The organism is Paenibacillus sp. cl130 (assembly GCF_900116035.1).
GTDB classification, from domain to species: Bacteria; Bacillota; Bacilli; order Paenibacillales; family Paenibacillaceae; genus Paenibacillus; species Paenibacillus polymyxa_B.
The window spans coordinates 115,344-173,014 of the sequence record NZ_FOYG01000001.1; the positions used below are offsets into that span (position 1 = coordinate 115,344).

53 protein-coding genes (2 of these 53 cut by a window edge) are annotated in these 57,671 nt (G+C 45.6%); 10 read left to right on the forward strand and 43 right to left on the reverse strand.

Going from position 1 to position 57,671, the window contains the following annotated elements:
* The 3 genes from BM358_RS00515 to BM358_RS00525 form a co-directional block, all read right to left on the reverse strand.
* On the reverse strand, positions 1-244 hold the 5' portion of the coding sequence (locus BM358_RS00515; RefSeq protein WP_028542381.1) for an ABC transporter permease. 572 nt of this gene lie to the left of the window's left edge; only the first 244 of its 816 coding nucleotides appear in the window; its start codon is at positions 242-244; its stop codon lies beyond the left edge, outside the window.
* Positions 241-1,260, reverse strand: a complete 1,020-nt coding sequence (locus BM358_RS00520) for a daunorubicin resistance protein DrrA family ABC transporter ATP-binding protein (RefSeq protein WP_028542382.1) — start codon at positions 1,258-1,260, stop codon at positions 241-243. The genes BM358_RS00515 and BM358_RS00520 overlap by 4 nt, the downstream gene beginning before the upstream one ends.
* Before the next feature lie 177 nt (positions 1,261-1,437).
* Entirely contained in the window at positions 1,438-1,767 is a 330-nt protein-coding gene (locus tag BM358_RS00525) for an antibiotic biosynthesis monooxygenase family protein (RefSeq protein ID WP_025722950.1), read from the reverse strand.
* 131 nt (positions 1,768-1,898) lie between these two features.
* Between BM358_RS00525 and BM358_RS00530 the strand changes: the two genes are divergently transcribed.
* Positions 1,899-2,759, forward strand: a complete 861-nt coding sequence (locus tag BM358_RS00530; protein WP_028542383.1) for a LysR family transcriptional regulator — start codon at positions 1,899-1,901, stop codon at positions 2,757-2,759.
* A gap of 2 nt (positions 2,760-2,761) precedes the next feature.
* Here the strand turns inward: BM358_RS00530 and BM358_RS00535 are convergent, their stop codons facing one another.
* The gene (locus BM358_RS00535) at positions 2,762-3,952 is read right to left on the reverse strand and encodes a GTP-binding protein (RefSeq protein ID WP_028542384.1); all 1,191 of its coding nucleotides are present in this window, start codon (positions 3,950-3,952) and stop codon (positions 2,762-2,764) included.
* Positions 3,953-4,144: 192 nt separating this feature from the next.
* Here BM358_RS00535 and BM358_RS00540 point away from each other — a divergent pair, with 192 nt between their 5' ends.
* Positions 4,145-5,125, forward strand: a complete 981-nt coding sequence (locus tag BM358_RS00540; RefSeq protein ID WP_023988342.1) for a DMT family transporter — start codon at positions 4,145-4,147, stop codon at positions 5,123-5,125.
* A gap of 146 nt (positions 5,126-5,271) precedes the next feature.
* On the opposite strand, the gene BM358_RS00545 is transcribed toward BM358_RS00540, so the two are convergent.
* The 7 genes from BM358_RS00545 to BM358_RS00575 form a co-directional block, all read right to left on the reverse strand.
* Entirely contained in the window at positions 5,272-6,246 is a 975-nt protein-coding gene (locus BM358_RS00545) for an aldo/keto reductase (protein ID WP_028542385.1), read from the reverse strand.
* 401 nt (positions 6,247-6,647) lie between these two features.
* Positions 6,648-9,323, reverse strand: a complete 2,676-nt coding sequence (locus tag BM358_RS00550) for a YhgE/Pip domain-containing protein (protein WP_028542386.1) — start codon at positions 9,321-9,323, stop codon at positions 6,648-6,650.
* 157 nt (positions 9,324-9,480) lie between these two features.
* On the reverse strand, positions 9,481-10,497 hold the full coding sequence (locus BM358_RS00555) for a hypothetical protein (RefSeq protein WP_023988339.1): 1,017 nt from the start codon (positions 10,495-10,497) through the stop codon (positions 9,481-9,483).
* Between the two features lie 153 nt (positions 10,498-10,650).
* Positions 10,651-11,202 carry a DUF2062 domain-containing protein gene (locus BM358_RS00560; protein ID WP_028542387.1) on the reverse strand — a complete coding sequence of 184 codons (552 nt, stop codon included), beginning with the start codon at positions 11,200-11,202 and terminating at the stop codon, positions 10,651-10,653.
* A gap of 190 nt (positions 11,203-11,392) precedes the next feature.
* Positions 11,393-13,846, reverse strand: coding sequence for a glycogen/starch/alpha-glucan phosphorylase (locus BM358_RS00565; RefSeq protein ID WP_023988337.1), 2,454 nt, complete (start codon positions 13,844-13,846; stop codon positions 11,393-11,395).
* Between the two features lie 45 nt (positions 13,847-13,891).
* Entirely contained in the window at positions 13,892-14,995 is a 1,104-nt protein-coding gene (glgD, locus tag BM358_RS00570) for a glucose-1-phosphate adenylyltransferase subunit GlgD (protein ID WP_023988336.1), read from the reverse strand.
* Between the two features lie 23 nt (positions 14,996-15,018).
* A complete protein-coding gene (locus tag BM358_RS00575; protein ID WP_023988335.1) occupies positions 15,019-16,164 on the reverse strand; it encodes a glucose-1-phosphate adenylyltransferase in 1,146 nt (381 codons plus the stop codon).
* Between the two features lie 257 nt (positions 16,165-16,421).
* On the opposite strand from BM358_RS00575, the gene BM358_RS26340 reads away from it, so the two are divergent.
* Complete coding sequence (locus tag BM358_RS26340) at positions 16,422-16,559, forward strand: hypothetical protein (RefSeq protein ID WP_023988334.1); 138 nt, start codon at positions 16,422-16,424, stop codon at positions 16,557-16,559.
* 115 nt (positions 16,560-16,674) lie between these two features.
* Here the strand turns inward: BM358_RS26340 and BM358_RS00580 are convergent, their stop codons facing one another.
* From BM358_RS00580 to BM358_RS00605, 6 genes are all read right to left on the reverse strand, one after another.
* Positions 16,675-17,487 (reverse strand): DUF3891 family protein, encoded by an 813-nt coding sequence (locus BM358_RS00580; RefSeq protein WP_028542388.1) that lies wholly within the window; start codon positions 17,485-17,487, stop codon positions 16,675-16,677.
* A 131-nt stretch (positions 17,488-17,618) separates the two neighbouring features.
* On the reverse strand, positions 17,619-18,407 hold the full coding sequence (locus BM358_RS00585) for a response regulator transcription factor (RefSeq protein ID WP_028542389.1): 789 nt from the start codon (positions 18,405-18,407) through the stop codon (positions 17,619-17,621).
* A complete protein-coding gene (locus tag BM358_RS00590; RefSeq protein ID WP_028542390.1) occupies positions 18,379-20,343 on the reverse strand; it encodes a sensor histidine kinase in 1,965 nt (654 codons plus the stop codon). Before BM358_RS00590 ends, BM358_RS00585 begins: the two co-directional genes overlap by 29 nt.
* 46 nt (positions 20,344-20,389) lie before the next feature.
* The gene (locus tag BM358_RS00595; protein ID WP_028542391.1) at positions 20,390-22,036 is read right to left on the reverse strand and encodes a type 2 periplasmic-binding domain-containing protein; all 1,647 of its coding nucleotides are present in this window, start codon (positions 22,034-22,036) and stop codon (positions 20,390-20,392) included.
* Between the two features lie 26 nt (positions 22,037-22,062).
* On the reverse strand, positions 22,063-22,950 hold the full coding sequence (locus BM358_RS00600) for a carbohydrate ABC transporter permease (RefSeq protein ID WP_028542392.1): 888 nt from the start codon (positions 22,948-22,950) through the stop codon (positions 22,063-22,065).
* A 14-nt stretch (positions 22,951-22,964) separates the two neighbouring features.
* A complete protein-coding gene (locus BM358_RS00605) occupies positions 22,965-23,927 on the reverse strand; it encodes an ABC transporter permease (protein ID WP_028542393.1) in 963 nt (320 codons plus the stop codon).
* Between the two features lie 253 nt (positions 23,928-24,180).
* Here BM358_RS00605 and BM358_RS00610 point away from each other — a divergent pair, with 253 nt between their 5' ends.
* Positions 24,181-25,071: a hypothetical protein gene (locus BM358_RS00610; protein WP_028542394.1), complete on the forward strand. Its 891-nt coding sequence runs from the start codon at positions 24,181-24,183 to the stop codon at positions 25,069-25,071.
* 195 nt (positions 25,072-25,266) lie between these two features.
* On the opposite strand, the gene BM358_RS00615 is transcribed toward BM358_RS00610, so the two are convergent.
* The 3 genes from BM358_RS00615 to BM358_RS00625 all read right to left on the reverse strand — a co-directional run bounded on the left by BM358_RS00615 (position 25,267) and on the right by BM358_RS00625 (position 29,369).
* Positions 25,267-26,124 (reverse strand): hypothetical protein, encoded by an 858-nt coding sequence (locus BM358_RS00615; RefSeq protein WP_028542395.1) that lies wholly within the window; start codon positions 26,122-26,124, stop codon positions 25,267-25,269.
* Between the two features lie 234 nt (positions 26,125-26,358).
* Entirely contained in the window at positions 26,359-27,858 is a 1,500-nt protein-coding gene (locus BM358_RS00620) for a UxaA family hydrolase (protein ID WP_013310046.1), read from the reverse strand.
* A gap of 17 nt (positions 27,859-27,875) precedes the next feature.
* The gene (locus BM358_RS00625; protein WP_023988325.1) at positions 27,876-29,369 is read right to left on the reverse strand and encodes a tagaturonate reductase; all 1,494 of its coding nucleotides are present in this window, start codon (positions 29,367-29,369) and stop codon (positions 27,876-27,878) included.
* 314 nt (positions 29,370-29,683) lie between these two features.
* On the opposite strand from BM358_RS00625, the gene poxB reads away from it, so the two are divergent.
* A complete protein-coding gene (poxB, locus tag BM358_RS00630; RefSeq protein WP_028542396.1) occupies positions 29,684-31,408 on the forward strand; it encodes a ubiquinone-dependent pyruvate dehydrogenase in 1,725 nt (574 codons plus the stop codon).
* 98 nt (positions 31,409-31,506) lie between these two features.
* Here poxB and BM358_RS00635 read toward each other — a convergent pair whose 3' ends face one another.
* The 3 genes from BM358_RS00635 to uxaC form a co-directional block, all read right to left on the reverse strand.
* Positions 31,507-32,511 (reverse strand): LacI family DNA-binding transcriptional regulator, encoded by a 1,005-nt coding sequence (locus BM358_RS00635; protein ID WP_028542397.1) that lies wholly within the window; start codon positions 32,509-32,511, stop codon positions 31,507-31,509.
* 87 nt (positions 32,512-32,598) lie between these two features.
* Positions 32,599-33,999: an MFS transporter gene (locus tag BM358_RS00640; RefSeq protein WP_023988322.1), complete on the reverse strand. Its 1,401-nt coding sequence runs from the start codon at positions 33,997-33,999 to the stop codon at positions 32,599-32,601.
* Between the two features lie 272 nt (positions 34,000-34,271).
* Positions 34,272-35,696 carry a glucuronate isomerase gene (gene uxaC, locus BM358_RS00645; RefSeq protein ID WP_028542398.1) on the reverse strand — a complete coding sequence of 475 codons (1,425 nt, stop codon included), beginning with the start codon at positions 35,694-35,696 and terminating at the stop codon, positions 34,272-34,274.
* A 518-nt stretch (positions 35,697-36,214) separates the two neighbouring features.
* On the opposite strand from uxaC, the gene alsS reads away from it, so the two are divergent.
* Positions 36,215-37,918: an acetolactate synthase AlsS gene (gene alsS, locus BM358_RS00650; RefSeq protein ID WP_177235811.1), complete on the forward strand. Its 1,704-nt coding sequence runs from the start codon at positions 36,215-36,217 to the stop codon at positions 37,916-37,918.
* A 162-nt stretch (positions 37,919-38,080) separates the two neighbouring features.
* Complete coding sequence (gene budA / locus BM358_RS00655; RefSeq protein ID WP_028542400.1) at positions 38,081-38,827, forward strand: acetolactate decarboxylase; 747 nt, start codon at positions 38,081-38,083, stop codon at positions 38,825-38,827.
* 156 nt (positions 38,828-38,983) lie between these two features.
* On the opposite strand, the gene BM358_RS00660 is transcribed toward budA, so the two are convergent.
* From BM358_RS00660 to murI, 6 genes are all read right to left on the reverse strand, one after another.
* Positions 38,984-39,469, reverse strand: coding sequence for a tetratricopeptide repeat protein (locus BM358_RS00660; protein WP_028542401.1), 486 nt, complete (start codon positions 39,467-39,469; stop codon positions 38,984-38,986).
* Between the two features lie 153 nt (positions 39,470-39,622).
* Positions 39,623-40,603, reverse strand: coding sequence for a S8 family peptidase (locus BM358_RS00665; RefSeq protein WP_028542402.1), 981 nt, complete (start codon positions 40,601-40,603; stop codon positions 39,623-39,625).
* 194 nt (positions 40,604-40,797) lie between these two features.
* Positions 40,798-42,192, reverse strand: coding sequence for an MATE family efflux transporter (locus BM358_RS00670; RefSeq protein ID WP_028542403.1), 1,395 nt, complete (start codon positions 42,190-42,192; stop codon positions 40,798-40,800).
* A 71-nt stretch (positions 42,193-42,263) separates the two neighbouring features.
* Complete coding sequence (gene fosB, locus BM358_RS00675) at positions 42,264-42,686, reverse strand: metallothiol transferase FosB (RefSeq protein WP_028542404.1); 423 nt, start codon at positions 42,684-42,686, stop codon at positions 42,264-42,266.
* A gap of 14 nt (positions 42,687-42,700) precedes the next feature.
* Complete coding sequence (locus tag BM358_RS00680; protein ID WP_028542405.1) at positions 42,701-43,549, reverse strand: aminoglycoside phosphotransferase family protein; 849 nt, start codon at positions 43,547-43,549, stop codon at positions 42,701-42,703.
* A gap of 92 nt (positions 43,550-43,641) precedes the next feature.
* Positions 43,642-44,496: a glutamate racemase gene (gene murI, locus BM358_RS00685; protein ID WP_049828478.1), complete on the reverse strand. Its 855-nt coding sequence runs from the start codon at positions 44,494-44,496 to the stop codon at positions 43,642-43,644.
* Positions 44,497-44,736: 240 nt separating this feature from the next.
* Here murI and BM358_RS00690 point away from each other — a divergent pair, with 240 nt between their 5' ends.
* Positions 44,737-45,363: an FMN-dependent NADH-azoreductase gene (locus BM358_RS00690; protein ID WP_025723667.1), complete on the forward strand. Its 627-nt coding sequence runs from the start codon at positions 44,737-44,739 to the stop codon at positions 45,361-45,363.
* A gap of 144 nt (positions 45,364-45,507) precedes the next feature.
* Here BM358_RS00690 and BM358_RS00695 read toward each other — a convergent pair whose 3' ends face one another.
* From BM358_RS00695 to zwf, 9 genes are all read right to left on the reverse strand, one after another.
* A complete protein-coding gene (locus BM358_RS00695; protein WP_028542407.1) occupies positions 45,508-46,017 on the reverse strand; it encodes a hypothetical protein in 510 nt (169 codons plus the stop codon).
* A gap of 173 nt (positions 46,018-46,190) precedes the next feature.
* Positions 46,191-46,346 carry a hypothetical protein gene (locus BM358_RS26345; protein WP_023988309.1) on the reverse strand — a complete coding sequence of 52 codons (156 nt, stop codon included), beginning with the start codon at positions 46,344-46,346 and terminating at the stop codon, positions 46,191-46,193.
* Between the two features lie 786 nt (positions 46,347-47,132).
* A complete protein-coding gene (locus tag BM358_RS00700; protein ID WP_025723669.1) occupies positions 47,133-48,218 on the reverse strand; it encodes a lactonase family protein in 1,086 nt (361 codons plus the stop codon).
* 69 nt (positions 48,219-48,287) lie between these two features.
* Positions 48,288-48,734, reverse strand: a complete 447-nt coding sequence (locus BM358_RS00705; protein WP_028542408.1) for an OsmC family protein — start codon at positions 48,732-48,734, stop codon at positions 48,288-48,290.
* Positions 48,735-48,789: 55 nt separating this feature from the next.
* Entirely contained in the window at positions 48,790-49,998 is a 1,209-nt protein-coding gene (locus BM358_RS00710; RefSeq protein WP_023988307.1) for an MFS transporter, read from the reverse strand.
* A 234-nt stretch (positions 49,999-50,232) separates the two neighbouring features.
* Positions 50,233-50,358: a hypothetical protein gene (locus tag BM358_RS26680; RefSeq protein WP_023988306.1), complete on the reverse strand. Its 126-nt coding sequence runs from the start codon at positions 50,356-50,358 to the stop codon at positions 50,233-50,235.
* Positions 50,359-50,378: 20 nt separating this feature from the next.
* The gene (locus BM358_RS00715; RefSeq protein ID WP_028542409.1) at positions 50,379-51,053 is read right to left on the reverse strand and encodes an SOS response-associated peptidase; all 675 of its coding nucleotides are present in this window, start codon (positions 51,051-51,053) and stop codon (positions 50,379-50,381) included.
* Positions 51,054-51,209: 156 nt separating this feature from the next.
* On the reverse strand, positions 51,210-52,103 hold the full coding sequence (gnd, locus tag BM358_RS00720) for a phosphogluconate dehydrogenase (NAD(+)-dependent, decarboxylating) (RefSeq protein ID WP_028542410.1): 894 nt from the start codon (positions 52,101-52,103) through the stop codon (positions 51,210-51,212).
* Between the two features lie 54 nt (positions 52,104-52,157).
* Entirely contained in the window at positions 52,158-53,660 is a 1,503-nt protein-coding gene (zwf, locus tag BM358_RS00725; RefSeq protein ID WP_023988303.1) for a glucose-6-phosphate dehydrogenase, read from the reverse strand.
* Between the two features lie 290 nt (positions 53,661-53,950).
* On the opposite strand from zwf, the gene BM358_RS00730 reads away from it, so the two are divergent.
* Entirely contained in the window at positions 53,951-54,271 is a 321-nt protein-coding gene (locus BM358_RS00730) for a winged helix-turn-helix transcriptional regulator (RefSeq protein ID WP_007430161.1), read from the forward strand.
* Positions 54,272-54,413: 142 nt separating this feature from the next.
* Positions 54,414-54,743 (forward strand): hypothetical protein, encoded by a 330-nt coding sequence (locus tag BM358_RS00735; protein ID WP_023988302.1) that lies wholly within the window; start codon positions 54,414-54,416, stop codon positions 54,741-54,743.
* Positions 54,744-54,753: 10 nt separating this feature from the next.
* On the opposite strand, the gene BM358_RS00740 is transcribed toward BM358_RS00735, so the two are convergent.
* The 5 genes from BM358_RS00740 to BM358_RS00760 all read right to left on the reverse strand — a co-directional run.
* Positions 54,754-55,677: an NAD(P)/FAD-dependent oxidoreductase gene (locus BM358_RS00740; RefSeq protein ID WP_028542411.1), complete on the reverse strand. Its 924-nt coding sequence runs from the start codon at positions 55,675-55,677 to the stop codon at positions 54,754-54,756.
* Between the two features lie 240 nt (positions 55,678-55,917).
* On the reverse strand, positions 55,918-56,520 hold the full coding sequence (locus tag BM358_RS00745; RefSeq protein WP_025722870.1) for a nitroreductase family protein: 603 nt from the start codon (positions 56,518-56,520) through the stop codon (positions 55,918-55,920).
* Positions 56,521-56,626: 106 nt separating this feature from the next.
* Complete coding sequence (locus tag BM358_RS00750) at positions 56,627-56,905, reverse strand: hypothetical protein (protein ID WP_013310018.1); 279 nt, start codon at positions 56,903-56,905, stop codon at positions 56,627-56,629.
* Positions 56,906-57,035: 130 nt separating this feature from the next.
* A complete protein-coding gene (locus BM358_RS00755) occupies positions 57,036-57,362 on the reverse strand; it encodes a (2Fe-2S) ferredoxin domain-containing protein (RefSeq protein ID WP_028542412.1) in 327 nt (108 codons plus the stop codon).
* A gap of 35 nt (positions 57,363-57,397) precedes the next feature.
* A protein-coding gene (locus BM358_RS00760; RefSeq protein WP_028542413.1) for a metallophosphoesterase family protein crosses the window boundary here: on the reverse strand, positions 57,398-57,671 show its 3' portion. It continues 227 nt past the right edge of the window; only the last 274 of its 501 coding nucleotides appear in the window; the start codon falls outside the window, past its right edge; the stop codon is at positions 57,398-57,400.

Here is a 57,671-nt window from a genome sequence, read left to right on the forward strand (position 1 = left end):
TGCCTGGAATAATAACCGGCAAATAATGCTGCACGTCTCCTGAGATGGCGCCACCAAAGATATAGGTAAACATAAGGGTGAAAATGATTGGCTGGAGCGTGACATCAAACAATTGCTCGGGAGTATGCCGGATCTTCAGAATGCCCCGGTAGGCCATCGTCATGGAATTGAAAAACGCCTGCCTGAAACTCACAGACTTCTTCAATGTGCGATCAGAACCTGTCATAACAGTAGTACTCTTCATGCTCTCGCCCCCTCCACAGCATGCGCTCCTTGGGACGTCTGCTGTCTGTTTACTTGTGCCCCATGACCAGTGATGGACAAAAACACCTCGTCGAGCGTCGGCTTCTGCACACTCATCTCTGCTAGACGAATCTCTCCGGTACGGAGGGCGATCAGCAGGTCCGTTACCCGATCTGCGTTGGCCATCGGAGAGATAATCTTTCCAGCTTCCACTGACACGCTGGACTTAACTGAAAGCACCTGTTCAACGATCTGAACAGCTCTCTCGATGTCCTGTTGATTTTGCACTTTGAGTTGCAGAGTCGACGCCCCCACTGCCGCTTTCAGTTCATCCACCGTACCCTCAGCGACTACCCGGCCATGATCGATCACCGCGATTCGATCAGCAAGTTGATCCGCCTCGTCGAGGTACTGGGTTGTAAGCAGTACGGTGGAACCGGTCTTGACCAAACTCCGGATCGTGTCCCACATCTGGACACGCGTGCGCGGGTCTAGTCCAGTAGTCGGCTCATCCAGGAAAATCAGCGGCGGCTTGGCAATGAGACTTGCGGCCAAATCCAGCCGACGGCGCATACCTCCGGAGAAATGCTTTAGCGGTCGTTTGGCCGCTTCGGCCAAGCCAAATTCCTCCAGCAGCTCCGCTGCCTTATTACGCGCCTCGGCACGTCCCAGTCCAAGCAGTCTGGAGAAGATGATCAGGTTCTCGGTAGCGCTAAGCGACTCATCGACCGATGCGTACTGGCCTGTCACCCCGATCAACTGACGCACAACCTGCGGCTCCTTTACTGCATCGTGCCCGAAGATACGGGCTGATCCCCCATCGGGCCGCAATAACGTTGACAGCATTCGGATGGTAGTCGTTTTGCCTGCTCCATTAGGACCAAGCACACCGTAGATCGTGCCAGCACGCACGTTCAAGTCGACACCGTCAACAGCCTGCTTGTCACCAAAAGCTTTTACGAGTCCCCTTGCTTCAATGGCCAAGGTCTCTTTTCTGTCTGTATAATCCACATTCATATCCTCCCTGTACGGTTTCTATAGAGAGGATAACCCACGTTTATGAACTGAATATGAATAGAACCGTTTACGTTTCACAAAATGGTCGACGATTCCTTTCTGACAGAGAAGCCAAAGAAGTCCCATATGGGACCTCTTTGGCTTCATGCTAAGCACTAACTTTGATATTGAACCTATTTACACTGTAAAAAAATAATCTCGTTCTACCTTGCTCACTCTTAAACCAAATGTTTTATACCACTCGGATTTCCCTTTTTCCTGCGCTACCTTGTGCAGCTCGTTATGTTTCCAATTTTTTATAGCGTCCAGAGACTCCCAATAGGAAACTGTAATGCCTACTCCATTGTGGTCACGAACACTTTCCACACCTAGAAAACCAGGCTGTTGGGCAGCCAGTTCCACCATTTTGTCTCCCATCACTCCGTATCCGCCATCTCCTTCCGTACGTTCAGAAGTAAAGATAGCCGCATAATAGGGCGGACGAGGAGTTTTAGCAATTGAATTCATATGACCCTCCTAAAACAAAATTAAATAACCTTTCTTTAATTTGATTATAATCATAAATATTAAATAAAAAAAATGAATATATCTGATATGATGCATGAATATATTTCATAAAAATAGGAGTGAACACGAATTTGTTTAAATATAAGATTTTTCTTTGCGTAGTTGAAATGGGAAGTTTCACAAAGGCCGGGGAAGTTTTAAATCTTACACAATCAGCAATCAGCCATGCGATCTCTGGATTGGAACATGAACTAGGGCTGACTCTTCTGATCCGAGGTCGTTCAGGCATCAGATTAACCAAAAACGGGGAAAGATTAATGAAGCGATTTAGAGAGATTGTACAAATGGACGAAAAGCTTTACCAAGAGGTCGCTTTAATTAAAGGATTGGAAATCGGAACCGTAAAGATCGGTACATTTTCAAGCGTCTCTATTCATTGGCTGCCCCGTATTCTAAAAAAATTCAATGAGCAGTTTCCTCTTATTGAAGTAAAACTGCTCGATGGGAACTACCATGAAATTGAGAGCTGGATAGTCAGTGGGGAAGCTGATTTCGGCTTTGTGAACCTACCCACGTTAGACACATTAGAGGCGTTGCCATTAAAAGAAGAAAGCATGCTTTGTCTACTTCCTTCCGATCATATTCTTGGAAAGCAAGCCTCAATTCGAGTAGAACAGCTCAGAGATGAGCCTTTCATTATGCCTGTTGCAGGCTGTGACACCGATGTAAGAAATATTTTTTCACAGCATCATATGTCACCTAAAATCAAATATGAATTAGAAGATGACCATGCGATTATGGCTATGGTGCAGAATGGCCTAGGCGTGAGTATTCTTCCTGAAATGATCCTGTCTCACATTCCTTACGACATCTCTATTCGACCTTTGGACGAAAGGCATTCCCGTACTATCGGTATCGCTACCGCTTCCTTAAAAAATGTTTCTCCAGCAGCTAAAAAATGTATGGACTTTATTACTGAATGGATCAACTAGCTTCAGCATGTCGGCCAAGGAAGCGGATTCTCAAAACTGGACCAGTCCATATCCATTTCGTTATCGTTCAGTAGACATTCATCTAGCTCTTCTTCCAAGTCCGATCGATTCATTTCGATACCTATCATGACGATTTCGTTCATACGGTCGCCCCATTGTTCATCCCAATGGTCCAGAGCCTCAGGGTCGGCTGCGACGATCTCCTGCCGTTCTTCTTCAGATAACGCAGCAAGCCAGCTTCCCGCAGGGCCAAATTGAATAGATGGTCCAGCTTGGCTAATACTCGCTGCCCAATCCTGCGGGGTTGCAATCCAGGCCAAACCTTTGGCGCGAACGACCTCCTCCGGCCAGTAGTTCATAAATTCAGCCAATCTTGCAGGATGAAATGGCCTTCTACGGCGATATACAAAGGAATTGATCCCATATTCGTCCGCTTCCGGTGTATGGCTTTCAAGCTCCAGCTCACGAATCCATCCAGCGGATTGACTAGCCTTGTCAAAATTGAACAACCCTGTATTCAAAATGTCCGAAGGAGCGACCTTTCCCTTGGAAGTACGAATGATTCGGGCTTCAGGCTGTAATCTCCGCAGCACACCCTCCAGCTTGTCCAGCTCCGCAGGCTGAACCAGATCGCACTTATTCAGAATCAATACATCACAGGTTTCAATCTGGTCAATCAGCAAGTCCGAGATATCACGCGTGTCGTCTTCACCAGTAGCCTGCCTGCGATCCAGTAGCGTTTCTCCTGATTCAAAATCATGCCAGAAACGATTCGCATCAACTACGGTCACCATGCAATCCAGTTTTGCCAGCGATGCCAAATCAATGCCAGTTCCTTCATCAACGTATGTAAAAGTTTGAGCGATTGGCACGGGTTCACTGATGCCTGTAGATTCGATTAAAATATAATCAAAACCGCCTTGTTCCGTCAGCTTCTTGACCTCCAGCAATAAATCTTCACGCAATGTGCAGCAAATACAACCATTTGACAACTCGACCAGTTTTTCTTCTGTTCTGGACAAGCCGCCCTCTTTTTTAACCAGCTCAGCATCTATATTCACTTCACTCATGTCATTGACGATGACTGCCACTTTCATTCCGTCCCGATTGTTTAATACATGATTCAAAATCGTTATTTTTCCTGCACCCAAATATCCGCTCAACACTGTTACCGGTATTGCTTTCTTATTCATCGCTGTTACGCTCCCTTGAATATTGGCTTTTCATTTTCATTCTTTTTTAAATCGTAATAATTACTATTAACATTAACTTTCAGTAATATACAGCATCCCTCTTACCTTGTCAACTGTAAGAAACTCTTGAATTGAATGATCTAAAGTTATTAATATGAGAAATAACGATACTTAAAGAATTAGGTGAATGCTATGCGCTCAATCTGGTTAGGTGTGTTGGCGGCTTTCTTTTTTGCTTTTACATTTGTTCTGAACCGGTCTATGGAGCTGTCTGGCGGGAGCTGGATCTGGAGTGCTTCATTGCGATATCTGTTTATGGTTCCTATTCTAGTCGTCATTGTGATGACCCAACAAAAGCTTAAGCCTCTTTGGAAAGTCATGAAGGAACAACCAGGAACGTGGTTGTGGTGGAGCTTCATCGGATTTGGCTTATTTTATGCTCCGTTATGCTTCGCATCGGCTTATTCACCAGGGTGGTTGATCGCGGGAACCTGGCAAATTACCATCATTTCTGGTTCTTTGCTTGTCCCTTTATTTGCTGAGGTTGTCCAAACGGAGAACGGCCCTGTCAAAATACGAGGAAAAATCCCCCTCCAGGGACTGTTGATGTCTCTCGTTATTTTAATCGGCATTATTGTTATGCAAGTCGAACAGTCGCAATCCATTTCTACCCAAGATTTTTTATTCGGTATTCTGCCTGTCATACTCGCCTCATTCGCCTATCCATTAGGTAATCGTAAAATGATGGAAGTCTGTGCAGGACGATTGGATGCCTATCAGCGTGTGCTCGGGATGACATTAGCCAGCTTACCCTTCTGGTTATTGCTTTCGTTATATGGAGTTTTCAGCGCGGGAATGCCAAGTAAGGATCAGACGATACAGTCTGCTTTGGTGGCTGTGTTTTCAGGGGTGATCGCTACGGTTTTATTTTTTAAAGCTACAGATCAGGTTCGTGGAAATATGCAAAAGCTGGCGACCGTAGAAGCAACACAATCTCTGGAAGTTCTTTTTGCATTAATGGGAGAATTAATCTTTTTGTCTATCCCCATGCCGTCTCCTTTATCATGGATGGGTATGTTCATCGTCATCCTCGGCATGATTCTACACAGTTATGTAACACATCATAAGAAAACCACTCAGAAAATCATATCTAAAAAGATAGATCCCATTTAGCGCATATTTATTCTTGTTACGGTCGTTCAAGTGTGGATCAGGCACCAGAAAAAAAGCAGCAGATCAAAGAGGAAGCTCCTGATCTGCTGCTTTTTGCCGATTATTTCTCACAAAGAATGATGTTTTATTACGAGTACGAAGTATTATTACCAAGCGTAGGCTTCTGGCGCAGGTTTTCCCGGACCGGGGAAAATCTCATTCAGCTTGTCAAGCACATCTTCGCTCAATTTGACCTCAGGTACCCGTAGAGCATCCTCTAACTGTTCTAAGGTCCGTGGTCCGATAATTGGAGCCGTTACGGCCGGATGGGACAGTACCCAAGCCAGTGCAATCACGTCTTCCTTTTCACCCAGCTCGCGGGACAATGCTGCAAATTGCTCCAGCTTCGCACGATTCTGCTCCACCTTTTCTTTGGCGCGTGCGCTGCGAGAACCAGTACCTGCTAACGCATTCCGTCCCAACAGTCCGCCCGCCAGCGGGCTCCATGGGATCACACCCAGACCCAGCTCTTGAGCTGCTGGTAATACTTCAAGCTCGGCGGAACGTTCGTTCAGGTTGTACAAATGCTGCTCGGATACAAGCCCCAGAAAACGCCGTGCCTTCGCTTCTGCCTGCGCCACCGCAATATGCCAGCCTGCAAAATTACTGGAACCGATATAATCAACTTGTCCCCGATCCACCACGGACTCAAATACGCCCCACAGTTCATCCCATGACACATTTCGGTCAATGTGATGCATTTGATATAGCTCTACATGGTCGGTTTGAAGACGTTTCAGCGACGCATCCAAATGACGGCGAATTTTGTAAGCAGACAAGCCTGATCCTGCATTGGGTCCGTCATGTTCATTTTTCATGTCTCCGTATACCTTCGTTGCCAACACGACCTTCTCGCGTCTTCCGCCGCCCTGCTGGAACCAACGTCCGATAATTTCCTCTGTCCAACCTTTACGGTCATGGCCATATACATTAGCCGTATCAAAAAAGTTAATGCCCGCATCCAGTGCGGCATCCATAATTTTAAACGCATCCTTTTCTTCGGTTTCCGGTCCGAAATTCATCGTCCCCAGACATAACCGACTAACCTTCAAGCCTGACTTTCCTAAGTATGAATACTCCATACTGCTTCCCGCCTTTGCCTAAGGATTTTAAAAATTCCGCAAAATTACATGCCAAAAAAGACCATACTCCGTTTATTCACCAGAAAAAACCATATTGAAACAACCCCAAATGCAATTTAAGGTTGGATAGCGCATGCAAAAAAGCCCCACGCACCGCCGAAGCAGCAAGCGCGAGGCATCTCCTACCATACTACCTACTCCATATGAAAAAATAGTGACTTTACGGCGGTTGCAGCGGAGCGGAGAATTTGAATCTGGAGAAGCGAAGCGTTCGCCTTTGCCATGGGATTCTTACCTTGTCATGTCCTAATCCAAAGAATCCCGTGGCAACAGCGATCGTAAGATCAAATCCTTCGCGGAGCGGCTCACTTCAGTCACCGTAACTCATTCTTTTTTTACAATCAAGGAATCAATTTCGTTTCTTTTGCTCGCTCGGCCATTTTTTTCGTATGCTTGCTGAGCGGCTTCTTAAACACCAATCCAAACAGGAAGCAAACACCGATAAATACAAACAGCATCACCACATCTCGTATCACCGTTGAAGGCAACATCCCTCCTACTGTCTCTCGTAACAGACTAACCGCATAGGTGAATGGTACGAACGGATTCAGCGCCTGAAAAAACGGTGTACTCGTCGCAATCGGGAATGTCCCTCCTGAACTGGAGAATTGAAGCACCAGCAGGATGACTGCCAGTCCCTTGCCGATATTGCCGAACACAGAAACTAGTGTATAGGTCATCGCCGTAAACACCAGACTGATCAGCATAGACGATAGTACAAAAGCTACTTTGGCATCCACATACGCCCCGAGCAGGAACAAGTCACCGAGAGATACGCTCAGCGCTTGAAAAATGCCAATCGTGGAGAATGTCATAAGCCGTCCGAAATACACTTGGTAGCTTTTAAATTGTCCTTCCGGGTCATCCACATCTACCCTGAACATCGAGACCAGTAGCATCGCACCTACCCAAATCGACAATGTAGTGTAAAAAGGTGACATCGCAGAACCATAGTTGGGAATTGGGTATATCCGCTCCTGCTTCAACGATACCGGACTGCCGAGAAAATCACTTTCCTTTTTCACATCCCCCTTGAGCAATGCAATAGCGCGTCCGAGTGCATTTTCGCCCTTAAGCTTGCGAATTGTGTCTGCAGCCTGACGTATGGAATCCTCGGCAGCTGGAAGATCGGTCCTTACAAAATTGGCTACTTGGTGTACCGCTTTTTCTGCATCAGGAAATTTATTTTCTATTAAGTCAGCCATTTTGACAAACTGTTGTTCCGCTTTAGGCAAATCATTACGCACAAAATCTGCTGCCTGATGAATTTTACTTTTAACCGCTGGCAAATCGTTATTTACAAAGTCTGCCGCTTTGTTCACAGCATTCGTAAACTCGCCCATGCGCCCCTGAATCGTCGTCGCCGCTTCATGCAGTTTTTGACGGTATTGTGGCAGATCCTGCTGGAGACGTGTTAGCTCTTGCTGACCGAATTCTGCTGCAGCCTGTGCGTCATTTAATAGCTTTTCAATATTCGGTAGCTGCTCTTGAGCTGTAGTCAGCACATTGGCAGAATTGCGGGCAACGGATTTGATCTGATCCAGCGCCTTTTGAATGGCGGGTGCATACTCCGTATCATAATTGCCCAAAATGCTGTCAATTCCGCTACTGATTTCTCCTGCAAGGCGATCAGTGTCATCCAGCAGATTTTGCGCAGGCTTTTCGCCGCGCTGAATGGCATCCCCGATGCTAGTTACTGTGCTATTCAGACGACGGAAACGATCCTCTACCCCGCTCACACGGGAAATAAGTGAATCCAGAGGTTGACTTGGCAAGTATCCGTTCACACGCTTCAGCAATTGAGAAATATGATCCAACACTCCCACGGCAGTTGTCAGCCTACCGCTGACACGATTCACCGCAGCTTGTGCTGCTTTAGGATCAAAATCCACACCACGAACAATGTCTGTAATCTGAGAAACTTCATTCGCGATTTGTTGTACCAGTTGTAAGTCTTCTTTAACTACTGTACCAATCGAATCAAGCGCACCCTCGTTTTTGTCCAGAAATTCGAGTAAACCGGTTGTAAAATCCTTGCCTGTGTCCGCTATTTTCTGTACTTCTGGCAGTGCTTTCTGGGCAGCATTAATGACTTTAAGAGCCGTTTGCGTGTCCTCTAGGGCTGTGGCCAGTGCGCTTTCTACCTTGCTGAAATTTTGATCTAGTTCAACAATTCGATCACCGGCCTTTTGAATATCAGGTAGTCTTTTTTGGATATCCAAAATAACAGCGGCTACCTTGTCCAGCTCAGGCATGTTTTTGTCAATTTTGAGCACCAGGTCACCGGCACGGTTAATTTCAGGAATTTTCTCCTTCAATGCAATGATCTTTTGTCCCTGTGCCTTAATTTTGGGCAGATTTTGCTCCAGCTCCAATGCCTGTTTGCCCAACCTATCGATATCTGGTAATCGATTATTAAGTTCCAACACCCGGTTCTCAATGTTACGAATCGTCGGGAGCTCTTCCTCCAGCTTGACTCCGGCTTCCTTCAACTTCGTCAATACCGCCTGGCTGGCAGTTTCTATAAAGTTTTGGCTAATCTGGTTCGTTAGAGAGGTTGCCCCCGAAGATGTAATTTTCGGAGCTACTGCATTAATTTTTTCATTTACGGCGTAATCAATTTCCGGCTTTTGCGGGTTTTCCGTCAGCACACTCGTAATTTTCTCTGAAAAATCTTTCGGGATCAGCAGGCTGGCATAATAATCACCATTCAACACACCTTTTCGTGCTTCCGCTTCATTGACAAAAGTCCAACCCAGCTTCTTGTTATTTTGAAGGTTATGCAAAACCTCATCGCCGATATTAATCTTTTTACCATTCACTTCTGCACCCTGATCTTGGCTGGTTACTGCAATTTTAATCCCAGATGTATTCGCATACGGATCCCACATCGCTTTCAAATTCACCCATGCATAGACAGAAGGCAAAAGAATGATGCCAATGACTAATAAAGTCCCGGTCGATACTTTGAATACATTTCTCCAGTCTGTTAAGTAGATTTGCCATATCTTCCGCAACTTCATCACTCCTTGTATGTACATTAACCTGTCGTCCATTGTTGTATGCACACGTATTGTAAACGATTCGAGCGAATGAAGCCAATCTTGTTACAAAATATGTCAAAAGCGTATGCCTCTTATAGAGATCATACGCTTTTCAATAAAATCATTCTGCTTAATTTCGAACTCCATTCGCGGGCATAGCCTCTAGGGAATAAAATGCTCCTTTTTTATTGATTTTTCCCACCACAGTAACTGCGCCTTTTTGGGAGAACGTATACTCGTTATCCTTAATTTTTACGGTATATCCTTTTAGGTTAATTCCGAAAAGAGATTGCACTTTCGACTTCGCGGCTGAAAGAGCCTGAGTTTGGCTGAGCTTTGGCTTAGCGAATGCTTTGACAAAATCCTTTTCCCCCGTCCAATCCATGCCAAGCTCGTTTTTTACGGCCCACACTTTACCAGTTTTCACCCCAATCAACACGTTGTTTAACTCATTATCGTCCCGGAAATTCCAAACGGTATCATTGCCTTCATGCTGACGAAACACATATTCAAACGGATTGCTCGAAGCAATACCAACTGTTTTAAGCGAACGATTCGCTTTGTTGGACAGTGAAGCTTTAACGTCTTTAAGCGAATACATTATGCTAGCCGTTATTTTATTTCCTTGATCAAGGTCAATGTAGAGACTCTGGTCATGCCCCCATAGCACCCAATAATTTTTGAGTTCTCCTTCGTCATCCGGTGAATATACACGCCAGACAGCATCCGTTTTAAACACTCCATCAGAATCAAATGTTTTCAGGAACGATGCAACCTTGCTGCGTAGATTATTGTCCATAACTTTGTTGAGATCAGCCGCATCATAAATAATGCTGGTGGATTGCACGATTCCCTTTTTGGAATCGTAATTTTGGATGAAATCAGCATTAGCTGTCCCGCTCAAAGTACCGTTTACCGTCCATGAGTCAAAAGCAGTATCAGCGCTTGTAAACTTTATTGTTTGTTTCCCCGCTAATGTGTTCAGCACATCTGTTAAACGCTTAGTGGCGGTTGGGTCCAAGTTAACAGAAGTTTGTGCGTTTTGAGCTATGGCAGCGGCGGGCTGCTGTGCCCATGCAACTGGAGCCGTTCCCAAAAGCATGGATATTGCCGCAACTGTTGCAGTGATAGAATTCCATTTTTTCATGGGGCAATTCCTCCTGATGTCTCAAAAGAGACTTAAAAGAATGGATACATATATTCCTTAGACGTAATACAAAAATAAAAGTTGCTTGCCCCAACTCAAAGAAGCCCTTCGGACCTAATAAATAGGCTCGAAGAGCTTCTTTCTTATGCATCGTTATCCATTCTTCAGCAGTCTGGCCGCCGAAAATGCTGCACCATGACGCAACTTCCGCTTTTCCAACCGTTTGTGCAGCGAACGATTATACAGAACCTGAATGACAAAATACGAGATAATGCCCAGCACCACACCGAAAATCGACATGCCGATCAGGATGTGCAAGCCTCCGTGCAGCAAGTCTCTGAATACAGACCAGTTGCCGTGAAACAGCTCCATAAAAGAATGCTCGTGAAGTCGTCCGCCCCTGACATGTACCGGATAATGGGATGGATAAATCCAAGCCCCCACTTGCTTGGCGAATGGCATCAGTACAATTGGCAAAAAGGTCAGTTTACCTACAACGTTACCCACAATGGCCGCAGGCAACGAGCCGCCGGACAGACGAACAATCGGATAAAAAACAAGGTATACCAGAGAAGCCGTGGAAATCACAATCATCTCCAGCGCAAAGCCAATGGCGAAGCCCAAAGAGATCTTTTTAACTCCACCAGGGGCGCGCAATAGCTTGATGAAATTCAGCCGAATCGCACGCCATATATTTTGAAACATATTATATTTCTTCTTCGATTTATGAGGTTTGAGCCTTTTCGGATTGAGCTTTATCAATAGGAGGACTCCTTCAACAGTACAATTCAAGTTCAGGAATGAGTATATACAGTTCCCATCCTTACTTATGTCTATACTGTCATTATAACCCTCAGCGTTCGAAAAGCAATGTTATTCCGCCTGTTTCGCCGTTTTAGGACAGAATTCGCTTGTTGACATCGTTTTGGAGAGGCACAATGTCCCAAATCTCAGCCGCGTATTGCTGAATCGTGCAATCACTAGAAAATTTACCAGAGTTCGCCATATTGACAATAGCACGCCGAGTCCACTCCGAGGGATTCCGATACACTTGTTCAATGTGAACCTGTGTATCCACATAGGATGCAAAGTCTTTGAGCACAAAGTATTCATCATTATGATCAATCAGGGATTGATAAATGGCCTCAAATTCCCGTTCATGCCGCGTAAAAGGAGCATCGTTCACGAGTTGATCCAACACTTCACGCAGTCTTTCGTCGCTATTGGCTGTTTTGCGCGCCGAATACTGGCCGTCCCGGTAATATGCCTCGATCTGGTCCACCTTCAATCCAAAAATGAACATGTTGGCATCCCCTACCATTTCATGCATTTCAACATTGGCTCCGTCCAATGTACCTATTGTGAGCGCACCGTTCATCATAAATTTCATATTCCCTGTGCCAGAGGCTTCCTTGCCTGCCGTGGAAATCTGCTCACTGACATCCGCCGCAGGAATAATCAGCTCCGCTAGCGAGACAGAATAATTTTCAAGGAAAACGACTTTCAGCTTGTCCTTGACATCTACATCCCGATTGATCGTGTCCGCCACGTTGTTAATAAGCTTGATCGTCTGTTTGGCGAGAAAATAACCGGGGGCGGCTTTGGCTCCAAAAACAAACGTGCGTGGCGTCACATCCAGGCCAGGATTACTTTTAAGCTGACTGTATAAATGCATCACATGCAAAATGTTGAGCAGCTGTCGCTTATAACCATGTAACCGTTTGACCTGCACATCAAAAATGGAGGACGTATCCAGTCGTACTCCCTGTTTTGCAAAAACATGCTCAGCGAGCCTGACTTTATTATTTCGCTTAATCGCCTGTATCCGTTCTTTGAACGACTCGTCCCCACTGTAACGAAGCAGGTCGATGAGCTCCCTTGGACGGGTCCTCCAACGTGTACCGATGGTCTCATCGTACAAGCTTGCCAGCTCCGGGTTAGCGTGCATCAGCCAGCGGCGATGGGCAATCCCGTTTGTTTTATTATTAAAACGGTCAGGGTACAGCTCGTGAAACGACTTCATCTCTCGTTCCTTTAATATTTGCGTATGCAGCGCAGCCACCCCATTAACGCTGTAGCTGCCGACGATTGCCAAGTGAGCCATACGGATTTGTTCACCATGAATAATCGCCATTTCACCAATTTTGATGTCCTGTCCTGGGTAACGCTCCAGTAGCATAGCGCAATAACGTTTGTTAATTTCTTCAATGATCAAGGAAATACGAGGTAGTAGCTCCCGTACCATATTGACAGGCCATTGTTCCAGCGCCTCACTTAATATCGTATGATTCGTATATGAAACGGTTCGCGTCGTAATATCCCATGCTTCGTCCCAGCCCAAGCCCTTCACGTCCATCAGAATACGCATCAGTTCCGGTATAACCAGCGTCGGATGTGTATCGTTAATGTGCAGTGCTATTTTATCGGGCAACTGGGCGTAAGGTAAACGAAGCTTCTCGAACGTACGCAAAATACTTTGCAGGCCGGCCGAGCACAGGAAATACTGCTGCTTCAAGCGAAGCAGCTTCCCCTCATAATTGGAGTCATCCGGATATAGAAATGCCGAGATGGATTCCACCGATCGATTGTAGTCGAGAAAGCGGTAATAACCGCCCTCGCCTCGAATCGGTCCTCGAACGGGATCAAGCGCTGATTCCGCACTCCAAATCCGCAGCGTATTCACCTGCGCATGACCATAGCCTACCAGCGGAATATCGTAAGGGACAGCCCAGACTGTTTCGGTATCCTGTGTCTCGAATACAAGACGTCCCTCCTGTTCACGGGTTTCCACTCTTCCCCAAAAATGAACCTCGACCTTTTTGTCAGGACGGCGTTCCTCCCAGACATTCCCTTTCTGTAGCCAGTAATCCGGCAGTTCAACCTGATTGCCGTCCACAATACGCTGTTCAAACAGACCATATTTATATCGGATACCGCAACCATGTCCTGCATAGCCAAGGGATGCCAGCGAGTCCATGAAGCAAGCCGCCAGACGGCCGAGGCCACCATTGCCTAGCCCCGCGTCCGCCTCCTGTTCTTCAATTTCCTCCAGATCCCAGCCCAGTTCACCCAATGCCTGCCGAACCATATCCAGTACGCCCAAATTCAACAGATTACTGCCCAATAGACGACCTATCAAAAACTCCAGTGAAAAATAATAAATCTGCTTCTCTTGTCCTTCTTTGTAGGCTTGGTTCGTTTCTGCCCAATTCTTTCCAACTTGTTCACGAATCATGCCACCCAAAACCTTATATACATCTTCCGACTGAGCCTCCTGCATCGGTTTGCCCAGCCTTCCGACCAGTTGCTCTCGAAAAGCCTGCTTAAATGCTTCTTTATTGCTGAACAAAGTTGTACCTCCTGTTATTTCCGTTTTAATGGCTAAGTATATCCTTTAAATTACGCTATTCTTGGCAATGACATAGGGAACTCTAATGTCTCCAATCAGAGTTCGATCTGGTGAAAGCTGTACATCTTTATCTAAAACCACATTCTCCACAACTGCCCCTTTACGGATGACGCATTTTTGCATAATAATCGAGTTGCTTACCCGCGCACCCTCCTCCACCCGTACTCCACGGAAAAGAATACTGTTCTCGACCTTGCCCCCAATGGTGCAGCCATTGGCAACAAGTGAATGATCCACCTCGGCGCTGTGCGTATAACGGGTCGGGGCTTCATACTTGATTTTGGTATGCACCGGCTGATTCTGAAACAGTGCATGATACTGCTCCTGATCCAGCAGCTTCATGCTATTTTTATAGTAGCTCTCGATAGAATTAATGACCGCATGATAACCTTCATAACGATACGCATAAATGCGCAGTCCACTTGGGTTTTTCTGGATGGCATCGCGAAAGAAATGATTATCCTGATGGGCAATGCAATGCTTCACCTGATCCAGATACAAGCCTTTGTCCATCACGAACATTTCCAGATAAATATTATGATGATCCTGCTCCTGATGAATACCAGTCACTCGTCCGTTCTCATCAATCTCCAGTCGTGCACAAGGAGCATGCTCAGATTCGAGCTGGTCTATGGGTTTATATACGAGGGTAACATCTGCATTTTTCTCCCGATGATAACGGTATACATCCTCGATATCAACCTTATTGACATGCTGAGTTCCTGCGTGAACAATGGTTTGCCCCGATGAGCGATGGAAAAAGTCCAGATTGTTGTGCACATGCTGCAAATCCCCACGTGATGCATCCGTCGGATCATTCCAGTCCGGTGGCAAAATAAACAACCCGCCCCGTCTGCGGTCTAAATCCCAAGGCCGGCCTTCACCCAGATGATCCAGCAGCGAACGGTATTTGCGGCGGATAAACAGTGCAATATCATGCACCCCTGCATGCATCATGTTGGATAAGGTAAAATCAATGAGCCGATATCGACTGGCAAAGGGGACTGCGGCCCCGCACCGGAAATAGGTCAACTCCTTCAACTGATCCAGTTCGTGATCCAGGTTGATAACTCCAATGAGTCGGCTCATAGCAGACACCGTCCTTATCCGGGTTAAATTCGTGCATGAAGCTGGCTTTCCTGATCGAACAAAATAATCTCATCAGAACTATCTTCAGGTCCGATAAACGCGTTGTCTTCAATAACGATGTTCTCATTCACGATAGCCCGGTGGATACGTACATTGCGCCCAATTTTTACGTTTGGCATGATGACAGAATCGGTAATAACGCTCCCTTCACCTACTTCGACCCCATAAAATAGTACAGAATGCCTTACTTCTCCATCCACCATGCAGCCTTCATTTACAATGCTGTTTTTGAGGATTGCCCGTTGGGTTATATACTGGGCCGGTTGATTAGGACTGCGGGTATAGATGCGCCAGAAAGGATCGTTCAGATCCAAAGGCGGATCCTGAACCAGAAGATCCATGTTGGACTCCCACAAGCTCTGAATGGTACCTACATCCTTCCAGTACCCGGCAAACGGGTACGCATACAACGACCGGCCATGCTGAAGCAGCAATGGAATGATATCCTTGCCAAAATCATGTGAGGATTCAGAATCGCTTGCACTTTCCAGTAAATAGCGACGTAACACCTCCCATTTGAACAAATAAATGCCCATGGAGGCCAATGTGCTTTTCGGCTGATCAGGCTTCTCCTCAAAGTCATATATTTTCAGATCATCATCGGCGTTCAATATCCCAAATCGTTTAGCTTCCTGAATCGTGACATTGATGACAGAAATGGTGCAGTCTGCTTCCTTCTCCTTGTGATAGTGGAGCATTCGACTGTAGTCCATTTTATAAATGTGATCCCCTGACAGAATGAGTACATGCTCTGGGTCATACTGATCCAAGAAATGCAGGTTTCGATAAATTGCATCCGCCGTGCCCCTGTACCAGTTGTTTCCATTTTCTTTCTCGTGCGGTGGTAAAACAAAAACTCCTCCATCCAGGCGATCCAAATCCCAGTCGCTCCCAACGCCGATATAGGAATGAAGCACCAACGGCTCGTATTGGGTCAGTACGCCTACGGTGTCTATACCAGAATGAGTGCAATTGCTGAGAGGGAAATCAATAATGCGGTAAGTTCCTCCAAAAAATACTGCCGGTTTGGCTAGTGTACGGGTAAGTCCTTTGAGTCTTTTGCCTTGTCCGCCGGCGAGCAGCATGGCAACCACTTCCTTCTTTCTCATAACAAAGACCTCCCTGTCATGTGCGTCTGAAGCAATTGTGGTGGGATATTTAATAATATCCATTAAACATGAAAAGACAGTCGTAATCGTTTCATTGGCGAAGGAACGGGTAAGATTTGATGGAGAAGGGTAAAATCATAGTTATGCGGAACGAGTGCAAGGAATCACTAAATCGTAAAATCCCGTTCATCTTTTCACATTTTGGATGCTTTTAAAGCAAGCGTGTATGACAACATGATCATAAGGAGGCGTTATTCATGAAGAATAAAAAATGGGTGGTAGCCGCATTGGGAATGGGTGTTACGTATCTGATGAAAAATAAAGGGGCACGCGATAAGGTATTGAATAAGGTACAGACTATTGTCAATCGTGCAAAAACATCTGCAAAATCGTAAAATGTTAAAGCTAGAAAAAAGCGAGCCTCTCTGAAGCATGGTTCAGGGAGGCTTTGCTCTGACTTTTCTCTGCGTCTACGAACAAAATATTGTTCGAGGCTGTATCCGTAGACGGTCAGGCATTCTCCTTATGTTCTTCTACTTCCATGATATGTTCAACGGTAAAGGTTCGATGCGTCCATTCAGAAGAACGGTAAGCCTCTAGGAGACCAAAGGTACGAATTTTCTCCTTGACCACCTTCTTAAAGGTATGAGTAATCCCTACCTTGCCCCTGAAAGGAAAAAAGGAAAGACCTACAGTCTGATCCGATAGCCACTCGGCCCAAACTCGCCCGCTTTCATGTCGAACAGCCGGGAAGCTTAAACCTTCAGCAAACCATTCATAATCTGCTGTAGGCGTGCCCGGCTCTCGGCTGCACAAAAACAGACTCAATTCGTCACAAAACAACATTCTCCGTACATCCGTCCGCACTTGATGGTCGAAGGTTACGCCACATGCCAGCTCCTGTTTGAGCCTCTGACGACGCTGTGCCTCCGCTTCCTGATAAGCATGCGTAATCTGCTTGTCCTGAGCGTTTTGATGCTCGGTCCGTCCGACTAGCTCCTTGTACATCAAGCTACACAGCAACGCCGCATACGTATTACCTTGTTCGACTTCATCAATCCCAAGACGATAGAAAACAAAACGAGGATTGAGCGGAAAATCAATAAACGTATAAGGTGCAGACACATGATCATTCCAGAAAGGAGCAGCGTCTAACTGTATCCAGCCCCGATCATGCTCCCTTGCTGCATATACAAAATCCTGCTTATGACGTCTATTCTTGAAGGCACTCTCTTCCCATTGTGAAGCCAACTCACCTGAAATATGGGCATGGTCATGCTGCGTCGTCATGATATAAGCTTGGTCCGTTTCATAAATAACCATATGCTCTCCCCTTCCGTTCGGCGATTCGTGTGATTGTGTACAAACTCTCTGATTGAAGGCGATGGTTATGCTTACGTTTATTATATCAGGATAAGGTTAAAAAGGCAGTGAAGTTTTCCGCCTCTTTATATCTAATTACCCCTTTGATTCTGCACTCGAAACTGTTGCGGGGTCATCCCCTCCAGCTCACGAAACACTTTGTTAAAGTGCTTTGCATTGTCAAAGCCCACGTTAGCCGCAATTTCATAAATCTTGCCCCCTTGACACTCCAGCAGCTTTTTGGCTTCTGTAATGCGCAGCCTTTTTACATATTGAACAAAGCTAAGGCCTGTATAGGCTTTGAACGCCTGACTAAAATACGTATAATTCAAGGATACTGAATTGGATACTACTGCCATATTCAAATCCTCGCTGTAATGAGCATGGATGTATTGGATAGCACGTGTCATACTACCGCTTCTATCGACGATGGCACTCGCGCCAGCTAGTCTATCTTTATCTACGCTGACAACACCATCGTATATGAGGTGGTTCCTCTGCTTCAATTCCTCATTCAAAACTGCCAGCGCACCAAACAGTTCCTCCCTTACGATTGGCTTGAGCAAATACTCCCGTGCCCCACAGCGAATCGCTTCGCGCGCATACTGGAACTCGTCATATCCACTGAGAATGATTACCAAAGGTCTGCGACCCGGCTCCAGCTCGTGAATATGCTGCATCAGCATAATGCCATCCATAACAGGCATACGGATATCCGTTATCACCAACTCGGGCAAAAACTGCTTCACATGCTGCCAGGCTTCCATTCCGTCCTTGACCAGTACACATTCATAGAGACCGGAAAATTCCCGTTCGATCATAGCTTGAAGTCCCATTCGAATATTTTTCTCGTCATCCGCAATCAACAGCTTGGTCGTCATGGTCTGCCCCCCTCATCATGTAACGTTTAGGCAAAATCAGGGTCACTGTCGTCGATTGTCCGGGGATGCTGTCCAGTCTTATGCCATACTCTTCGCCATACTGCATACTCAAACGGCGATGCACATTATACAAACCGATTCCCCCATTCATCCCGGGCTCGTGGGAATCCATTTCCGTTCGCGCTAGACCAGCCATGATGGCGTTTCTTCTTTCTTCAGATATCCCCACTCCGTTATCCTGTATGCGCAATTCTATAATATCCTGCTTAGGGCAGGCTTCAATCGTGATGCTGAATGGGCTTTGCAATGCACTCCAACCGTGCTTGATAGCATTTTCGACTACAGGCTGCAGCGACATTTTCAGCATCTCCAGTTCCATAAACGCCGACGATAGATGAATTTCCAATCCAATTTGGTTATCGTGGCGAATGTTCATGATGGCCACATAATGCTGAATATGGCGGATTTCATCCCGCAAAGCAACACACGATCCCGACCATTGGAGATTATAACGCATCATCGAGCCAAGGGAAGTAAGGGCATCCGACAGCGGATACTGTCGTTCTATCTCCGCCATCATTTTTAAATTTTCCAATGTATTATAGAGAAAATGGGAATCAATCTGATGCTTGAGCGCTAGCAGCTCAGCCTCCTGAGCAGCGGCCTGCTTGTGTACTGCTTCGGCAATGAGTCCGTTTATCCGACTCAGTAGACTGCGAAAATATAGAGCCAGCTCAGCCACTTCTCCCCGCCCATATACTGGAATTCTAAGCTGAAAGTCACCCTCCTGCTCTACTTTTTTCATGGATTCACGCAGTGTATGTAGCTGTTTGAGAATGAAGGCATGCAGGGTATAAGAAATGACGGACATAAACAAAATCAGCATACTAATAATGAGCAGCATGGCATTGCGTTTCTGACGGAGATCACCCAGCGGACCGTCCAGCGCCACCACATTTAGCAAATAGGCGTCCAACCCTTCTATATAACGGTACATGCCGAGATAAGGCTTATTCTCATAGGAAAAATCAAAAGCACCACCCGGTCCCTGAACCTGGGACTGAAACAGATGGTGCACATGGGACAGAGGGATCGAAATTGAATCTGATTGAGAGGAAGCTGTAGCTATATCGGTAGAAGACATTGGTTTATCAGCGTTCCTTGAGCTGGAATCGTCGCCGTCTAGAATGAACATTTGCCATGCGCGGTCACGTTGTGGGATTCCAAATACTCTAGGTGAAAATAGCTCCAGCCTCATGTTTGTTTCTACCAACCCTGCGTGTCTTCCTCCGGTAGACTGAATTTCACGCAGCAGTGCCATATACTGCACTGTCTCACTTTCCTGCCGGGATTGCCCCAGAAGTAAGCTTTTCGGCCCCTTGTACATTTCCCACCATATTTTCCCTTGTCGGAGTTGGGCCGTTTTCAGCCAGGAAGCTTTAGGCAGTCGTGATTCATTAAAAATCATCGGCCATATTTCATGTGCCTGAGGATTACTCGTATACAGTCGAATGTTCTCTACATTGGGATTACTGTACAGCAAGTGCTGTAAATTTGGAAACACATTCAAGTTGAATTGGACCAGCTCATCGCTGCTTATTTCACGTTCCTCGGTCAGATAACGAAGTACGTTGCGATCTGAGATCGCAAGCTGTGCGGTTCGCTCCATAATTTCCATATTGCTGTGAATATGGGCCAGCTCTGTATCCAACACATAATGATTTTGTACGGTAATGTCTTGCATGGTATTCTCGTACAGTTGGTGAAAGGTATATAGCGAGAACAATACCACCGGAATTAAAATGACTCCGATATACGCGACAATGAGCTTAACTTGAAGAGAGCAACCGCCAAGCCGATCGGCCGTCCCCTTCATCCACTGCCATATAGTGCGGCGCAGCAGGCTCTTCATCTGTGAACGTGCACGGCCTGGCATGAAATCACATCCTTAGGGGTTCAATAGATTAAGTCATCGAATTAAATCATTTGGTGAACTGTTCAATTTTCTTAAGGTTTTCCTCATAGGCTTTTTGCTGATAGGCCATAACTTTGTCATATCCTGCTTTTCTGCGATCTTCCAAAAAGCGAGCAAACAGCTGGTCGAATTCCTCATCTGAGGAAGCCAGCAGCAGCTTCGGCAATGTCTTGCCCCAAATTTTATCTATCTGGCCTGACGCAATGCCCTCCGCCGAAGTTCCGGTCGGTTTGATATTGTCATATTGGGAGAAGCCTTTCGTCTTGCCTTTCGTCCAATCCTCTGGCTGCTTATACGGCTCGACGCTGGGCGGCGCCCACTGCAAATTCATATTCGTATCCATCAGCATCCAGAAGGTGAAGGAGGCTCCATATTTTTTATCAAAAGCAGAACGATCCTTGTTCAGCAGCTCCTGCACCTCTGGCTTGAAGGCTGGCTTACCGTTAACCATGTCCCACAGCTTGCCCTGCTCCCCCAGATACAGATCGCGGTTTCCTTCCTCGCTAATCAGATAAGTCAGAAATTCAATAGCCCGCTCCTTGTCTTTGACATCCTTCGAAATAAGCGTCACCGTCCAGCCGGAAATACCCGGCCCAGCCAGCGTCGGCGGGTCCAGCTTACTGTTCGAAGGTCCATCCACCGCGATATAGACGGAGTTCGGGTCCTTCGCATATAACATTACCTGTTGTGTGGCAAAGTCAGAGCGCTGATATAACATGGCAAAATATCGGCCCTGTGCCACCTTTTCCTCCATTTGCGGACGTTTGTCGATAAATACGTCCTTGGCGATCAGGCCCTGCTCATTTGCTTGACGGAATGTTTTGAGCCAGCGAATATACTCTTCGTCCGAACGACGATCGTATAGCTTGCCGTCTTTTTCATGAGGAATGGCTAGGAAGTTAAGTAAATAGTCTTCAAAAGAATAATTTCCGTTATCCGTAAATTCGTGGAATCCCATCGGGATAAGAGGCTGACCGTTCACCTCTGGAAATTTCTCTTTCACTTTTTGAAGCGCTTTCAAAAATCCTTCCGGTGTTCTCATATCCGGCTTGCCGATCGCCTCGTACATATCCTTCCGAACCATAAACGTCTGGTTGGAAACAAAATTTTGGCCGTATTTTTGATAATCCTGTGGCGAAGAAGAAGCGTTAGGATACCCGTAAACATTCCCGTCCGTTTGGCGATACCAGGACATTTTCGCCGGATCAGCTATTTTAATCAGATACGGATCGTATTTCTCGGCCAGCTTGTTGAGCGGAAGCACCATCTTGCCCTCAATCATTTTTTTGACCGCGTCCTCTCCCCAACCAAGCGTGACAAAATCAGGCAGCTTGCCGGAGGCCAGCATGGTGTTGAGCTTTTCATTTTCATTCCCTGCGGGTACGATAAAATTGACGCTGACCCCGGTCTTTTGCGTAACATACTTCGAGGTCATATCCGTCCCCCACTTGTTCGGGAACCAGGAAAAGTTCAAATACCAGTCAAACGTAATCGGCTCCATATCCGCCTTCCATCCCGGTGCATCTGCCGTAGCCTTGGTCTTCTCGTCCTTCAATTCCGTGACAGTACCGCCTCCACCGGACGTACATGCCGCGAGCAAACCCACCAGCAGAACAGAGGCCAACAGCCCCTTCTGCCATTTGCGAATGTTCATTATAAATCTCCCCCTTGGATGATGTGCTAACCCTTGATCGAGCCGATCATCAGACCCTTGACGAAATATTTTTGCAGAAAAGGATATACCAGTACAATAGGCAGTGTCGTCACGACCATCGTCGCCAGCTTGATCGATTGCGAAGTGACGGACTGGGCAACAATTCCCGGTGCAGCAGCCATCATCTGATTAGAGCTAGATTGGGCAACAACCCGGTACAAATACGTTTGAATCGGCTGAAGATCCGTATTATTAATATAAATCATTCCGGTAAAATAATCGTTCCACTGGTATACCCCATGAAACAACGCAATCGTCGCTACTACCGGCATAGATACAGGAAGCACGATCCGGCAAAAGATACCAAAATCATTCGCACCGTCTATTTTCGCCGCCTCTTCCAGTGCATCCGGCAGTTCTCGGAAAAAAGCCATAAAAATAATAAGGTCAAAAAAACTGAACATCGCAGGAATGATGTACACCCAAAAGCTGTCCAGCAGTCCAAGATCACGTATCAGCAAATAGGTTGGAATCAATCCCCCACCGAAAAACAGGGTAATGGTGCCAATCAGCATATACAACTTGCGCCCGATCAGCTCCCTACGGGAATATGCATATGCAATCATGGCAGTAAAAAACACATGAACAATCGTGCCGATAAGCGTCTTGGCAATAGTCACCCCCATCGCGGTCATAATACCGTTGTTGGCAAACACAGCCTGATAGCTGCCCAGACTGAAGACCCTCGGCCACCAGTAAATGCCGCCCCGCATAGCGTCTGCTCCTTCGTTAAAGGAGTTCACCAGCACATACCACACGGGATACAACGTGACAAAACAAATGATCAGCATGAAGACGTTGTTCATGAAATCGAATATCGCTTCGCCTGCTGTTCTGCGTTGCAATAGCTGCATGCAGCCGTCCTCCTTCAAAATAGAGATGTATTATTCACCCGCTTGGTCACCGAATTGGCAATTAGCAGCAAAATGAGAGCAAGAACCGATTTCAGCAAACCCACCGCGGTAGAATACGAGAAACGGCCCTGCTGAATGCCCACCTGATACACATAAATATCAACTACATTACTTGTACTTTCATTCAGCGAGTTACGCAGGACGAGAATTTGATCGAAGTTGGAGTTCAATATGCCGCTAACCGCCAAAATAAACAAAATAGATATTGTCCCCTTGATAGCGGGAAGGGTGACGTACCACATTTTCTGAAACCGTCCGGCCCCGTCAATGGTGGCCGCTTCGTACATGTCTGTAGATACCCCCGCCATTGCTGCCAAATAGATAATAGCTGACCATCCAAGCTCCTTCCAGATATCCGAGCTAACGACGATAGCCCAAAAATAGCTCGGCTCTGCCAAATAACTGATCGGCTGGTCAATCCAACCCCAGGCTAGCAACAGTTGATTAATCATCCCGGTATCTGCCAGCCACGTCGTTAAGATCCCGCCAAGAATGACCCAAGATAAAAAGTGAGGAAGGTATGAAATGGTCTGAATAGATTTTTTGAACCGAGTAGATCGTATTTCATTCAGGAATAGAGCAAATACAATAGGCAACGGGAACCCGATGGCCAGCTTGAGTAGGCTAATGCCCAGTGTATTTTTGACAATGTACCAAAAGTTATCATCCTCCAAAAAGGCCCAAAAATGCTCTAACCCCGCCCAAGGTGCGCTTGATAGGGTACCAATGATGTCAAAATGTTTGAAAGCAATCAAAATGCCGTACATCGGAATGTAATGGAAAATAATCATCCAAACCACCCCAAGCAGCGCCATAGTCTGCAAATGTCTTTGTTGAACCCATTTGCGCGCTAGTGATGCCCCTCTACCCGATCGAACCGGTGGCTGTGGCTGCGGATTCTTCCATCCTGTTCTCATACGAAGACCTCCCTTCTTTGTAATGTAAGCACTTACATTTATTATTTTAGAGGCTTCTGCTTCGAATGAGTAGTACTGGATTTTTCGATTTTGGTATCTAAAGTTCAGGTGGGGATCTGACTATACGCGAAAATCTTCTTCCATCCTTTGGATTTTTACATCTATTAATTTACGAAAAAGACTATCAGATGGTACGATAAGACTATATGTGATTCCAATCATTACCTATATACCTAGATCAGGAGGATTAAGAATGGAAGAATTGGTTCGTTCGATTCAGAAACAGGTTCGAATTAAAAAGGTTGCCTGCTGGGCGGGGCTCATCATGTTTGGTCTGTGTACTTTAGTTGGCGTTGCAGTTCAGGAATGGCTTATGACGCTCTTGGCGCTCGCGATGACAATTTTATCCGTCTATGGATTAAGCATGATGCGTGGTATGACAAAGTTTACCAAAGAGTATCAACCGGGAAAGGGCTACGGTTATTATCGCCGTACGGTACAACAAAAGCTGCGCTATCTAACTTGGGGACAGTGGTTAGTAGGCGGCCTTATTGTCCTGATGTTCTTTATATTTAATGTCCGACTTAGCGCTTTTCTCATAGCTATCTTGGGCATCCTGACTATTCAGTTCAGTATCAAAAAACGAATTAAAAATCATCAGGAACCCGATGTCACTGAGCTGGAGGAGTTTGTACGGATGGGGATTGTTTCTCCGCATGAGCAGACTATTGGGGTATATAAAGATTTTCTACACCTGAGCCATACGTTTCGGGGTAACCAAATTGTTATCGTTACAGACAAACGCCTGATTTCTGTATTTGTAGAGGAACAGGGGCGTGCGGTGAAAACGGAAATGCTACTCTCGGGTATAAACAAAATACGCGCAATCGGTACGGGTTTCCAGGGTCAAGGTATATTGCTGTCTGTAAGCAACCGTGACCATAACGAGCTTCACATTCATATGGTCGGGAAAAGCATTTTCTTTTCTCCAGAGCAATTCATAGGTTCCTTGCTACGGGCACTGGATGCAGCGTTAAAAAGCAGACCATACAGTACGGAAGAACCATTCGCCGTTTACCAACAGACAAGGATTTCATTGCATCCATCAGAACAAGGTTTGCTGCATAAACCTACAACAGCTTAAATATTTTTGGGACATGTGCCACGTTATATATACGTTATGATCGGTCTTCATAATACGCCAAATAGCAAGTAAGCCCTGATCTTAATGAGCTTACTTGCTATTGGGTGTACTTCTACTTTACTTCTGCCTTCTTAATGATTGGCTCCATGATAAAACACCGTGATGAGGTCATGACTTGTAACAAACACTAGCAAACTAAACAGACTGAGCGACAGAGGGCGTGAAATCAATTTTTTCATCCTTTAACACTCCTTTTAAAATAGTTATATATTGGTCTTGCTGTGTTGCTGTAGCTTGGGATCTGAAAATTTCAAATATAGCAGTACATTTCCTAAACTCATGCTCATGTTCCATACCCAGGGTATCGGACAGCATGAGAGATTGCAGGATATAGCCCAACGCAACCGTAAACTGTTGTTGCTTGATATAATAAAGAGCCAGTTGATAGCAGAAGCGAAAATAATAAGATACATTCACAGGCTCTTCAAAATATGTAAAACCTTCAATTTGTTCGGCAAATGATTCTAGCACAGCCTCTAAAGGATAGTCGTATCTCGACGCTCCCTCAACGATGGAAAGAAGCCCCGGTAACAGTTCTTCCGGATTGTTACGAAGAAATTCGATGTATTCCTGCAACACTTCGGCATGACCTGACAAAATATCAAGGGCATACAAATTAGCTCTGGCAGCATAGCGGTAATATTCTACCTCTGCCTCCCCATATTGATCGAGACCATTAAACCAGCCCAATTCTGCATATTTTTCGATGCAATCGCGAGCGGCCTCATACTTGCCCTGTTTTTGGAAGGCCATGCCTTTCATAAGATGACTGTAGCCGTAGTAGTAGACTAGCGGCCGTTTCGTATGTATGGGTTGTATAGGTTTCTTGCGCGCTTTGTAGAGCTGCAATTCCTGATACTTTTGGTTGACATGGCTATACAGCTGGTCGCATAAAGCAATCATATTGGCACCATCCGCAAATGAAAAAGACAGCTTAATCATGTTAACAAGTGTGTCTAGATCTGTGATGTCGGAGTGAACAAGATCATCCACCGTTCCCGCCTCCTTGTCCGACTTTCTATATTCACCAAATAAAAGTAAGATCTAAATCCTATCTAAAAATAACTTAATTACGTATTTATTACGTAATTAAGTTATACCATAAATTCAAGCATGTGACAAGTACATTATGATAATATATTCCAATTTTTCTAACATGCTTATTTAGAAGCATACAAACTCAAAAAGGGAAGCGGAATAATTCCGCCTCCCTTACTCTTCAGCCTTTTACAACGTAACACCGTTTTTAAAAATAGCGAGCTCTCTGAAATTGTTTTTCTCATTGTTCACCCAGGTTCCGCTGGCTACATCGACGATGTAATCGACAAAGTTGCGGAGCGCATCTTCCATACTGACATCCTCCACCAATGAACCGGCGTTATAGTCGATCCAATGAGGTTTAGCCTTATACAACGGCGAGTTGGTTGAGACCTTCATCGTCGGAACAAAGGAGCCAAACGGCGTACCGCGTCCGGTTGTGAAAATGACAAGCTGGCAGCCTGCTGCGGCGAGAGCTGAAGATGCCACTAGATCGTTCCCCGGCGCGCTGAGTAGGTTGAGTCCCTTGGTCTTGAGACGCTCCCCGTACTGAATGACATCAGTGACCGTGGAAGACCCGGATTTTTGCGTACAGCCCAGTGATTTATCCTCCAGCGTCGTGATGCCCCCTGCTTTATTGCCCGGTGACGGATTTTCGTATACTGGCTGCTTGTAATCCAGAAAATATTGTTTGAAATCGTTAATCAGATGTACGATCTTATTAAATACTTGCTCATCGGCAGCGCGCTCCATTAAAATCGTCTCCGCGCCGAACATTTCAGGTACTTCTGTTAATACCGTTGTTCCACCTTGCGCGGCCATATAATCCGACAATCGTCCGAGTAGTGGGTTGGCAGTAATACCCGATAAGCCATCAGATCCACCGCATTTCAATCCGATGTTCAGCTCTGACAAAGGTACAGGTTCCCGCCGATCTTCTTGCACGGCCGCAAAAATTTCATGAAGCAGCCTTACCCCTTCCTCTACTTCATCCGACACATCCTGGGAAAGCAAAAACTTTACCCGCTCCGAATCATATTCTCCGATGGCTTCCTTAAATTCTTTCATCTCATTGTTCTCACAGCCCAAACCCAGTACAAGTACACCACCTGCGTTCGCATGTTTCACAGCATCGATCAAAATCGTGCGCGTATGTGCATGATCGTCACCCAACTGAGAACAACCATAGTTATGCTTGAGCACCAGTGCATTTTCAAAAGGTGAAATATCTCCCGCTTCCTGCTTGAAACGGTTTAAAATAAGTTCAGCGATCCCGTTCACACAGCCGACCGTCGGCACAATCCACAACTCATTGCGAATCCCCACACGGCCGTCCTTTCGCCGAAAACCTTGAAACGTACGACTCTCCTGTTCATATAAATGAGGAGCTGGCTTAGGCTTATAAGTGTACTCCTCAACGCCTGTCAGGTTCGTCTTCGTATTATGCGTATGCACATGCTGTCCTGCCTGAATGGGCTGAATGGCATGACCGATGGGATATCCGTATTTCAGAACATGCCCACCTTCAGCTATATCCTGCAAGGCGATTTTATGCCCACGTGCTACATCCTCGGCTAGCTCCACCCGTTGTTCTTCTTGTGCTCCCCACGCCAGTGTCTCTCCCTGCTTGTAATCACGCAAGGCGACAGCCACGTTATCTTGATCATGAATTTGAATGAACTCCAGCATTCCGGTCTCCTCCTTGCTTATGCTCTGGGCACGCTGTTCCCGGTTAGAGAATCGAGCGTCTCCTTCATTCCTCTGCTTGTAATTTCATACACGTGCTGTGCCGTTTGTTCAGCCAGTCCTTCGATCTGGTTCAGGTCTTGCCCCCACCATGTCTGCCGGCCAAGTACCAGCGCAGTCAATTGCTTCGCCCCGGCGAGAGTACCGTCATATTTACTCCACAGTTCACCAAACGTACTCAACACTTCAGCTTCGTCTGCCAACGCAATCGACTCGCCATTTCTGTCACCCCGGTAAAATACGAGCAAGGACGCCAGCGAAAATACAATTTTGGCAGGCAACGCCTTACGCTGTGTCACATACTGGAGCAAGGATGGCAAGTTCCGTGTCTTGAACTTGGACACCGAATTTAGTGCGATACTCATAACATAATGACTTACATAGGGATTACGGAATCGTTCAATAACATCGTCGGCATATACATTCAATTCCGCTTCTGGCGAGTCCAGTGTCGGAATAATTTCTTCTCGAATCAGCGACTGGATAAAGTTTCCCATAATATCATGCTCGACCGCCTGCCCCACCGTGTCCAGGCCATATAAATAAGCTACAGGGGTAAGCGCCGTATGTGCTCCATTCAAAATGCGTACTTTCCGTGTACGGTATGGCGCCATATCGTCGACAATCAGTACATTCAATCCGGCCAAATGAGCAGGTAATTCTTCTTTAAGCCACTGTGGCCCTTCAATAACCCATAAATGATACTGTTCGCCCACAACAACCAAATCGTCCTTGTAACCCAATTCTGCTTGAATCTCATGAATCCGGTCTTTGGGATAACCAGGTACAATCCGATCGACCAAACTGTTGCAGAACGTATTCGATTCCTCCAACCATGCAATAAACTCGGCCCCAAGCTTCCATTGGTCCGCATATTTCAGTACGATTTCCTTGAGAGCGTCTCCATTACGGTCGATGAGCTCGCACGGAATGATCACCAGTCCCTTGCTCTGATCGCCCCCGAAGAATTGAAAGCGCTTGTACAGAAAGGCGGCTAGCTTGCCTGGAAAGCTCTTTTGCGGACGATCTTCCAATTGATCCTCTGGTGCATAAGCGATCCCCGCTTCCGTCGTGTTCGACACGACAAAACGCAGCTCCGGCTTTTGGGATAATGCTTCATACTCGGAAAAATCAGAGCCGTATGGATTAATCCCACGAGTGACGCACTCCACAACGGTATGCTCCTTCATGGCCTTCCCATCCTTAATCCCTTCAAGAATAACCGTATACAGGCCATCCTGCTCGTTAAGCTTCTCCACGAGGCCTCCTGGCTGCGGTTGTACAATCACAACTCCCGTATTCCATTCTGCCAGCTTATTCATTTTGTCAAATTGCCAGTCTACAAAAGCACGCAGGAAGTTCCCTTCCCCGAATTGCAGCACCCTCACAGGATGCGGGTCTGTTACGATAAAGCTTTTTCTGTTTAATTGGTCTAATTCATCTACTTGTTTCATCCGGAGTAACCTCCCACAATTACCATAATGATTTCATCGTTATTTTATCACAATGCACACGTTAACAAAATAGTTTTATCAATATTTTTAGTTTAAAAAAATAATAATGACAATAATATGAACACGTTAACATATACGTTTATATAAAAATTTGCAAGTATATCGTCCTTTTTCTGTTGTTTCGCACCTGATCCAAGACGGTTAAGGCTAACTATCACCCTATCCCGAGACCTTGTTCTTATATACATTTCAGGAGAATAGACGCAAGAAAGCACGGGCAGGATAACACTACTTACTAGGCAGGAGGAACATCTATGAAGACAATCGCAGATACTATTGTACAAGTTTTGGTCAATGCAGGGGTCAAGAGGGTTTATGGCATTGTTGGAGACTCTCTAAATAATATGGTTGATTCCATTCGCAGCAATGGTCAAATCGAATGGATTCATGTAAGGCACGAAGAAGTGGCTGCCTTTGCAGCCGGAGCGGATGCTGACCTTAGTGGTAGCATTGCTGTATGTGCTGGAAGTAGTGGTCCCGGAAATTTGCATCTGATTAATGGTTTATATGATTGCCACCGCAATCGGGTGCCTGTACTGGCTATTGCCGCTCATATTCCAAGCGACGAAATCGGAAGTGAATATTTTCAAGCTACGCATCCTGAGCATCTTTTCGGAGAATGCAGTCACTTCTGTGAGGTTATTACGACACCGCGTCAAATTCCCAGAACGGTGACCATGGCCATTCAACAGGCAATTTCACGTTCAGGTGTCTCCGTCATTGTTCTTCCCGGTGATGTAGCAGCTTTGGAGGCGGAAAAGGTACCTGTCCCTGAACATGTCTACCATCCCACTGCACCTGTAGTGCATCCGTCAGCTTCCGAAATTTCCAGACTGGCCGAATATTTGAATAAAGGCAAACGAATTACGTTACTATGCGGCGCCGGCTGTGCACAATCTCATGAATTGCTCATGCAGCTATGCGACAAGTTAAAATCCCCTATGGTATCTGCTCTGCGAGGCAAGGAATATCTGGAGTATGACAACCCTTACTATGCTGGATTGACGGGACTGATCGGGTATTCTTCCGGGTACCATGCGATGATGGATTGTGACGTCCTGCTTATGCTCGGAACAGACTTCCCTTACAGACAATTTTACCCTGAAGATGCGATTGTCCTACAGGTAGACATAGAGCCAGCCCATCTCGGCAGACGTACTCCGTTGACGTATGGTTTATGCGGGGATGTAAAAGCCACATTGGAAATGCTGCTACCGCATTTAACGTCAGAGCATGATTCCAAGCATCTAGAGAAAACCGTCTCCCACTATACCAAGGTACGCCAGGAGTTGGATGACCTTGCCGTCGGTAAACCAGGTCATACGCCGATCCATCCCCAATATCTCGCCAAGGTCATCAGTGACGCCGCGCAGGAAAATGCTATTTTCACCTGTGATGTCGGTACTCCCACTGTATGGGCTGCGCGTTATTTGCAGATGAACGGTCAGCGTCGGCTTCTCGGCTCGTTCAACCATGGCACGATGGCAAATGCGCTGCCGCAGGCAATCGGAGCGCAGGCTACTGAGCCTGACCGACAAGTGATTGCCCTCTCAGGCGATGGCGGGCTCACGATGCTGATGGGCGACCTGCTCACTCTGAAGCAGCATCAGCTGCCTATTAAAGTCATTGTTTTCAATAATGGCGCTCTCGGTTTTGTCGAGCTGGAAATGAAAGCGGCCGGATTCCTGGAAAACGGCACTGAACTGGTGAATCCTGATTTTGGTGCTGTAGCGCAAGCCATGGGGCTCAAGGGCATCCGGGTTGAAGATCCAGCAATGCTGGAGGATGCCATTCAGCAAGCATTGGCTCATGATGGCCCTGTTGTGGTAGACGTGGTGGTGAACCGTCAGGAACTATCTATGCCACCCAAAATTAATCTTAAACAAGCAGAAGGATTTACACTGTGGATGATGAAAGCGATGTTGAACGGACGCGGTGACGAGATTGTAGAACTGGCTAAAACCAATCTCTTTCGTTAAATCCAGACGAAGCAGAGCGCATTTCAACCTAAAAGGGGCAGAAACCATACATTTAGCATGGTTTCTGCCCCTTTGGCCTGCTGTTAATAAAACGAAACTCAGCGTGGTCTGCTTGCCGTTGATTTCCGTTTCATAAGCGCAGTCTCCATAAATATAAGCTCACCCTCATTGGACGGTGACTGAATTCGTTCCAGAATGCAGGCGGCTCCGCGCTCACTTATCTGCTCAATCGGTCTTTTGACCGTTGTTAACGGTGGAGTCGTATACATTGAGAACCCGATATCGTCAAAACCAATGACAGAGATATCCTCTGGTACCTTCAAGCCGTTTTCGAATACCGCATTCATGGCCCCAATAGCCATATCATCGTTAGAGCAAAATACCGCTGTCGGCGGCTCCTGCAAGGAAAGCAGTTGCTTCATTGCCTGGCTTCCGCTTTCAGTATCATAATGACCTTGCACGATATATTCATGTCGAATCGGCTTACCACTATCAATCAACGCATTCATAAAACCCTCACGGCGTTGCTGGGTAGACTTGAAGCCTTCTACCCCTTCGATGATCGCAATGCGTTCATGCCCGCTTTCAACGAGAAAGGAGACCGCTTCATAGGACCCTTCCTTATCATTAGAGATCACATTTACAATCCCCGCACCGGACACCTGCCGATTCAGTACAACAAGCGGAATACCTTGACCGAGCACATGATAAATAAAAGGGTTGTCCGCCTCGCTCTGGCTCATCAGAATGATACCATCAAAACGCTTGCGGTGAATGGCCGAAAAATCGGCGTAATCGTCAATTCCTCGCACAAACAAATTGTAATCCACCCCGATGACATGATTAACACCGCGGATGGTATCCGCAAAAAAACTGGAGCTGGTGCCTTCTGAAATACTGGTGAAAAACAGGCCAATCGTATGCGAGCGCTGGAGAACCAGGCTTTTGGCATTAAAATTTGGAATGTAATTGAGTTGCTCTGCCAACTCCATAATTTTGCGTTTCGTATCTTCTTTAATCAGCGGGCTATTATTGAGCGCCCGGGAGACGGTTGTATGGGAAACATTAGCCAATTTGGCAATGTCTTTAATGGTAGCTGCCATATACGTATCCTTTCCTTAGTGAGGCTCTAAAAAAATTATATACCCACCATACCACAGGAGCCGCCCGGAAAAGAAGACTTTCACAAATTATACGCGGTTGTCCGCATGTCGACGCTGTAACTCTTGAACCATTTCTGCATGTCTACTGTCAGTCAGCTTGTACATTTTACCGATGACCAGCATGGCCAAAGCCAGGGCAACAGCCGGATAGAGACAAAGTAATGCCTTGATCCCAAGCAGCGTTCCAGAGGACTGAACCACATTCGGAACATACCCGATGAGCGCTAGTCCAATACCCGATAGAAAGCCAGACAAGGATTGAGCCAACTTACGTGAAAAGTTAAATAACGAGTAAGTAATCCCTTCCTTACGCTCCCCGGATGACCATTCGCCATAATCAATGATATCGGACACGAATGCCCAGGTAACCCCGTTAGGAATACTAATACCAATGAACGAAATACTGGCCAGGATTGTGAAAATATATACATTTGAAGGCATGAAAAAGTTAATAGAGTCGGCAATGACACTAACCAGCATCCCCAGTATAGCTGTTTTTCGTTTACCGAAGCGCCGTACCAGCTTGGGCAGGAACAACACACCCAGTAGCGACGAACCGATAATAATAAAATTCATATAAGCCATTAATTCTACATGCCCCAAGTTATATTCGGCAAAATAGATCAGCAGTGCGGACTTAATATTGTACGCGGATATGGTGAAAATCGTCATCAAAACGAGTACCAGCAAAGGCTTGTTATTCGTAAAGGTATGCACGATAACGCCTATAGATAGCTTCTCTTTTGGCCCGGACTGGCTAATAATACGTTCTTTCGTTCCTCGGTAACATATGATGAAAGCGATCACACCAATGAGTGACATAATCCCCATCACAACCGGATAGCCAACATGATGGTTAGGAAACAGTAAAATAAGCGGCATGACAACGACACTGGTGACGAATAATGCGCCCAGAGATCCTGCCTGACGGAAAGATGACAATGAAGCACGCTGATGAGTATCCTGCGTAATGGCGGCACCCAGCGAGCCGTATGGAATGTTTACAATAGAGTAGCCGATCCCCCAGATCATATAGGACGCATAGGCGTAAATGAGTTTTCCTGTGGGGGAAATATTCGGCGAAATAAAGGTTAGAACCGTAAGAATTGCAAGGATAACGCTTCCAACGATAAGAAAAGGCCTAAATTTTCCACGTGCACCGATATGTTTGCGATAATCAACAAAGGACCCGACAATGGGATCACAGATGGCGGCAAACAGCTTGCTGACCAAGAAAATGCCTGCGGCGGCTCCTGCAGAAACCCCTGCTACATCTGTAAAAAATTTCAGCAAATACAACTGCCCCAAATCAAACATGAATCCGTTTCCAAAGTCACCCATACCATACGAAATCTTTTCTTTCAGGCTAATATGCTCGCCTGTCTTGTTGTCAGTTTGGACGCTCTCCTGCACGATAGGCACTCCCATACCTACACACTCCTCTATGTTTGTAATTATTTTCACATATCTAGTTCAGGATTTTGCAAAATTCGATTCCAGTCGCTCCGAAGTGCAAGATACAGACGAACTAAACCATTTCGATCTATATCTTGTTCATTGGAAGTCGCTTATGGGATTTTTGCAAAATCCTCAGTTGATAACTATTTTGTTTTCAATTGCTCTTACCGGGAGTTTGAAACAAGCTCCTGGCAAGAGCTATTTTTTATAAAGTTAGTGAGTTCTCACCTTAGGCGGTAGCTTCACTTACTATGAACAACCGTTGGGAAATTAAAATATTGCTCAGCGTTATTGTAGCAAATGTTTTGTACCATTGCTCCGAGCAGTTCCAGATCCTCAGGCGCCTTACCCTCCTGAACCCACGTCCCAATTAAGTCACAGAGTATACGGCGGAAATATTCATGGCGTGTGTAGGAAAGGAAGCTGCGGGAATCCGTCAGCATACCAATAAAGCGGGACAGCACCCCATAGTTAGCCAGCAACTTCATCTGCTCCTGCATGCCTTCGATATGGTCGTTATACCACCATGCCGTGCCAAACTGGATTTTCCCTACAGTTCCACCGGATTGGAAGCAGCCCGCGAGACTTGCCAGTACTGGATAATCAACCGAATTAAGCGAATACAAAATGGTTCTCGGTAATCCACCTGCCAGCTCCTGTGCGTCCAGCAATGCCGCCAATGGACGAGCGATAGAGCCATCATTTACGGCATCGTAGCCTGTATCCGGTCCTAAATGACGGAACATAGCCGTGTTGTTGTTACGCAGCGCATGAATGTGGTATTGCATAGCCCAGCCATGTTCTGCATACTGTTTGCCAAGGAAAACCAGAACGTATGATTTATATTTCGCCTCCTCTAAAGGAGTCACATGGCCTTCCTCCAGCGCCTTGCTGAATATGGCTGCCGCTTCCTCCAGTGTCGTTTCTTCATAGACTACAGTATCCAGCGCATGATCAGATACCCGGCCTCCAGCAGCATGGAAATGGCGCACCCGGCTCGCCAGCGCATTCAAAAATCCTTCCAGGCCAGAAACATCCAGTCCGCTGACTTCACCCAACCGAGCCACCCAAGGCTGGAAAGTTTCACGATTAATTTCCAAAGCTTTATCGGGGCGGAAGCTTGGCAGCACTGCCACTGGGAAATCGGTCAGCTTGCTGATTTGTTTGTGGTATTCGAGATGGTCTGTCGGATCATCCGTGGTGCACACCACAGTTACCTTCGAGTTCACAATCAGATCACGTGCGCCAAATCCCTTTCCCTGCAGCTTTTGGTTTACCTTTTCCCAGATCACTGGTGCGTTCTGTTCATTCAGCAGCTCATAGACACCAAAAAAGCGTTGAAGCTCCAAATGCGTCCAATGGTACAGCGGGTTGCCTATTAGTGTAGGTACGGTTTTGGCCCAAGCCAAAAACTTGTCATAATCTTCACCATCCCCCGTAATCAGGCGTTCCTCAACCCCATTAGCCCGCATAAGTCTCCACTTGTAATGATCTCCGTACAACCAGGCTTCCGTAATATTTTTGAACGCTTTATTTTCATAAATTTCTTGTGGACTTAAATGACAATGATAGTCGATAATCGGCATATCCTTGGCGTACTGATGGTACAAGATTTCAGCCGTTGGATTGCTCAACAAAAAGTTTTCGTCTAAAAACGCTTTAGTCATTACTCTCTCATCCCTTCTATAATCGTGTTTCCTAATAAATTGTTAACGTTAACAAAAATGTTCGAGATACTACTTGCCTTTTAACAATTACATTCCCCATAGCAGTGGGAAATCCATATGATTTGTACAGGACAATACAACTATAATATGATACCTGTACATCATGTCATACTGGTTTTCTTCACCTTAAATTTAATGTTTACGTTAACAACAATTACATTGTAACCGCTATCCTTTGTAGAGGAAAGTGATTTTTATCATGTGAGCGGATAAAAATGATCTACCTCCATTTGGGACATATCTGTTCTATACCTTCTCGATGACCGACACCACAAGAAAATTCCACAATTTTAATTTTCCGTGATAGATCAAACTTTGAAAACGTTTTATATATTTTTCTCTTTTTTTCTGAAAATTTCTTTCTTGAAAATACCAGTTATTGTATTATAATTGCAATATACATCCATTGATTTACATTAAAAGTATTTCATTAGTTATTTCACAGAGAAGAAGAAGAGGTGGTAGCATTGAGTACAAAAGTGCAAGCTGTTCAAACTAAAACTATATCCGATACAAAAGGAGCCGACCTTGTTGTCGATTGCTTGATCAAGCAAGGGGTTACCCATATTTTTGGCATTCCAGGTGCCAAGATCGATTCTGTTTTTGATGTTCTTCAAGATCGGGGGCCCGAATTGATCGTATGTCGTCATGAACAAAATGCCGCCTTTATGGCAGCGGCAGTCGGTCGATTAACCGGTAAACCGGGCGTATGCATTGTTACCTCAGGTCCAGGCGCATCTAACTTGGCGACAGGACTTGTCACCGCTAATGCAGAAAGTGATCCTGTCGTCGCCATTGCGGGTGCAGTCCCAAGATCCGAACGCTTGAAACGCACGCACCAATCTATGGATAACGCCGGACTATTCGAACCCATCACCAAATACAGTGTAGAAGTAGAACATCCTGATAATGTACCGGAAGCAATTGCTAATGCATTTCGAATTGCGACCTCAGCCCAGCCTGGAGCCACATTCGTCAGCCTGCCGCAGGACGTGTTGACTTCGTCATCTGAAGTAACAGCTATTGAGAAGATCTCCCTTCCCCAGCTTGGAATCGCACCCGCCGGGCTCATCAAACAAGTCGCAGAGCAACTCAAAAAAGCCAAGTTGCCCGTACTTCTCCTCGGCATGAAAGCCAGCACGCCCGAAGCCACAGCTGCCATCCGTGCACTGATCAGAAACACGGATTTGCCTGTAGTTGAAACTTTTCAGGCCGCTGGAGCCATTTCCCGGGAGCTGGAAAGCCACTATTTTGGGAGAGTCGGTCTGTTCCATAATCAGCCGGGTGACATGCTTCTTGGAGCGGCAGATCTGGTACTGACGATTGGCTATGATCCTATTGAATATGATCCAAAAAACTGGAACATTCCTGCAAACCGAACCCTCATTCATCTGGATGATCATCAAGCAGATATTGATCATGATTATCAACCTGATTACGAGCTTATCGGGAATATAGCCCTGATTGTGAGTAGCCTTGCAGAAGAATTGCCTACCTTAAAGCTATCTAGAGCCTCCTGCAACCAATTAAAACGTCTTCACCATGATCTAAGCGAGCAAGAGGCTGTACCTGTACGCAAGCATGACTATCTGATTCATCCATTACAATTCATTCGCACACTGCGTAGCCTGATTGACGATAACGTCACAGTCACTTGTGATGTCGGCTCACACTACATTTGGATGGCACGATATTTCCGTTCGTATGAGCCGCGTCGCCTTCTATTCAGCAACGGGATGCAGACGTTAGGCGTAGCACTTCCTTGGGGGATTGCTGCTACACTCGTCAACCCCGGTCAAAAAGTCGTTTCTATTTCCGGAGACGGAGGATTTCTTTTTTCATCTATGGAGCTCGAAACCGCCGTACGTCTTAACTCACCATTGGTGCATATCGTATGGAGAGATGGTTCCTATGACATGGTCGCTTTTCAACAACAGATTAAATACGGAAGAACGTCTGGTGTAAAATTTGGAGATGTTGATGTAGTGAAATATGCTGAAAGCTTCGGGGCCACTGGATTACGCGTGCACTCTCCTGAAGAACTAGAAAGTGTATTGCAGCAGGCACTTCATACCGATGGTCCTGTGGTTGTCGATATTCCGATTAATTATCAGGATAACATCCAATTGGGACGTAAACTGCTGCCTAACCAATTAAACTAACCTTAACCATGCCTCACTCGTGACGGCTTTATGACAATTATGGAGTATAACGTTTTTTTTATGATTTTTTTGAGTTATTCATGTTATTTACTGAAATTTTACGTTTATTATTGAAAAAGAAAGAAAATAAATGCATACAATTACAAAAGGAAGTGTATTGCCATGACCGTTACACAATTGGAAACCAAGCAAGAAACTGATCATGATATTTACCAAACGTCCACCATGCTTGCTTTATTAGATGGTCTTTACGACGGAGTCGTTGCGTTCGAGGAACTGCAAAAGCACGGGGATTTCGGACTCGGTACCTTTGATCAACTCAATGGCGAGATGATCGCGTTCGATGGTGAATTTTATCACTTGCTTCCAGACGGTACGGCCCATCGCGTAAAACCAGAAGAAACTACTCCATTTTCCACCGTCACCTTTTTTCATGAAGATTTCACATATACTATTGACCGTCCCATGCATCGTGAAGAGCTGGAGGCTCTGCTGTTAACGTTGTTTCCAAGCCGTAATCTGTTTTATGCCTTCCGTATGGATGGTACTTTTCGTGAAGTAAAGACACGGACCGTGCCTCACCAAGTTAAACCATACAGACCGTTTATCGAAGCGACCAAGTCACAGCCTACCTTCACTTTTAATGAGGCTTCCGGCGTGATTACAGGTTTTTGGACACCTGCCTATGCTCAAGGTATTGGGGTAGCTGGATTTCATCTGCATTTTATTAACGATGAACGCACCGGAGGCGGGCATGTCTTTGATTTTATCGTCGAAAAGTGTACCATCCGCATTTGTCAAAAATCCAATCTGCACCTGGTCCTGCCCGATACGCCGGATTACTTGAAGGCCAACCTGTCCAGAGAAAACCTGGAGAAAGAAATTGCCGTTACTGAAGGTGCGCAGTAATCACAGTTATTTAACTCATCAAGTTACGGACCCTATAGCTAAACAATAAACAGTAAAAGATCACAGTCAGGGAAGAGAATTACTGCTCTCTGACTGTGATCTTTTTATGTACGAGCGTATATACACGTTACTGCTTATGCTCTCACTCCGGTTCACCTATGCCTCGATCTGATCCAGTTTATCTGCATAATATTGAATGGCACGTGAGTACTCCTGTGTAGATAAATCCGAGGTCGTCTCAGCCACCTCCATTAGCAGCTTCTGCATGGCTTTCCCGTATTCCCCCAGATTATACAACACCATCGCGTAAAATACCCGAAACGGTCTGTAATCCGGAAATTCGTTCATTCCTGTTTCCAACCACGCTTTCGCCTTGGCGTAATCTCCCAATACACGATATGTACTGCTTAGTCCCAGGATGGCTCCTTTTCTTGATTCTGCGGATAACGCCATACCTAGGCTTTTTTCATAATAGGCAACCGCTTCCCTCTCTAAGCCCAATGAATCATGCGTCCAAGCTGTCTGATACCACAATTCTGCATCATTTTGCTGCTGTTCTAATGCCTTTAAAAGAAGCTTACGTGCTTTCTCTGCTTGCCCTGTTCGTCTAAGCTCGTCAGCTTGCGCCATGATATCGTTCATATTCTCCTCCACTTCTGACTCATGCCTATCTTTGAGATATATGTTACCCGACATTTGAATGCAATGTAAATGGAGTTTTTCCTAAGATTTGAAATCCAAAAAAACGACCCTCCCTTTAGGAGAGCCGCTATATTTCCGAATTGAAGTTACGGTTTATTTAACCTTCAATGATCCTACAGTTAGTATTCCCGCTACACGCTGCGCGTCGAAAATACGAGAAAGCTCCTCCACTGCCGTCAAGTACAGTAGACCGTTGCCCTCCAGCTTAGGAGAATTGCCCAGTGGAATCGTGCGTTTGATGAGTTGTGCGTATAATTCCGGTTCGGTGAGATCACGCTCAAAGCTCGCATTCGCCAGCTGCTTAATCAACGCCAATGCACCTGCTACGTGTGGAGTAGCCATCGAAGTTCCGCTAAAGGTCGCATATTTGCCGCCCGGAACGGTGGACAAAATATCTTCTCCCGGTGCAACCAAATCCACCTCATTATTAGAATTACTAAATTCTGAGGTGTGCCTGTCAAAATTGATAGCACCTACGCTAATCACTTCATTATAACAGCCGGGGTAGCCAAGCTCGTCCGTTCTGTCGTCACCATCTCCCTCATTTCCAGCTGCACAGATGACTAAGATTTGGCTAGCTACAGCCTTTTTTACTGCTTCATGAAGCTCTGGCACATCCTCAGGACCGCCAAGTGACATCGATATGATATCTGCCTTTTGCTCAATCGCATAATAGATGCCTTGAATAATCCAGTCATATTGACCGGAGCCCTGCTTGTTTAGCACTTTGATGATGAGTAGGTCTGCCTCTGGAGCAACACCCACGACACCATCCGCATTTTCTGCTGCCGCAATGGTTCCTGCCACATGCGTACCATGACCGTTGTAATCCTTGAAAATTTCCGGATCACCTTGATCATCATCCGTGAAATTCCGGCCGCCAATAATGCGCGCCTTCAAATCAGGATGGTCCGAATCACAGCCCGTGTCCAGCACCGCCACCTTCACGCCTCGGCCTCGAGTCTGGTTCCATACCGCAGGAGCCTGAATCAGCTCTACACCTCGCGGTATTTCATTCACTTGTTGCTCCTGCTTGATCACTTGGTAAGGAATGATATGCACTTTACGTTCCATCTTATTCCCTCCTTCATGGATTCAATCGGAAACCATCCGTCTTTGAAACTTTGAAAACCTCTACTACATTCGAGGTTACTATATTCTAGCAATTTTTGAAAAGTTTGAACATCCCCATTTTGCTTATTTTTGTAAAAAAAACAGACATCCTCCAATTCGCTTGAAGAATGTCTGTTGTAGAATCTCTTTCAGCCTTAGGCTGATTCCGCCTGAAGTTCAGCCTTAGATAACAGCGATTTGTGCTGCCATTTCCGCCCCTTCCAGCGTAAATAGTGGAAAATGCCTCGTACCCACTCATCGCAGGCATGTGCAATCCACACTCCCAGCACACCATATCCCATATGAATGCCCAGCACATATGCTAGCGGGATTTTAATCCCCCACATTGAAATAATGGCCATCATCAACGGGAACTGAACATCTCCCGCCGCTCGCAAGGAGTTAATGACAACATGATTAAACACTCGGCCCGGCTCCAGCAATATACAGAAGAGCAAAATTGCTGCCCCTAATTGAATGATCGCCGGCTCATCTGAAAAGATCGCCATCACTTCATATCGGAAAAAGGATACTACCACGATCACAGCAATCGTAATGACCAAAGACCATTTCAGGCTCCGTAAAAGTTGATGATAGGCCTTTTCCTTGTCTCCTGCTCCAATCAGGCGGGCAACAATAATTTCTGTCCCCTCACCTACAGCCATTCCAAATACCATAAAAAAGTACACAATTGTATTCGTATAAAAATGGGTTGCGATCGCCGTTGTACCCATAAAGCTGACAAACCGGGTCACCATCATTTGGCTAAGCTGATAAGACAACCATTCCAGCCCGGCAGGAATACCAATCTTCAGGATGGCTACCAGCTTACTCCATTGAAGCTGTACATAATACCGGATGCGAATCGGCGCACTTACACGCTTGTACAACAGTAGAAAAATCCAGACACATGCTACAGCACGGCTAATAACTGTTGAAATCGCTGCTCCCGCCACTCCCATCTGCGGCAGACCAAACCAGCCATAAATGAGCAACGCATTCCCCACGATATGCAATATATTCATACCAATGCCCACGATCATCGTATCTTTAGTAAAACCATGCGAGCGAATAACCGGACCTGCGGTTAGCATGAGCGCTTCCAGAAACAGCGAACCCCCTGCCAGCATCATATAGATTTCTGCATTTTCCTTAATCGTCGGGGTAATATGATAAAAGGATAGTAAAAAATCCCGGCTCACAATAAACATCAAACTCAGCGCCAGACCAAACACCAGATTAAAGGTTAGTGCCGAAGCCGTAACACGGCTTGCATCCACATGCTTTTGCGCCCCCAATAGCTGAGCAATGATCACACCTACACCAAGACCAAGCAGATTGAAAAGTATAATCGTAAATTCAATCAACTGTCTTGATACACCTACAGCCGATACAACCTCATCAGAAACATGGCTTAGCATGAACGTATCCACGCTACCCATCAAAATGTGAAACAACATCTCTATAAAGATCGGCCAAGTGATGGCAAAAACCGTCATCGTTTTAACGGCTTGTGCTTGCTTGGAACCGTTTTCCTGAGACAGTGACATCCTTCCGTATTCCTCCTAAATGCGACCCAATTATTACTTAATACCTACACGTCAATATCGATAACACTTACTCAATCATAAAAAGTCATATGCTTTTTATCGTTTCTATAATAGTTCAAGCGGTCCTGCAATTGTCCTGTGTGGAATTCAAACTTATGTCCGTCTGGATCTGTAAAATAGACCGACCTTTTGTCCTGTTCATTCCGCTCTCTTCCGGGCAAAATGGTGACATTAAAAGTTCTCAGCTTGTTAAGCATGCTCTCAAAATCCGCTTCCGCTACCGAAAATGCAATATGCGTATAGGATTGATGAATTTCATTTCTTGGGATATCCTCCTCCACATTGAGGGCCAGCCACATTCCCAAGCAGTCCAGGTAAGCCAACTTACGTCCTTTAACGAGCAGTTTTCCATCTAGTATATTCTGATAGAAATGTATAGACTTCTCCAAATCAGACACCGAAAAGCAAATATGATTCCACCCTTGTATGCTCATGTTCCCTATTCCTTTCAGCAAATCCTGTCTAGCCAATAGGTCCACGCTTCTGTATATTGATCTAGATCTCCCGGATGATGCCGAATGCAGGTAGCAATACGAAAGTATAATCCTTGTAGTACCTCCCTGTTCAGCTCGTATTCCCCTGTCATCTCCGGCCCAAGCTTCTCTAAGGCAGGCAAAATAGTATCGACGATCAGCCTATCGGGTGAAGAACAAAAGGCGTATATCAAATCATACAGAGGCTCTCCCACGACTGGGTCAGGATCAATAATGCCTGTCAACGTACCATTTTCGGCAAACACAAAATTATGTACTCCACAGTCACCATGAAGCAAATATTTAATATTCCGTTGCGGCGATCCGGCCACAAGGGTATGGACGAACCGATGATCCTCTGGGGGTAAAACGTCTTGTATGATCTTTTCAGATTCCTTCGTTCTGTGCAGCAGAAAATCTCTCCATTCCACAAACGGGTGGTCCGGATAACCATAACGACGTTCCTCACCAAAAGGCTTATAGTGCGAGATCACCTCCGTCGCCAGACGAAGTAACAAATCGCTTTTGTTTCGTCCATGATACTGTGTGAGCCCTGACCTAAACGTGTACACCAAATAACGGTGCAACGGATCTACATAAATCAAACGCGATAGTTTCTCAACCTGTACATAGGTATGTAAGAATTCTGCCTCGGCTTCTACGACAGCGGGATCATTTTGCTTAATCACGTATCGCGGCTTAGTTCCGTCCATGACAACAACCACTTTGCTCGAAGTTCCGCCGGTCAGCGGTTTGAGATTTCGCATATGGCTTTCAAGCACGCCCGTTTCGTGAAGCTCATTCAGGATCAGTTGAACATCCATCTTACGCCCTCCCCCCATGCGTCTGATCAACAATGCGGCTGGCGATTTGGATATTTCATTAAGATCCAACACGTTCGCCAGCCGCTCTTCTTTTAAAAATAAATCTTTTCATGCTCCGCATAGATTTCAAGCGCCCGCTCCATCTTATGCACATAGGTCTCATCCTGACTAGAACATAGAAATGTAATGTGTCCCTCCTGCGATGAACCGGATTTTGGCGAAGGCTCCAGCAAATTACGCTCAGACAACACCTGTTTCAACCGTCTAACTGTTCCCTGGCTCCCGTCAATTAACTGAATATGAGAAGGCAGTAGTTCCCTTAGAATCTCCTTATAAAAAGGATAATGAGTACACCCCAATACCACCGTACCGTATATGTCGAGATTGAACGAAGACAGCTCCCGGTTAAAATATTCGGACATTTCTGCCCGGTCAAAATTCAACTGTTCGCAATACTGTACTAACTCCGGCAGAGGTAGTGAGTCCACGCTCCCATGATCGTCAACTCTGGATACCAGCGCTGCATAACAGGATTGTTTCAAGGTCAATGGTGTGGCTAACACCAGAACTCTTTTACCATTGGATCGGTTCATCTCGACCGCTGGCTTCACTGCTGGCTCCATACCAATAATCGGAATAGGATATTCTTTCCTTAGCTCCGCAACCGCGATACTTGTAGCCGTATTGCAGGCAATTACCAATGCCTTAACATCTTCTTTTAGAATCGTTTGTACTGAAGCCTTGACATAACCAAGCACCTCTTGGGGAGTTTTCGTCCCGTAAGGCACATGAAGGGTATCCGCCATGTATACAAAATTTTCGTTTGGCAAACGTCTTAGTGCCTCGGACAATACTGTAATTCCACCCAATCCTGAATCAAAAAAACCTATCTTCAAGCTACTCACCTTTTTTCGTTCAACTATTGTGCTATATCTTGCTGGCACCATGTTCATTTTCTTCTTCGCCTACTCAAACCATTCTCTTCATTAAACTTTACATTTAAATTTTACCGCAAAACTGATATTTTGCAAAAGAAACACGTAAAATTTTCAGTGTAAAAAATAAAGTAGCTTTTCAAAGTAAATTTAATATAAAAGTGTTGACAGATATTATCTTTATATTGTAATATTACTTGGTAACTTACTAACTTAACTTACTTATTCAACTTACTTAGGGGGAAATAAATCATGTCTAAAGTATTATTTGTCAAAGCTAATGATCGTACAGCTGAAGAATCTGCAACAGTTAAATTGTATAACGCCTTCGTAGAAAGCTACAAGTCTTCCCACCCAACTGATGAAATCACTGAGCTGGACCTGTTCTCCGTCGAGCTTCCTTATTTGAACGCTAACATGATCAACGGCACGTTCAAATCCGCTAGAGGCATGGAGCTGAACGCAGAAGAAGCTCGCCTGGCAAACATTGCTAATGGCTACCTGGATCAATTCCTGGCAGCAGACAAAGTCGTATTTGCTTTCCCGCTCTGGAACATGACGATTCCAGCTGTACTGCATACGTACATTGACTACCTGAACCAAGCTGGTAAAACATTCAAATACACTGCTGAAGGTCCTGTTGGTCTCGTAACTGAAACTAAAGTAGCCCTGCTGAATGCAAGAGGCGGCGTTTATTCCGAAGGACCAGCTGCTGCAGCTGAAATGTCTTTGAACTTCATGAACAACATCTTATCCTTCTTCGGAGTGAAAGACATCGTGAAAGTTGTTCTGGAAGGACATAATCAATCTCCAGATCAAGCACAAGAAATCGTTGCTTCTGCTGTACAACGTGCAGTAGACACAGCAAAATCGTTCTAATCATATATTATGAAGAGAAGAGGATATCCGCGCCCTATATGGGCTGGATATCCTCTTTTTTTGTTATAAAGTATAAAAAACACGTGCTCCCCTGATCTATAATCAAGTGAAAGCACGTGTTTGTGAAATGAGATTACTTCTATTTTAAGGAATGAATTGCTGCACGATTTTTATAACTTTACCCTCACGAAGCGTAATATGGTATGGAAATTGACTGAGGTCCAGAACGTCCTTTTTAGCAAAATCTTTCTCAAACTGTGCCAGTGGAATCGATTCGTTCCATTGCACGTCTGTATCTTCTATGTTACCCGTGTGATCATAAATCTGCACCTCTACTGAAGCATCTGATGCAACCTGATACACGTCATTTTGCACGGAATTGTTTACGATGTAGTAGCCATCCGGAGCTCCATCCAATCCTGTATTTCCTTCATGCTCCACAAATGCTTTGTCAGCTGCCGCGCCTTCATACCATTCAATCGGGTCTGCCGACAAATAAATTTGTCCGTCACGAATCTCCATTTGGTTTATATATACGGTCTCCTGATTTTCAGCAGCTGCTACAGGCGTGTAGCCTTGCGCTGTTGCCCCTGCCGTCGTAATCAGCATCATCATTAAAGCCAATACGGTCCATTTCGAAGCTAGTTTCATCATGTCTGATCTCTCCTTGCCGTTTGGGTATGTACACGGTGTCTGTAAGCTTCATTACCCTTGTGTACTTATCATAAACGTTGCACGGTTAAAAAGTGTATCAGATACATAAAAAAGAAGTTACGATTTTTTAAGACTTGGTCTTAAAACTTGATAACATGTCCTATTTGTCTTTGCTATCTTAATAATCCGACCTGACGTGCTTGTTCTTCGGTGAGAATAAACTCTTCATTTTGCCATACTTCGTCCTCTTTGGTTACAGCAAACATCCCCATGATCTCTGTCCATATTCCTTTGTCGACGGCTTCCTTTTGCGTAATGATAATTTTCATTTCGTTTCCTCCTTTATATACTCTTATCGGTCTGTGAGGCCCACTTCGCGATCAGATGGTTTCTCCGATCGCTGTTGGAACTTGATTTTTTGAATATATTTTAATGGTTAAAATCAAGTTCCAAAGGCGAACGCTATCGCTTCTCCGAAATCCATCTGCCCGCTTCGTTACTCAGTTTATCCTTGCCATTGCTCATTTTTCATGAGTTTGCCTCTAAAAAAGCCAACGACCTAAACTAATACTTAGGCCAAATATAATACTTTTATTTTAAGCCTCTAACCCTTATATGGAACTCACAATGCTTGTCCTAGATTTGCATTATCGGATTGAGAGATTCTTGTCCCGCTTATAACATATGTACCCTTTTCCTGCCGAGATTATTCGTATCTTATTTGTAACCATAAAATTTTATATTATTTTTGTAGGTAGTGACTTCTTTTGAAATGACTAAGCCCTAAAATAAAAACGGCTGTAGGTTATCCTACGAGCCGTTTTCACTAAAAAATTTTCTATGCTTGGTTAATCTATCAGTACCATCAACATATACGTATTCATTTATTGTTTCTGCATAAAAAAATGGTCGCCAAAAGCACTAAAGCAGCGGAGAGGACGGAATTGTTCTGAAGAAGCGGAGCGTTCGCCTTTGTCTCCGGATTTCTACCCTTGAACATACAAACAAGAAATCTGGGGGCAACAGCGATCGGAAGAATGATCCGTCCTCGTAGCGACCATTATCCGCATCACTATCACTTAACCACTCCGCATGATATAAATGTAGCGCTCCTTTTACACGGAAAAGTAAAAAGGCTGTACGCATACTGGCTTGGACACGGTTACTTGTTGCCCAGTGTAGGTCAAGCGTCCACTTGCCTTGTCCACTTTGAACGTAACAATGTTGTTGGTGTCGCGGTTGGCCACGAGCATATGGTCACCATTTGGAGTCAAAGCAAAATGGCGTGGATGCTCTCCTTCGGCAGATACATGCTCGACCAAGCTCAACTTGCCAGTTGCTCCATCTACAGCGTATACCACAATGCTGTCATGCCCACGGTTGGAACCGTACAGATAAGCTCCATCCCCCGAAATCGCAATTTCAGCAGTTGTGTTTTCACCTGTAAAGTCAGACGGCAATGTCGGTACGCTCTCAAGCTCAGTGAGCTTGCCAGCCTCTGCATCGTATGCAAAAGAAGTAATGGAAGAATCCACTTCGTTAATGACAAAAGCAAATTTACCATTCGGGTGGAACGTCAAATGACGTGGACCTGCACCTGCATGGGTTTTCGTTTCACCATGAAGCACCAGTTGTCCTTTGCTGTCATCAATGGTGTAAACGCGGATCAGATCCAGACCGAGATCTTGTACGAACAGGAAGCGGCCATCCGGACTAAAGAAACTGGAATGTGGATGTGGACGATCCTGACGTTCAGGATGTGCCCCTTTGCCCTCATGCTGTTTAACATCCAGCAACTCACCGATACGTCCGTCCTCGGTCAGAGATACCAGTCCCACCATACCTCCGTGGTAGCTGACTACAATAAGGTAACGATCAGATGGATCACGCTGAATGTGGCAAGTTGTTGCACCCACGTTTTCCGCACGATTCAGCAATGTAAATGTTCCTTTAACTGGGTCAATTTCGAAAGCAGAGGCTTCGCCTACTTTCGCTCCTGCAGCAGAAGTCGTCTCTCCAATGGAATACAGCTTCCGATTTTTGACGTCCACATTCAGGAATGTAGGATTTTTCAAGCCGGAGAACTCATCCTGTAGTGTAAGTGCTCCTGTCTGTTCATTAAAAGTGTACGAATAAACTCCGTTACCTTCCAATTCGGCGTAAGAGCCTGCGAATACGAGCAATTTTTGTTGTGCTGTCATGGTTGTGTCCTCCTTGGATTAAAAAAATGATGGGCAATTGGAATGATTGCTCCTGTTACAAATATCGCTTTAAGAGGCGCGCTCCACCACGGGCTCTGTGGACAACGTCACATTTCCCGCTACGGCACGCGAGATCATGCATGAGGTTTCTGCCTGCTCTGCCAGTCGCAATGCTTGTTCGATCTGCGATTCTGTCGCATCGGCGGCCAATTGAACCTGCGGACGATGCACAATTCGGCGATATGTAAAAATATTGTTCGTTACATCGACAATCCCTTCGGATTCCAGCGCCAGTGATGCCACCGGGAGACTCGCGCGCTCCATCATAGCCGCCAACGTAATCAAATAGCAGGTAGCGGCGGCACCGAGCAGCATTTCATCTGGATTGGTGCCCACACCAGGGCCTCCCATCTCAGCCGGGATCGAAATTGCAGTCCGCAACTGTCCAGCCTCAATACGGCCGTCGCTGTTGCGCCCCCCGTTCCAGTCTGCCTTGAGCAGAAAGGTATGCTCCATTTCAGGTCACTCCTCTCTCTTATATTATGAATCTTTACACAGGTGAATGTAAAGGTTAGTCAATCTCCTGGTTTTTGGTTTCCGTACCCAGCAACCATACAGCCGCTGCTCCGATCAAGATAGCTACGAAGAAAATCACAAAGATAGATGGTAACGCTACGCCTTGTCCTACGAGTATACCGACCGCAAAAGGCCCGATAACGCCTCCAATACGGCCAAACGCAGCCGCCATACCCACACCGGTAGAACGGACCGCTGTCGGGTACAATTCCGGAGTATAAGCGTACATGGCTCCCCAAGCACCGAGATTAAAAAAGGACAAGCAGATACCAGCAGCTAGCAGCATTCCCGCCGTTTCCGAGGTGCCGAACCAAATGGCGGACACTGCTGTGAGCAGCAAGTAGATGATCAGTACGAATTTGCGCCCCAGCTTTTCAATTAGATAGGCGGCGGTAAAGTAACCTGGTAGTTGCGCAAGCGTCATGATCAGTACATATTCAAAGCTTTTAACCAGTTCGAAACCTTTCATAAACATAATGCTCGGTAGCCACAGGAACATGCCGTAGTATGAAAATACAACTGTGAACCATAAAATCCACAGCATCAGCGTAGACTTGCGATTGGGTCCCGACCAAATCGAAGCCAATCGTGCACGCAGCGGAAGTTTAACGCTTTGCTGCTTGTAACGCGGTGAATCCTCAATAGCTCTGCGCAGATAAAGAGCGTACAGCGCAGGTACTGCGCCGAGAATAAATGCCATTTGCCAACCATACTTTGGAATAACAAAATAAGCAATAAGAGCCGAAAGGATCCAGCCTGCCGCCCAGAAGCTTTCCAGCAGCACAACCGCTCTTCCTCGTTCTTTCACAGGCACTGATTCTGACACCAGCGTCGAAGCAACAGGCAATTCCCCGCCCAAGCCTGCACCAGCAATAAAACGCAGCACCAGCAGCATTCCGAGACCTGTCGCAAAAGCGGATAAGCCGCTGGCAATAGAAAAGATCAACAATGTCCACACTAATATGGCGCGTCTGCCGTAACGATCCGCCAAAATCCCCGCCAAAGCGGCTCCGAACACCATTCCTATCGAATTCATTGCAGTCAGCAGTCCAATTTGCTCAGATCCCAGATGCCACTCCTTTGCCAACGCTGCGACTATAAATGAAAGCAGCCCCACATCCATAGCATCAAACAACCAGCTGAGCCCTGCGCTAAACAGCAATTTTCTTTTTTTGGCTGGTGGTAATGAAGTTAATTCACTCATGATTCGCTCTCCCTTAAAAATATATCGTATGTAGACGTATATTCAGGTGTCTTGTCACCTGTAGCCTAGCATCTATTGTACCGTAAGCTTCCTTAATCTGCGAGCTTTTTAACACAGAAAAAAACGGAAGATTGCCTACGGCAATTCTCCCGCCTTCTGGAACCTGCCACTTACCGGTTTTGGACCAGACCGATGATCGTCACCATGAGCACCAGCAGCTGGATGAGTGTATCGTTACTCATTCCAATCGCCCCCATCCCATATGAGATACTCCTTCGGCCGTTTCCCCTCTCCCCGGATCATGACGCTTGTTCCCCAATACATACCTATGCAGGTGGCGGGAAGCTTATGATCAATCATGGATGAAAATCTCCATACGTTTAAGGTTTAATCCAGGACCACTGCAAATCCATTTCCTGAATACATTCACGGTTATCATGTTCATCATTGGCCACCAGTGGGGTCACTGGATAGATGCTCATGTCGCCTTGCTCATACGTGCGCAGTAGAGGCAACAGCTCATCTATGTTCTGGACAGACGGGTCCAGCCATGAATCTATATGATCAGCTTCCAAAATAGCTGGCATACGGGTATCGAATTCACGTATATCCGTATTGGCATGAACTGTCATCATCGTACAGGTGCGTAAAGGCTCCTTACGACTATCCTGCCATACTTCATATAGCCCCGCGACCGCAAACATCTTCTGTTCCGGCAGTACCACCCGTACAGCACACATGCGTTTACCCAATTTGCGCCAATAATAAAATCCATTGCATGGAATGATACAGCGTCGGGTTTCCGCCATCTTGCGATAACTCGGATTTACCCGAACTGTATTCAAGTCTGCATTGACACAATCCTTGCCCCAGTAGGGAATAAATCCCCAGCGAAATTCATCAAGTACCCGTTCTCCATCCTGATGCAGCACAATTGGAATATGCTGGGTGGGACTCATGTTATAACGCGTTTTGTAATAATACATCACCCGTTGTATACCAAAATGATCCCTTACCTCATCCAAATCAGCCGATAACGAAAACCTTTTGCACATACGCTATTCATCCTTCCGCCTTTTTCATCTATTGTGCGGATATACAAGGAAAAATATGCATATGCAGGTTTTACAAACATCCAATAAACGACAAAACATATAGCAATATCCCCGCAGTTGTGAAGCTACGGGGATAGATACTAGCTTATATCGTTATTACTTCTTTTCTACCGCGTGACCGCCAAATTCATTGCGCAGCGCAGCAACCACTTTCCCGTTGAACGTGTCCGCATCAAGAGAACGGTAGCGCATCAGCAGGGACAAAGCAATGACTGGAGTTGCAGCCTGAATGTCCAGCGCTTCCTCAACCGTCCATTTTCCTTCACCAGAAGAGTGCATAACCCCACGGATTTCGTCCAGGTTTGCATCTTTGGAGAATGCCCGTTCAGTCAAGCCCATCAACCAAGAGCGAATAACAGAACCGTTGTTCCACACACGCGCTACTTGTTCATAATCAAAGTCAAAGCTGCTTTTTTCCAGCACTTCAAATCCTTCACCAATGGAAGCCATCATGCCGTATTCCACACCGTTATGAACCATTTTCAGAAAATGTCCGCTTCCGGTTTTACCTGCATACAGATATCCGTTTTCCACTGCTGTGTCGCGGAAAATAGGCTCAACAACCGCCCAAGCTTCCGGATCGCCACCGATCATGTAACAAGCGCCATTGCGTGCGCCTTCCATCCCGCCTGAGGTTCCAGCATCCATGAAGCTGATACCATATTCTTGAAGACGGGCATGGCGAGCAATAGACTCTTTGTAATGAGAATTACCACCTTCAATAATGATGTCTCCTTTGGACAACATCGGTTGAAGCTGATCCAGCACAGAATCCACAATTTGGTGAGGAACCATAATCCACAATACTCTAGGGGATTGAGTTGCCTGTACAAGCTCTTCCAATGTGGAAGCACCTGTAGCTCCATAATCCTTCATTTCTTGGATGGCGGCTGCATTGACGTCGTAAGCCACAAGTTCATGCTTATGATCGATCAAATTTTTCCCGAGATTTAAGCCCATTTTTCCCAAACCAATTAATCCTACTTGCATTGTAAAGGCCTCCTGCCGTAGCAAACATATTTTGTATATACTTTCTTATTGATGTTAAGAACGAACGACTGCTTTTTCAGTGCTTTCGGACTTTTCGTCCAGCCACCATGTAAAGCCTTGCTCTTCCAACAATTGATCTGAAGCTTCTGGACCGTAAGAGCCTGCTGCATACGTATGAAGTGGAACCTCACCACGAGCAAAAGCTTCCAGTACAGGTTGAACCCACACCCATGAAAGCTCAACTTCGTTCCAATGAGCAAAAAAGGTGGAATCGCCGCGCAGCGCATCAAAGATGAGGCGCTCATAGGCTTCTGGTACATCCTTGGCCTCGGAATGATAATTCATCAGAACCGTTTCCAGTTGACCAGCGTTTAACGGGTCTCTGCTATTCAGACGCAGCGTTACCTTTTCATCCGGGTTAACATGGATGATCAGCAAGTTCGGGTCAGTCGGTTGCCCTTGAGCGGCATAAGGATCTGTGCTGTCCTTTTTGAATTCCACAACGATACGAGTAGATTTTTCTTTCATGCGTTTGCCAGTACGAATATAGAAAGGTACACCCGACCATTGTTCGTTGTCAATCCATAGGCGAGCTGAAATGAAAGTATCATTTTGTGAATCAGGACCGATGTCCGGCTCTTCATTATAGGAAGGAACTGCTTTTCCGTTGATCTCACCGTTGGTATATTGGCCTCTAACCACGTTGGAAGCAATATCGGAAGGATCAAGTGCACGAAGCGCGTCCATCACCTTGCTTTTTTCATCACGCACCTGGTCAGCCGTGACATGTCCCGGCTTGTTCATAGCCGTCATCATCAATACCTGCAGCATGTGATTTTGTACCATATCACGAATAGCGCCGGAATGATCATAGTATCCTGCTCGCTCCTCCACCCCTACAGTCTCGGATGCGGTAATTTGCACATTGGCGATGTATTGATTGTTCCATATCCCTTGAAGCAATGGATTAGCAAATTTTAAGGCTTCCAGGTTTTGTACCATGGGCTTACCTAAGTAATGGTCAATACGATAAATCTCATCCTCAGCAAAGGTTCTGCTCAGGCGATCATTCAGCTCACGTGCTGATTCCAGATCATGTCCAAATGGTTTTTCGATAATGAGCCGTTTCCAACCCTTTGTTTCAGCTAAACCACTCTCCCGAATATTGAGGGCAATCACATCAAAAAATTCCGGTGCCACCGATAAGTAAAACATGCGGTTCCCCGGAATTCCCAAGTCATTTTCACGTTGCTCAGCAAGCTGCAGCAGCTTTTTATAATCTTCCGGGTGGTTGACGTTCAATGCGCTGTAACGGAAAGCACTTAAGAACTGATCCATCTGTGCACGGTCTTCATTCACGTGTCTGGAAAAATCCTTAATGGATTGCTCTACATTACTTTGAAATTGCTCGTCCGCCACTTCACGACGCCCCATCCCAATTACAGAAAAGGAAGCCGGAATTTTACCTTCTACAAACAAATTATACAAGGCAGGGTAAATTTTGCGTTTCGCCAAATCCCCTGTCGCTCCAAATAAGACAAATGTCATTGAATCCATGAAATATTCCTTCTTCCCATTATAAAGATGAGGTTATTAAAAGTTACCTGAGGAATTAACGTAACCCATAATACACCCAAAATAAGGGGCAAGTCAATCAAATTTTAGCGAAATCGTGAACATTCGATATATCCTGTAATGATAACGTTTTCTGTGGTATGATTGACGAAAGGAAAGAGAAAAAACTGTTAAATATGTCACAGTTGATACAAAGCGTTATAGTTACTATTGGTATACAGAGTTACTTTTAGTATACTGTTTAAAACAACAATGAAATTGAGGGGATTCAGATGAGCGACGACAGGCAGCCTAAGCTTTTGTGCGGTAAGGTGGAACAGTCCTTTCAGATCATCAGCAAAAAATGGACCGCTCTCATCATTCATACTTTGATGGAACATCCCAAACGATTTAGTGAAATTCACGTCTCCATACCTGATCTTAGTAAACGCATGCTGAACGAACGCATCAAGGAACTAGAGCTTTCCGGCCTGATCCTTCGCAATGTCATCACAGAGCGGCCTGTGCGTACCGAGTATTCGCTGACACGCAAGGGTAAAGAGCTAGGTGATGCATTAAATGGTGTGGAGAGCTGGGCCGAGAGATGGCTTTAACCGCTAACAGGAGGTCGTCACACAGGGTCTCCTGTTATTGTGTTACCCCATGTGGATCATAATACAAACTATAGTACGAAAATAATGGAACAACCGCGCAGCAGCTCATGATTTCAGAATGAGCCAAGGAAGGATGAGAACGATGGCATTTGGCATTACCCGGCAGGAGCTTATGGCCTGGAAAAGAGAGGTCAGTCGTGGTGAAATTGCTTTCCTGACACATTACTGGCTGGATGATCGCTTTCCAGGCATTACAACCGTCACCAAGGTGGGATGTTCTGATTTGGACAAGCTGCGCTTATGGTGCAACCATAACGGATTGAACCCCCAATATATTCATCAGCGTCAGCCCTATCCGCATTTTGATCTTATCGGCAACAAACAGACGGAAATTTTACGTAAGTACGGCATGAGCGATCAATTAAAACGCTTCGAACTTCAACTCCCAACGAGTACACACCCATCGTTCTAAACCGCAGCTCTCAGAGCTGCGGTTCTTTTGTTTTCATACCAGTTAATACCTTGTGTATCCAAATCGCTGACATAGCTCCTTCTCCCATCGCCACAGTCGCTTGCTCGGCATGAGCTCCTAAGTCCCCGGCTACCCATACATTTTCCACATTTGTCATTTTGCTGCGAGGATGAGTCTCAATATGCTTATTATGCAGCAGATGTACACCCAGTTGCTCCGCCAGCTCTGAATGAACGTGATTGCTGCCAAAGGCTAAAAAGCCCCGCTCTGCTGGAACCACATGTCCATCAGCCAGCCGCACTCCTTCAAAACAGCCCCATTCTCCGGTTATAATCTCTGAAATGGCTGCTTCCTTATAGCCAATCCCTTTTTCCCGCAGCTTTACGATCAGCTCGTCCGGCACCTCTGAACGCTCATGATTGACATAAACAAGTTGATCGGTGCGCGCTGATAAAGTCAGAGCCATGGAAGCTCCTGCTTTGCCTGCCCCCATAACGACCGTGCTGCGATCCTGAACCTCATAACCGTCACAATCCGGGCACACATATACACTGTTGCCCAAGCAGGCTTGTAACCCATCCAGCTTTGGAAAACGGTCCGTTAGCCCTGTCGCCAACAGCAGCGTTTTTGACGAATAGACGGATCCTGCATCCACTTGAATGTCAAAAAGCTCATCTCTTTTGGCGGCTTTTACCGCCTTCCCTTCAACAAATTCAGTACCTAGTTTCGTGGCTTCACTACGTCCAAGCCGTCGCAGCTCTTCACCAGAAATTCCGTCAGGAAAGCCCAAAATATTATGATACTGGTGGCACAGCGTAGATCGACCATAGCCCGAATCTATCACTAGAACTCGATGACTGCTGTATCTCCCCAATTGAATCGCTGCTTGCAATCCGGCAATTCCCCCACCAACAATAATGCAATCATAGTTCATCACTTTTCCTCCTTTGAATGCGCGTTATCCTAGACATCTGCATAAAACCGCAATAACACCAATGTAAACTTCTCATCCAATTTTAAACATAATATCACCCACTAACGGATGAATTAACCCCTGTGTCCGTACATATCAAAGCTTATATGCCTTAAAAATGGAATGACAAAAAGCACTGTGGATACCCACAGTGCTTTACCAGGTCGAGCCTGAATCGTCATTTTATCGTGAAAATTATAATTATTTAAATGTTTTTACTCGTTCTTCAACAGGCTGGAATTCTTTTTCACCTGGTTGGAATGTCGGTTTACCAAATGGCATTTCAGCAATCAGTTTCCAATGCTCAGGAATGTTCCATTCGTTTTTCACTTTTTCATCAATCAATGGGTTGTAATGCTGAAGGGATGCCCCCAGTCCTTCTTGCTCCAGAGCCGTCCATACTACCAATTGCAACATACCATTAGATTGGTTGGACCAGATTGGGAAATTGTCCGCATAGGCTTCAAATTGTTGCTGCAGACCAGCTACCACGTTATTGTCTTCAAAGAACAAGACTGTTCCGTATCCGCTGCGGAAACCGTTCATTTTCTCGGCAGTAGACTTGAATTGCTCCTCATTGCCTACAACCTCACGCAAAATATCTTCTGTAATATTCCACAGTTTATCATGATGCTCTCCAAGCAACACTACTGCACGTGAAGTTTGGGAGTTGAAAGAGGTAGGTGTGTACTTAACAGCTTCCTCTACAATCTCTTGAATCCGTTGGTCAGAAATGACCTGTTCTTTGCTAATACCATAATAGGAGCGTCTGTCTTTCAGAGCTGTGAAGAAGTCTTTAGCCATTTTGTTACCTCCTGAGAAAAATTAATTACTTTTCGTAACTTAATATACATTACATATATCTTAAAGTCAAGAGATTTCTTTTTAAATATTACCAGTTAGTTGATGATTATACGCCACCATTATATTTTTTCTCACTGGAAGAGGTGTGCTTGGTTGCATCCTTGTCTCTCTCCTCCTGCCTTTCCATCTTCAAATCCTCTACGGGAATGGCGTCTACCGTCTGCTCAATCTCAAAACGGTCAAACAAGCTTTCCTGCTCTGTCGGATACTGCTCTGCATGATCTCGATTGATCGACTGTTCCTGATGTTTAGACTCCGTTGTTCCTTTCCCCGTCTGTCCTTTCTGCTCATTCTGATCGTGCAGGTTATCTTCAAATGGGGCCATTTTACTTCCCTCCCTATCGGATTGGTGTTCACAGTATACTTTTACCTTTCACATCGAGGATTAAACGCAAAAAAGAGAAAATCTCCGCAAAGATTTTCTCTACTCATGTTCTTATAAATGGTTGATTGGATTATTCCGAGCTGGATTTACCTGTATACTCATGAAAAAGATGAGGTTCCAGCTTCTCTCCCGTTACGAGCTTCTGCACCAGTTGAGTCCCCGAGTCGGGGGTCATTTGACCATACCAGTCCCCTTGAGGATATACGATCACAACCGCAGCATCATGACAACGCCCATTACAGCGAGTTCTGGTCGTGTGAATATATGCTTCTGCATTTTGTTTACGAATTTCATCCCGAATTGCCTGTGTAACTTCTTCACCCTCATGTCGCATACATGTGCCTCCATTGCAGATCAACACATGATGCTTCATTGGTTCTAATTCAAAAATGGCCATAGCTTCCCCTTTAATCAACAGTTGTTGGTTTTAAATCAATGTTTATCTGGATAAAGAACAAGCTGTGCTTCCATCTGACCAGCTTCAATCGTCAGCACGATAAATGAATATTCGTCTTCGCCACGTTTGTCCGTCGGAGACCCTGGATTAAGGACAAGCTGACCGTCAATCGTTTTGACCACCGGAATATGCGAATGTCCATAAATCAGGCAATCCAGCGTTTCTCCCTTAAACGTATTCAATGCGATATTTTCTGTCGTTCCTCGCCAGCCGTGACCGTGAACCATACCGATCCGCTTGCCTTCAACT

Bases quoted from the DNA above. Each gene is read 5' to 3' on its own strand.
- BM358_RS00520 (WP_028542382.1), bottom strand. From the start codon at position 1,260: ATGAATGTGGATTATACAGACAGAAAAGAGACCTTGGCCATTGAAGCA.
- BM358_RS00525 (WP_025722950.1), bottom strand. From the start codon at position 1,767: ATGAATTCAATTGCTAAAACTCCTCGTCCGCCCTATTATGCGGCTATC.
- BM358_RS00535 (WP_028542384.1), bottom strand. From the start codon at position 3,952: ATGAATAAGAAAGCAATACCGGTAACAGTGTTGAGCGGATATTTGGGT.
- BM358_RS00540 (WP_023988342.1), top strand. From the start codon at position 4,145: ATGCGCTCAATCTGGTTAGGTGTGTTGGCGGCTTTCTTTTTTGCTTTT.
- BM358_RS00545 (WP_028542385.1), bottom strand. From the start codon at position 6,246: ATGGAGTATTCATACTTAGGAAAGTCAGGCTTGAAGGTTAGTCGGTTA.
- BM358_RS00555 (WP_023988339.1), bottom strand. From the start codon at position 10,497: ATGAAAAAATGGAATTCTATCACTGCAACAGTTGCGGCAATATCCATG.
- BM358_RS00560 (WP_028542387.1), bottom strand. From the start codon at position 11,202: ATGTTTCAAAATATATGGCGTGCGATTCGGCTGAATTTCATCAAGCTA.
- glgD (WP_023988336.1), bottom strand. From the start codon at position 14,995: ATGAGCCGACTCATTGGAGTTATCAACCTGGATCACGAACTGGATCAG.
- BM358_RS00575 (WP_023988335.1), bottom strand. From the start codon at position 16,164: ATGAGAAAGAAGGAAGTGGTTGCCATGCTGCTCGCCGGCGGACAAGGC.
- BM358_RS26340 (WP_023988334.1), top strand. From the start codon at position 16,422: ATGAAGAATAAAAAATGGGTGGTAGCCGCATTGGGAATGGGTGTTACG.
- BM358_RS00580 (WP_028542388.1), bottom strand. From the start codon at position 17,487: ATGGTTATTTATGAAACGGACCAAGCTTATATCATGACGACGCAGCAT.
- BM358_RS00585 (WP_028542389.1), bottom strand. From the start codon at position 18,407: ATGACGACCAAGCTGTTGATTGCGGATGACGAGAAAAATATTCGAATG.
- BM358_RS00590 (WP_028542390.1), bottom strand. From the start codon at position 20,343: ATGCCAGGCCGTGCACGTTCACAGATGAAGAGCCTGCTGCGCCGCACT.
- BM358_RS00595 (WP_028542391.1), bottom strand. From the start codon at position 22,036: ATGAACATTCGCAAATGGCAGAAGGGGCTGTTGGCCTCTGTTCTGCTG.
- BM358_RS00600 (WP_028542392.1), bottom strand. From the start codon at position 22,950: ATGCAGCTATTGCAACGCAGAACAGCAGGCGAAGCGATATTCGATTTC.
- BM358_RS00605 (WP_028542393.1), bottom strand. From the start codon at position 23,927: ATGAGAACAGGATGGAAGAATCCGCAGCCACAGCCACCGGTTCGATCG.
- BM358_RS00610 (WP_028542394.1), top strand. From the start codon at position 24,181: ATGGAAGAATTGGTTCGTTCGATTCAGAAACAGGTTCGAATTAAAAAG.
- BM358_RS00620 (WP_013310046.1), bottom strand. From the start codon at position 27,858: ATGCTGGAGTTCATTCAAATTCATGATCAAGATAACGTGGCTGTCGCC.
- BM358_RS00625 (WP_023988325.1), bottom strand. From the start codon at position 29,369: ATGAAACAAGTAGATGAATTAGACCAATTAAACAGAAAAAGCTTTATC.
- poxB (WP_028542396.1), top strand. From the start codon at position 29,684: ATGAAGACAATCGCAGATACTATTGTACAAGTTTTGGTCAATGCAGGG.
- BM358_RS00635 (WP_028542397.1), bottom strand. From the start codon at position 32,511: ATGGCAGCTACCATTAAAGACATTGCCAAATTGGCTAATGTTTCCCAT.
- BM358_RS00640 (WP_023988322.1), bottom strand. From the start codon at position 33,999: ATGGGAGTGCCTATCGTGCAGGAGAGCGTCCAAACTGACAACAAGACA.
- uxaC (WP_028542398.1), bottom strand. From the start codon at position 35,696: ATGACTAAAGCGTTTTTAGACGAAAACTTTTTGTTGAGCAATCCAACG.
- budA (WP_028542400.1), top strand. From the start codon at position 38,081: ATGACCGTTACACAATTGGAAACCAAGCAAGAAACTGATCATGATATT.
- BM358_RS00660 (WP_028542401.1), bottom strand. From the start codon at position 39,469: ATGAACGATATCATGGCGCAAGCTGACGAGCTTAGACGAACAGGGCAA.
- BM358_RS00665 (WP_028542402.1), bottom strand. From the start codon at position 40,603: ATGGAACGTAAAGTGCATATCATTCCTTACCAAGTGATCAAGCAGGAG.
- BM358_RS00670 (WP_028542403.1), bottom strand. From the start codon at position 42,192: ATGTCACTGTCTCAGGAAAACGGTTCCAAGCAAGCACAAGCCGTTAAA.
- fosB (WP_028542404.1), bottom strand. From the start codon at position 42,686: ATGAGCATACAAGGGTGGAATCATATTTGCTTTTCGGTGTCTGATTTG.
- BM358_RS00680 (WP_028542405.1), bottom strand. From the start codon at position 43,549: ATGGATGTTCAACTGATCCTGAATGAGCTTCACGAAACGGGCGTGCTT.
- murI (WP_049828478.1), bottom strand. From the start codon at position 44,496: ATGGTGCCAGCAAGATATAGCACAATAGTTGAACGAAAAAAGGTGAGT.
- BM358_RS00690 (WP_025723667.1), top strand. From the start codon at position 44,737: ATGTCTAAAGTATTATTTGTCAAAGCTAATGATCGTACAGCTGAAGAA.
- BM358_RS00695 (WP_028542407.1), bottom strand. From the start codon at position 46,017: ATGATGAAACTAGCTTCGAAATGGACCGTATTGGCTTTAATGATGATG.
- BM358_RS26345 (WP_023988309.1), bottom strand. From the start codon at position 46,346: ATGAAAATTATCATTACGCAAAAGGAAGCCGTCGACAAAGGAATATGG.
- BM358_RS00700 (WP_025723669.1), bottom strand. From the start codon at position 48,218: ATGACAGCACAACAAAAATTGCTCGTATTCGCAGGCTCTTACGCCGAA.
- BM358_RS00705 (WP_028542408.1), bottom strand. From the start codon at position 48,734: ATGGAGCATACCTTTCTGCTCAAGGCAGACTGGAACGGGGGGCGCAAC.
- BM358_RS00710 (WP_023988307.1), bottom strand. From the start codon at position 49,998: ATGAGTGAATTAACTTCATTACCACCAGCCAAAAAAAGAAAATTGCTG.
- BM358_RS26680 (WP_023988306.1), bottom strand. From the start codon at position 50,358: ATGATTGATCATAAGCTTCCCGCCACCTGCATAGGTATGTATTGGGGA.
- BM358_RS00715 (WP_028542409.1), bottom strand. From the start codon at position 51,053: ATGTGCAAAAGGTTTTCGTTATCGGCTGATTTGGATGAGGTAAGGGAT.
- gnd (WP_028542410.1), bottom strand. From the start codon at position 52,103: ATGCAAGTAGGATTAATTGGTTTGGGAAAAATGGGCTTAAATCTCGGG.
- zwf (WP_023988303.1), bottom strand. From the start codon at position 53,660: ATGGATTCAATGACATTTGTCTTATTTGGAGCGACAGGGGATTTGGCG.
- BM358_RS00730 (WP_007430161.1), top strand. From the start codon at position 53,951: ATGAGCGACGACAGGCAGCCTAAGCTTTTGTGCGGTAAGGTGGAACAG.
- BM358_RS00735 (WP_023988302.1), top strand. From the start codon at position 54,414: ATGGCATTTGGCATTACCCGGCAGGAGCTTATGGCCTGGAAAAGAGAG.
- BM358_RS00740 (WP_028542411.1), bottom strand. From the start codon at position 55,677: ATGAACTATGATTGCATTATTGTTGGTGGGGGAATTGCCGGATTGCAA.
- BM358_RS00745 (WP_025722870.1), bottom strand. From the start codon at position 56,520: ATGGCTAAAGACTTCTTCACAGCTCTGAAAGACAGACGCTCCTATTAT.
- BM358_RS00750 (WP_013310018.1), bottom strand. From the start codon at position 56,905: ATGGCCCCATTTGAAGATAACCTGCACGATCAGAATGAGCAGAAAGGA.
- BM358_RS00755 (WP_028542412.1), bottom strand. From the start codon at position 57,362: ATGGCCATTTTTGAATTAGAACCAATGAAGCATCATGTGTTGATCTGC.